Source organism: Microbulbifer agarilyticus (assembly GCF_019800665.1).
In the GTDB taxonomy this organism is placed as follows: Bacteria; Pseudomonadota; Gammaproteobacteria; order Pseudomonadales; family Cellvibrionaceae; genus Microbulbifer; species Microbulbifer agarilyticus_C.
In genome coordinates, this window is the sequence record NZ_JAHVKO010000003.1 from 57,672 (window position 1) to 115,342 (window position 57,671).

At 53.1% G+C, this 57,671-nt stretch carries 37 protein-coding genes and 1 tRNA gene (2 of these 38 cut by a window edge); 32 read left to right on the plus strand and 6 right to left on the minus strand.

Translation table 11 applies throughout. The annotated features are described in order from the left end of the window. From miaA to KUV22_RS06055, 11 genes are all read left to right on the plus strand, one after another. On the plus strand, positions 1-343 hold the end of the coding sequence (gene miaA, locus KUV22_RS06005; RefSeq protein ID WP_222230394.1) for a tRNA (adenosine(37)-N6)-dimethylallyltransferase MiaA. The gene continues 581 nt to the left of window position 1, outside the view; only the last 343 of its 924 coding nucleotides appear in the window; its start codon lies beyond the left edge, outside the window; it ends in the stop codon at positions 341-343. A gap of 181 nt (positions 344-524) precedes the next feature. Then, complete coding sequence (gene hfq / locus KUV22_RS06010; RefSeq protein ID WP_010132407.1) at positions 525-812, plus strand: RNA chaperone Hfq; 288 nt, start codon at positions 525-527, stop codon at positions 810-812. Positions 813-990: 178 nt separating this feature from the next. After that, the gene (gene hflX, locus KUV22_RS06015) at positions 991-2,328 is read left to right on the plus strand and encodes a ribosome rescue GTPase HflX (RefSeq protein ID WP_222229366.1); all 1,338 of its coding nucleotides are present in this window, start codon (positions 991-993) and stop codon (positions 2,326-2,328) included. 90 nt (positions 2,329-2,418) lie between these two features. Beyond that, positions 2,419-3,573: an FtsH protease activity modulator HflK gene (hflK, locus tag KUV22_RS06020; RefSeq protein WP_222229368.1), complete on the plus strand. Its 1,155-nt coding sequence runs from the start codon at positions 2,419-2,421 to the stop codon at positions 3,571-3,573. A gap of 11 nt (positions 3,574-3,584) precedes the next feature. Beyond that, positions 3,585-4,460 carry a protease modulator HflC gene (gene hflC / locus KUV22_RS06025; RefSeq protein WP_222229370.1) on the plus strand — a complete coding sequence of 292 codons (876 nt, stop codon included), beginning with the start codon at positions 3,585-3,587 and terminating at the stop codon, positions 4,458-4,460. 163 nt (positions 4,461-4,623) lie between these two features. Next, on the plus strand, positions 4,624-4,809 hold the full coding sequence (locus tag KUV22_RS06030) for a DUF2065 domain-containing protein (RefSeq protein WP_222229372.1): 186 nt from the start codon (positions 4,624-4,626) through the stop codon (positions 4,807-4,809). A 63-nt stretch (positions 4,810-4,872) separates the two neighbouring features. Then, positions 4,873-6,063 (plus strand): ATP phosphoribosyltransferase regulatory subunit, encoded by a 1,191-nt coding sequence (locus KUV22_RS06035; RefSeq protein WP_222229374.1) that lies wholly within the window; start codon positions 4,873-4,875, stop codon positions 6,061-6,063. Positions 6,064-6,182: 119 nt separating this feature from the next. Then, positions 6,183-7,505: an adenylosuccinate synthase gene (locus KUV22_RS06040; RefSeq protein WP_222229376.1), complete on the plus strand. Its 1,323-nt coding sequence runs from the start codon at positions 6,183-6,185 to the stop codon at positions 7,503-7,505. Between the two features lie 194 nt (positions 7,506-7,699). Next, positions 7,700-8,368, plus strand: a complete 669-nt coding sequence (gene trhA / locus KUV22_RS06045; RefSeq protein ID WP_222229378.1) for a PAQR family membrane homeostasis protein TrhA — start codon at positions 7,700-7,702, stop codon at positions 8,366-8,368. Between the two features lie 153 nt (positions 8,369-8,521). Next, positions 8,522-9,769 carry a lytic murein transglycosylase gene (locus tag KUV22_RS06050; RefSeq protein WP_222229380.1) on the plus strand — a complete coding sequence of 416 codons (1,248 nt, stop codon included), beginning with the start codon at positions 8,522-8,524 and terminating at the stop codon, positions 9,767-9,769. A gap of 237 nt (positions 9,770-10,006) precedes the next feature. Continuing rightward, a complete protein-coding gene (locus KUV22_RS06055) occupies positions 10,007-11,203 on the plus strand; it encodes a multidrug effflux MFS transporter (protein WP_222229382.1) in 1,197 nt (398 codons plus the stop codon). 79 nt (positions 11,204-11,282) lie between these two features. On the opposite strand, the gene KUV22_RS06060 is transcribed toward KUV22_RS06055, so the two are convergent. Further along, positions 11,283-12,158: a Stp1/IreP family PP2C-type Ser/Thr phosphatase gene (locus KUV22_RS06060; protein WP_222230396.1), complete on the minus strand. Its 876-nt coding sequence runs from the start codon at positions 12,156-12,158 to the stop codon at positions 11,283-11,285. A gap of 221 nt (positions 12,159-12,379) precedes the next feature. Between KUV22_RS06060 and KUV22_RS06065 the strand changes: the two genes are divergently transcribed. The 17 genes from KUV22_RS06065 (at position 12,380) to tssH (ending at position 36,330) form a co-directional block, all read left to right on the plus strand. Beyond that, positions 12,380-13,207, plus strand: coding sequence for a transposase (locus KUV22_RS06065; RefSeq protein ID WP_261319228.1), 828 nt, complete (start codon positions 12,380-12,382; stop codon positions 13,205-13,207). A 92-nt stretch (positions 13,208-13,299) separates the two neighbouring features. Further along, positions 13,300-14,739 (plus strand): type VI secretion system contractile sheath domain-containing protein, encoded by a 1,440-nt coding sequence (locus KUV22_RS06070; protein ID WP_222229384.1) that lies wholly within the window; start codon positions 13,300-13,302, stop codon positions 14,737-14,739. A 115-nt stretch (positions 14,740-14,854) separates the two neighbouring features. After that, a complete protein-coding gene (gene tagH / locus KUV22_RS06075; RefSeq protein ID WP_261319231.1) occupies positions 14,855-16,732 on the plus strand; it encodes a type VI secretion system-associated FHA domain protein TagH in 1,878 nt (625 codons plus the stop codon). Between the two features lie 93 nt (positions 16,733-16,825). Further along, a complete protein-coding gene (gene tssJ / locus KUV22_RS06080; protein WP_315857511.1) occupies positions 16,826-17,428 on the plus strand; it encodes a type VI secretion system lipoprotein TssJ in 603 nt (200 codons plus the stop codon). 67 nt (positions 17,429-17,495) lie between these two features. After that, complete coding sequence (tssK, locus tag KUV22_RS06085) at positions 17,496-18,833, plus strand: type VI secretion system baseplate subunit TssK (RefSeq protein WP_222229388.1); 1,338 nt, start codon at positions 17,496-17,498, stop codon at positions 18,831-18,833. 1 nt (position 18,834) lies between these two features. Beyond that, the gene (gene icmH / locus KUV22_RS06090) at positions 18,835-19,707 is read left to right on the plus strand and encodes a type IVB secretion system protein IcmH/DotU (RefSeq protein WP_222229390.1); all 873 of its coding nucleotides are present in this window, start codon (positions 18,835-18,837) and stop codon (positions 19,705-19,707) included. 15 nt (positions 19,708-19,722) lie between these two features. Further along, positions 19,723-23,265 carry a type VI secretion system membrane subunit TssM gene (gene tssM / locus KUV22_RS06095; protein ID WP_222229392.1) on the plus strand — a complete coding sequence of 1,181 codons (3,543 nt, stop codon included), beginning with the start codon at positions 19,723-19,725 and terminating at the stop codon, positions 23,263-23,265. 11 nt (positions 23,266-23,276) lie between these two features. Beyond that, a complete protein-coding gene (gene tagF, locus KUV22_RS06100; protein WP_222229394.1) occupies positions 23,277-23,948 on the plus strand; it encodes a type VI secretion system-associated protein TagF in 672 nt (223 codons plus the stop codon). 322 nt (positions 23,949-24,270) lie between these two features. Further along, positions 24,271-25,140, plus strand: a complete 870-nt coding sequence (locus KUV22_RS06105) for a hypothetical protein (protein WP_222229396.1) — start codon at positions 24,271-24,273, stop codon at positions 25,138-25,140. Positions 25,141-25,207: 67 nt separating this feature from the next. Further along, the gene (gene tssA, locus KUV22_RS06110) at positions 25,208-26,491 is read left to right on the plus strand and encodes a type VI secretion system protein TssA (protein WP_222229398.1); all 1,284 of its coding nucleotides are present in this window, start codon (positions 25,208-25,210) and stop codon (positions 26,489-26,491) included. 47 nt (positions 26,492-26,538) lie between these two features. Then, positions 26,539-27,057, plus strand: a complete 519-nt coding sequence (tssB, locus tag KUV22_RS06115) for a type VI secretion system contractile sheath small subunit (RefSeq protein ID WP_222229400.1) — start codon at positions 26,539-26,541, stop codon at positions 27,055-27,057. Further along, positions 27,057-28,544, plus strand: coding sequence for a type VI secretion system contractile sheath large subunit (tssC, locus tag KUV22_RS06120; RefSeq protein ID WP_222229402.1), 1,488 nt, complete (start codon positions 27,057-27,059; stop codon positions 28,542-28,544). The genes tssB and tssC (KUV22_RS06120) overlap by 1 nt, the downstream gene beginning before the upstream one ends. Before the next feature lie 89 nt (positions 28,545-28,633). Next, entirely contained in the window at positions 28,634-30,139 is a 1,506-nt protein-coding gene (tssC, locus tag KUV22_RS06125; protein WP_261319233.1) for a type VI secretion system contractile sheath large subunit, read from the plus strand. Beyond that, entirely contained in the window at positions 30,139-30,612 is a 474-nt protein-coding gene (gene tssE / locus KUV22_RS06130) for a type VI secretion system baseplate subunit TssE (protein WP_222229404.1), read from the plus strand. The genes tssC (KUV22_RS06125) and tssE overlap by 1 nt, the downstream gene beginning before the upstream one ends. After that, on the plus strand, positions 30,612-32,441 hold the full coding sequence (tssF, locus tag KUV22_RS06135; RefSeq protein ID WP_222229406.1) for a type VI secretion system baseplate subunit TssF: 1,830 nt from the start codon (positions 30,612-30,614) through the stop codon (positions 32,439-32,441). The genes tssE and tssF overlap by 1 nt, the downstream gene beginning before the upstream one ends. Beyond that, complete coding sequence (tssG, locus tag KUV22_RS06140; RefSeq protein WP_222229408.1) at positions 32,405-33,544, plus strand: type VI secretion system baseplate subunit TssG; 1,140 nt, start codon at positions 32,405-32,407, stop codon at positions 33,542-33,544. Before tssF ends, tssG begins: the two co-directional genes overlap by 37 nt. A gap of 101 nt (positions 33,545-33,645) precedes the next feature. Further along, complete coding sequence (gene tssH, locus KUV22_RS06145; protein WP_222229410.1) at positions 33,646-36,330, plus strand: type VI secretion system ATPase TssH; 2,685 nt, start codon at positions 33,646-33,648, stop codon at positions 36,328-36,330. Between the two features lie 76 nt (positions 36,331-36,406). Here the strand turns inward: tssH and KUV22_RS06150 are convergent, their stop codons facing one another. The 4 genes from KUV22_RS06150 to KUV22_RS06165 all read right to left on the minus strand — a co-directional run bounded on the left by KUV22_RS06150 (position 36,407) and on the right by KUV22_RS06165 (position 39,920). Next, the gene (locus tag KUV22_RS06150) at positions 36,407-36,700 is read right to left on the minus strand and encodes a PAAR domain-containing protein (protein WP_077399842.1); all 294 of its coding nucleotides are present in this window, start codon (positions 36,698-36,700) and stop codon (positions 36,407-36,409) included. Positions 36,701-36,769: 69 nt separating this feature from the next. Further along, complete coding sequence (locus KUV22_RS06155) at positions 36,770-37,345, minus strand: DUF6931 family protein (RefSeq protein ID WP_222229412.1); 576 nt, start codon at positions 37,343-37,345, stop codon at positions 36,770-36,772. An 11-nt stretch (positions 37,346-37,356) separates the two neighbouring features. Beyond that, complete coding sequence (locus KUV22_RS06160; RefSeq protein WP_222229414.1) at positions 37,357-39,261, minus strand: type VI secretion system Vgr family protein; 1,905 nt, start codon at positions 39,259-39,261, stop codon at positions 37,357-37,359. A 170-nt stretch (positions 39,262-39,431) separates the two neighbouring features. Then, positions 39,432-39,920 carry an Hcp family type VI secretion system effector gene (locus tag KUV22_RS06165; RefSeq protein WP_077399851.1) on the minus strand — a complete coding sequence of 163 codons (489 nt, stop codon included), beginning with the start codon at positions 39,918-39,920 and terminating at the stop codon, positions 39,432-39,434. Between the two features lie 583 nt (positions 39,921-40,503). Between KUV22_RS06165 and KUV22_RS06170 the strand changes: the two genes are divergently transcribed. From KUV22_RS06170 to KUV22_RS06180, 3 genes are all read left to right on the plus strand, one after another. Further along, entirely contained in the window at positions 40,504-43,122 is a 2,619-nt protein-coding gene (locus KUV22_RS06170) for a bifunctional serine/threonine-protein kinase/formylglycine-generating enzyme family protein (protein ID WP_222229416.1), read from the plus strand. Positions 43,123-43,352: 230 nt separating this feature from the next. Continuing rightward, entirely contained in the window at positions 43,353-45,218 is a 1,866-nt protein-coding gene (locus tag KUV22_RS06175; protein ID WP_315857512.1) for a ShlB/FhaC/HecB family hemolysin secretion/activation protein, read from the plus strand. A 60-nt stretch (positions 45,219-45,278) separates the two neighbouring features. Then, positions 45,279-55,262: a filamentous hemagglutinin N-terminal domain-containing protein gene (locus tag KUV22_RS06180; RefSeq protein ID WP_222229420.1), complete on the plus strand. Its 9,984-nt coding sequence runs from the start codon at positions 45,279-45,281 to the stop codon at positions 55,260-55,262. Positions 55,263-55,346: 84 nt separating this feature from the next. Here KUV22_RS06180 and KUV22_RS06185 read toward each other — a convergent pair. Next, positions 55,347-55,433 (minus strand) — tRNA-Leu (locus tag KUV22_RS06185). 220 nt (positions 55,434-55,653) lie between these two features. Between KUV22_RS06185 and ppc the strand changes: the two genes are divergently transcribed. Next, on the plus strand, positions 55,654-57,671 hold the 5' portion of the coding sequence (ppc, locus tag KUV22_RS06190; protein ID WP_222229422.1) for a phosphoenolpyruvate carboxylase. It continues 640 nt past the right edge of the window; the window shows 2,018 of its 2,658 coding nt (coding positions 1-2,018); it begins with the start codon at positions 55,654-55,656; the stop codon falls past the right edge of the window.

Here is a 57,671-nt window from a genome sequence, read left to right on the forward strand (position 1 = left end):
CCGCAGTATTCTGCATCGGCGGATTGCCGAGCGTTTTGAGAGGATGCTGCAAAACGGGTTCATTGAAGAGGTGCAGGCGCTGCGCGCGCGCGGTGATTTGCACAAGGATCTGCCGGCAATTCGCGCGGTGGGATACCGCCAGGTATGGGAATACCTGGATGGCGATACTGATTACGAACAGATGGTGGCTGCCGGAATCGCTGCCACCCGCCAACTGGCCAAGCGCCAGCTCACCTGGTTGCGACGCTGGCCCGACCTTATTCGAATCGGCGCACAAGAGCCTGGCGGGAAAGTCCGCAAAATCGAGGAAATGTTGCCAGAGGCCTTGAAATTTCTCGGTTGAGCAGCCATAACGTGAGTGGGCCGGTGTGTCCGTCCCAAATCAGTCAGTTATTCACAGAGCCCTGTCTATTTTTTGGCTCTTTTTTATACGCCGCATCACCATGGCCGTTTTTTAGTCCGCGGAATTCGCGGGCGCGATCGTGCGTCATCTGGCGACCTATCTTTTGGCAAGGAGAACAATGATGTCAAAAGGGCACAGCTTACAAGACCCTTACCTGAACGTTTTGCGTAAAGAGCGTATCCCTGTTTCTATCTATCTGGTGAACGGCATCAAATTGCAGGGCCAGATTGAATCTTTCGACCAGTTTGTCGTGCTGTTGAAAAACACCGTTAGCCAGATGGTTTATAAGCACGCGATTTCCACCGTAGTACCGTCCCGTGCCGTGCGTGTACCGCTGATGAATCCGGCTGGCCCGGGTGGTGAAGGTGGCGCACCGGAAGGCGGTGAGCGCGATAGCTTCGGCGGCTAAGCCGGAGCGGGTGTTTCAGGTGCTGAATTAATGCTGGGTTTAGTCCCGTTTTTGTTCAGCACCGGCCTCCAGAAAGTTGTATTCAGCGCCCCGGCCCGTCCGGGGCGTCTGTTGTTCGGCGTCAGTGCATTGAATAACACAGTGTGCGGCGCAACTATTGAGTTCAAGAGAATAATCCTTGTTTTTTGATCGTCCGGAATCCGGTGAGCTTGCCGTCCTGGTCCACCTGGAACTTTCCGCCATCGACAGCCCCGATGACCCTAGGGAATTTGAGGAGCTGGCGCTCTCAGCCGGTGCCGACCCGGTGGCTTTTATCTTTGGCCAGCGCGCCACCCCAGATCCCAAGACTTTTGTCGGCCGCGGTAAGCTGGAGGAAATTCAGGAAACCGTCACCAAGCACGGTGCGGAACTGGTGATCTTTGATCACACCCTCTCCCCGAGTCAGGAGCGCAATATTGAGCGCGAGCTGAAATGCCGGGTGCTCGATCGCACAGGATTGATTCTTGATATTTTTGCGCAGCGCGCGCGGACCCACGAGGGCAAGCTGCAGGTGGAGCTGGCGCAGCTGCGCCACATGTCTACCCGCCTGGTGCGCGGCTGGACCCACCTCGAGCGTCAGAAGGGTGGTATTGGCCTGCGCGGTCCCGGTGAGACCCAGTTGGAAACCGACCGTCGCTTATTGCGCGCGCGCATCGACTCCATTGAAAAGCGTCTGGACAAGGTCCGTCGCCAGCGCGAGCAGGGTAGACGCGGGCGTTCGCGCGCGGAAGTCGCGACGGTTTCCCTGGTGGGGTACACCAACGCCGGCAAGTCGACGCTGTTCAACCGAATTACCAGTTCCGACGTATATGTGCAGGATCAGTTGTTCGCGACACTCGATCCCACCATGCGCCGGGTGGAATTGCCCAATGTCGGCGCGATGGTCCTGGCCGACACCGTGGGTTTCGTATCCCACCTGCCGCACCGACTGGTAGAGGCGTTTCGCGCGACCCTGGAAGAGGCAGCTAATGCCTCCCTGTTACTGCATGTGGTGGACGCCGCAGCAGAGAATCGCCTGCACCTGATTGAAGAGGTGCAGACGGTACTCGAGGAAATTGGCGCGGCGGATTTGCCCCAGTTGCTCGTGTACAACAAACTGGACCTGCTGGCCGATGCGGAACCGCGCATCGACCGCGACGATCAGGGCGTGCCCCGTGCGGTATGGTTGTCGGCGGTCACTGGCGCCGGTTGCGACCTGCTGGTGGAGGCAATCGCCGAACGCATCGGTGAGCAAATGGTGAGCGGTGCCTTGGTTATCCCCCCGCAGCATGCGCGTTTGCGTGCCCAGTTGTTTGCGGGGAACGCGGTACAGAATGAAAGCTATCGCGACAATGGCGACGTCGAACTGCAGGTTTTGTTGCCGCGCGCTGAATTGCAGCGCTTGATGGCACCCTTCCGCGAAGTCGGTAACCCACCGCAGTGGTTGCCGGAGAAGCCGGAAGAAGAACCCCGTCCTGAAGACTGGGAAATCGATTAACGGTTACCCGAGGCGCGGCGCAGCCCAGGCATTCAATGCTAGAATTTGCGTCAGCTAATGATTAATAAGTTGCACAGTTGGAGTGAATAAATGGCCTGGAACGAACCGGGTGGTAATAACAAAGACCCATGGGGTGGCGGCAATCGCAACAACGATGGCCCACCGGATCTAGATGAAGTGCTGCGTAAAATGCAGCAGAAACTGAATGGCCTGTTTGGTGGTAAACCTTCCGGCGGTGACGACGGTCGCCCCGGTGGCAATGCCAGCTTCCCCTGGTCGCTGGTATTGATCGTGCTCGCCGTGGTTTACGGCCTGTGGGGCTTTTACCAGGTGGATGCGAACGAATCCGCCGTGGTCCTGCGCCTCGGCAAATACCACAGCACCGAGACCGCCGGTCTGCACTGGAATCCGCCGCTGGTCGATCATGTCACCAAGGTGAATATGACCGAGGTGCGTACCGAGCGCACCACCGGTCAGATGCTCACCGAGGACGCGAGCATTGTGGACGTGGTGCTGCAGGTGCAGTGGCATATCGACGATGCCGAGTCTTTCGTGCTGCGCGTGGCCGACCCGCTGAAGAGTCTGCAGGAAGCCACCGACAGTGCCCTGCGCCACGTCGTCGGTTCGCAGACGTTGAATGGGGTTATCTCCCAGAATCGTACCCAGGTTGCCGCTGACACCCAGGAGCGCCTGCAGGAATATCTTGACCTCTACCTGACCGGTATCCGTGTCGACGTGGTCAACCTCACCGACGCCAAGGCGCCGCGCGAAGTACAGGACGCGTTCGATGACGTAGTACGTGCTCGTGAGGACGAGGTGCGTCTGCAGAACGAAGCCCAGGCCTATGCCAACCAGGTAATCCCGGTGGCCCGTGGTCAGGCGCAGCGGATGATCGAAGAAGCGGAAGGCTACAAGTCACGCATTGTCGAGAGCGCCCGTGGTGAAGCGGTGCGTTTTGAGAAGCTGCTGACCGAATACACCCGCGCGCCGGAAGTAACCCGCGAGCGCCTGTATCTGGATGCGGTACAGGAAGTGATGCAAAACACTTCCAAGGTGATGGTCGATGTGGAAGGCGGCAATAACATGATGTACCTGCCGCTGGATAAACTGGCCGAGAATAGTGCGAGCAGCGCAAGCCAGCGCCCGCAGATCTCACCTCAGGTAGTCGATGAGATTTCTCAGCGCGTCATCAACCAGCTGCGTACCGAAGTGGCCAACAGCCGCCGCAGTCGCGACGTACGATAAGGAGAGAAGCAATGAACAGTAACAAATCTCTTTTTGTCATCGCCCTGGTTTTGCTCGCGTTACTCGCGGTATCCAGCAGCGCCTTTGTGGTGAAAGAAACCGAAAAAGCGGTACTGCTGCGCTTCGGTGAAGTGGTGCGCACCGACTACACGCCGGGCCTGTACTTCAAGATTCCGCTGGTACATGAGTTGCGCAAATTCGATGCTCGTATCCAGACCGTGGACTCGCAGCCGGTGCGGATGCTGAACAGCGAAAACAAGTTCATGATGGTGGACTCCTACGCGAAGTTCCGCATTTTCGACGTGGGCCGCTTCTACGTGGCGACCCGCGGCGATGAGCGCAACGCTGTGCGCCTGCTGGCAGAACAGATCAATAACCGCCTGCGTAACCAGTTTGGTGTGCGCGACCTGCACGAGGTGGTGAGTGGTCAGCGCGATGAGCTGATGGCGGAAATCACCACTAACCTGAACGAGACTGCGCAGACGGACCTCGGGGTTGAGATCGTGGACGTGCGTGTGAAGCGTATCGACCTGCCACCGGAAGTATCCGAATCGGTGTTCCAGCGTATGCGTGCCGGCCGTGAGCTGGAAGCCCGTGACCACCGCGCAAAGGGTCAGGAGGCCAGTGAGCGTATCCGCGCCAGCGCCGATCGACAAAAGGTGGTTATCGAATCCGAGGCGTATCGCAAGGCGGAAGAGGTGCGCGGTGAGGCTGATGCCGAGGCCGCTCAGATTTACGCCGAGGCTTTCAGCAAGAACCCGGAGTTCTATCGCTTCTCCCGCAGCTTGACGGCCTATAAAGAGTCCTTCAAGAGCAAGAGCGATATGCTGCTGATGGAGCCAGACAGTCAGTTCTTCCGTTACCTGAAGGATCCTTCCGGAGAATAACGACGGTAGTTATGACTATTTCGTGGCCACTTCAGTGGCCACACCTCCACAATTTAGTGGTAAAATCCCCAAAACCGGGCCGGCGCCCGGTTTTTTTGTGCCGGCCCGTTTGACGAATCTCTTGCTGTACCTCTTTGCGGAATACTCCTGAGGAACGACCAACGTGTGGGACGAGCTGGTCCGGGCCATCGGCCTGGTGCTGATCATCGAGGGCATTTTGCCTTTTCTCTACCCCAGACGCTGGCGCGCACTGGTACAGCAGTTGGCATCTGTGGATAATCGCAGCCTGCGCACGGCGGGGCTGGTTTGTATGCTCGCCGGCACGGCCCTGCTGATGCTGTTTGACTGAGCTTCAGGACCGAGATTCTCCCGGCCGAGAAGGCCGCACCGCTAATTATCGAACGCCCACATCATGACCCAAGCCGAACGCTGGATGCTACCGGATGGCATCGCCGAGATTTTGCCCGCGGACGCCAAGCGGGTGGAAACCCTGCGCAGAGACCTGTTGGATCTCTATCACCGCTGGGGGTACGAAATGATCATTCCGCCGATGGTGGAATTTACCGATTCACTGCTGATCGGTATGGGGCGCGATGTGGACTTGAGTACCTTCCGGGTGACCGATCAGTTGTCCGGTCGCAGCCTGGGTATCCGCGCGGATATCACGCCGCAGGCCGCGCGCATCGACTCCCACAGCTTCCCCAGAAGTGGCGCCAACCGTCTGTGTTACGCCGGTCAGGTGTTATACACCCGCCCGCGCTCGCCGATGGGCCCGCGTGCGCCGATTCAGATCGGTGCCGAGCTGTATGGCGTCGAGAGCCTGCAGGGCGACATCGAAGTTATCAGCCTGATGGTAGAGACCCTGCGTACCGCGGGTATCCGCGAGATCCATCTGGATCTGGGGCACGTGGCGATCTTCCGCAGTCTTGCAGATGCCGCCCAGCTGGATGAAGCCCAGCAGGGCGCCCTGACTTCACTGCTGCAGAGCAAGGCGGTGGCGGATATCGAGCGCTGGGTGGAAGAGAATATTGCCAGTGAGCAGGCAGCGAAGTGGCTGCGCAACCTGCCTCGCCTTGCCGGCGGCAGCGAGTGCTTGGCGCGCGCCAGTGAACTGTTTGCCGATGGCCCAGAGGCCCTGCGCAATGCACTGGATGAATTGCAGCAGGTCGCGGACGCGGTGGCGCGTCGTTATCCACAGGTAGAGCTGTTTTTTGACCTAGGCGAAATGCGCGGCTACGACTACGAGACCGGCCTGGTATTTGCCGCCTACTCCCCGGGGCACGGGCAGGCGCTGGCCAACGGTGGCCGCTACAACGGTATCGGCGCCGTGTTTGGTCGCGACCGTGCAGCCACCGGTTTCAGTACTGATCTGGTGGCCATCAATACCCTGGGACAGAACGGCGGAGCCGAAGCCGCTGCGATTCTCGCCCCCGCCAGCGATTGCGCGCAGTTGTGGCAAACCATCGGTGCTCTGCGCGCCGACGGCGAGATTGTCATCAGCACCATGCCTGGCGAAGGCAGTGGCGACACCGAAACCCTGGCCCGCTGCGACCGCGAATTGGTACGCGAAGGCGACGACTGGGTGGTGAAACCACGGGGCTGAAGCCTAAGCTATTCGATTGAGTCGAACTTTTTATTGCACTTTCTGGCCGCTAGACGGGCGCGGCCGACAGTTATTTTCCGCCCGTCTAACGTTGAACTGACGACACGAGATATACACACATGGGCAAGAATGTAGTGGTGCTGGGCACCCAGTGGGGCGACGAAGGCAAAGGCAAGATCGTCGATTTGCTGACCGAAAAAGTCGCACTGGTAGTCCGCTTTCAGGGCGGTCACAACGCCGGCCACACCCTGGTGATCAACGGTGAGAAAACTGTTCTGCACCTGATTCCCTCCGGTATTCTGCGCACCGACGTTACCTGCCTGATCGGCAATGGCGTGGTGCTGTCTCCGGAAGCCCTGCTGAAAGAAATGGGCGGCCTCGAGTCTGCCGGCGTACCGGTGCGCCAGCGCCTGCGCCTGTCTCCTGCCTGTCCGCTGATCCTGCCGGTACACGTGGCCCTGGACCAGGCCCGAGAAAAAGCCCGCGGTGCCAAGGCAATCGGCACCACCGGCCGCGGCATTGGCCCGGCTTATGAAGACAAGGTAGCCCGTCGCGGCCTGCGCCTCGGCGATCTGTGCAACTGGGACAACTTCTGTGCCCAGCTGAAAGAGCTGCTCGAATACCACAACTTCGCCCTGACCCAGTACTACAAGGCGGAGCCGGTCAGCTACGAGGAAACCCTCAAGCTGGCGGAAACCTGGCGTGAAGAGCTGGTACCGATGATTGCCGATGTGGCGGATATGCTGCACAAGGCACGCGAGAACGGTGAACACATCCTGTTTGAGGGTGCCCAGGGCTCCCTGCTGGATATAGACCACGGCACCTACCCGTTTGTAACTTCCTCCAATACCACCGCAGGCGGCACCGCCACCGGTTCCGGTTTTGGCCCGCTGTACCTGGATTACGTACTGGGTATCACCAAGGCGTACACCACGCGCGTGGGCGGTGGTCCATTCCCCACCGAGTTGGATTGTGAAGTGGGTCGTCACCTGGGTGAAAAGGGCCACGAGTTTGGCGCTACCACCGGCCGTCAGCGCCGTACCGGCTGGTTCGATGCCGTTGCCGTGCGCCATGCGATCCGCATCAACAGCATCTCCGGCCTGTGCCTGACCAAGCTGGACGTACTCGACGGCCTGAAAGAAGTGAAAATCTGTGTGGGCTACCGCAACGCCGCCGGCGAAGAAGTGCCGGTACCGTTCGATGCCGCTGGTTGGGAAGGCGTGGAGCCGGTCTACGAATCCATGCCGGGCTGGAGCGAGACCACCTATGGTGTGCAGCGCGAAAAAGAACTGCCGCAGGCCGCGCGTGACTACATCGCCCGCATTGAAGAGCTGGTGGGCGCGCCTATCGATATCATCTCTACCGGTCCGGACCGCGTACAGACCATCGTGCGTGAATCCTCCGCCCTGTGCGAGATGGGCATCCATAACCCCAGCGTGTAATTCCGCGGGTCAATCGACCCGTCAGGAACCCTCCTGTTTGAGGCCGGCGATACTCGCCGGTCTCAAACTTTGCTTGCCTCCCGCCGTACAAATCCTGATCATGGGACTGTAATTCAATTTGTAGTCACATTTTTCTGCCATCCTGAACCGCTTGTTCAACCTGTGCAGATTCGGTAACCCAACGGGTAAGCGCCATGTCCAATAGCATGACCGCCAAGGTCGCCACTCGCTACACCTTTGCCGAGGAGATCGCCAATAGCGTCACCCACGGTGTAGGCGCCTTGCTGGCCATTGCCGGTCTCGGTGTTCTGTGCGCCTTTGCCGCTCTGCGTGGGGATGCCTGGCATATCGTCAGCAGCAGTATTTATGCCGCGACCCTGATATTGTGCTTCTCTGCCTCGACGCTTTACCACAGTGTTACCCACGCCGGTGCCAAGCAAATTTTGCGCACCCTGGACCACTCCGCCATCTTCCTGCTGATCGCCGGAACCTATACGCCATTTACCCTGGTAACCCTGCGTGGCCCCTGGGGTTGGACAATATTTGGCGTAATCTGGGGGCTCGCTCTGCTGGGCCTGATTATCCAGTTCTCGCCGCTGAAGAAGATCCGCGCCCTGTCCATTACCCTGAGTGCGCTGATGGGTTGGGTGATCGTTGCAGCGGTTAAACCGCTGATGGACAACCTGGCCCCGGGTGGCCTGCTGCTGCTGGTACTGGGTGGCCTCTGCTACACCGGCGGCATTGCGTTTTATCTGTGGCGTAGCCTCCGCTTCCACCATGCCATATGGCACCTGTTTGTACTGGCAGGCGGCGTACTGCATTTCTTTGCCGTGCTGTTCTATGTAATTCCGCCGGCCTCCTGATTTCCCTGAGCCCTCGGCTCGCGGTTCGCGGGTCGAGTATGTGGAAAAAAGTGTCGTTCCAGTCTCACCCTGAATGACTGGCGTCAATCCTCCCTTTCCGTTGCCAGCCTTCCGTTCTACCCTTGTGCGAGCTGTTATTGCCAAGGAGCTGTTATGGGCCAGGTTGCCTCTTTACCGGCGCGCCGCACCGGTAGCCACTATTTCTTCCTGTTCGCACTTTTATCCCTTTGTGCCCTGTTGCTTGTAGGGCCCCAAGTGGCGGCCGCTGCTGCCGACCCGGGATTTGAAAAGTGGAAAAAGGAGTTTCGTAAGCAGGCGCTGAAAGAGGGGATTACACCAGAAACCTTCGACCGCGCCTTCAAGGGTATCGACTCCCCTGACCAGTGGGTGCTGGATAAGGCGAGCTTCCAGCCAGAGTTCAAGGCGCCGGTGTGGCAGTACTTTGATAACCGTGTAACCAAATACGCGGTGCAGCGCGGCAAAGCCAAGAAAAAGGAGCTGAAGCCCTGGCTCGACAAGATTGAGAAGCAGTCCGGCGTTAACCCGAATATCCTGTTGGCGATCTGGTCCATGGAGTCCAGCTTTGGCGCCATTTTGGATAACAAAACCGTCATGCGCAGTGTGATTCGCTCGCTGGCCACACTTGCCTATGCCGATCCAAAGCGCAAAAAGTTTGGTACCAGCCAGCTCCTGGCAGCGCTGCAGATTTTGCAGAGCGGCAAAATCGACGAAAGTAATCTCACTGGGTCATGGGCCGGCGCAATGGGACACACCCAGTTCATCCCAACCAGCTACCAGGCTTATGCGGTAGATATGGATGGCGATGGCAAAAAAGACATCTGGAATTCCGTGCCCGATGCGCTGGCGACCGCGGCCAATCTACTGAAAAAGAATGGCTGGGTATCTGGGCAAACCTGGGGCTACGAAGTCACCATCCCGGATCGCAAATTACCCGCCGGTAAGCTGAAGATTTCCGAGTGGGAGAAGCTTGGCGTAAAACGTGTGCGCGGCAAGGAGTTCCCCCGCCCGAATGACGTCGCCGAGTTGAAGCTTCCCGCTGGCCGCAAAGGCCCAGCGTTCCTGATGCTGAAGAACTTCTTCGTCATCAAACGCTACAACAACTCCGACCGCTATGCCGCGGCGGTGGGCATCCTGGCCGACCAAATCGGTGGTGCACCCCCGCTCAGCAAGGACTGGAAGCGTCCCTTCACCAAACTGGATCGCGATGAAATCATTGAGCTGCAAACCAAGCTCAAGGAGAAAGGCTTCTACGATGGTGAGATCGATGGCAAAGCCGGCGGCGGTACGCGCAAAGCCATCCTCAAGTTTGAAGAGAGTGTCGGCGTTGATCTGCAGGGCTTCCCCAGTAAAGAGGTTCTGGAGCTGATCCGTAAGAACTGACACATTCTTTTACGAATAAACGGTGCCATGAGAGTCGATTACTGACTGACATGCCACCGTTTTTTATTTGTGTATTAATAACTGCAGAGGCCCAAGCGGTTCGGAAAGTGAAATCAATCCGATGACATTTGGCCTGCTTTGGACTTACCGCAAGGGCTGATAGACTCACCAAAGGTTCGGACGCACGCTGGTCCGGTGGTTGTACCGGAAGTGCTTCCGAAAATAAGTCCCAGCTTGATGAAATCTGATTTTGTAAAAATGGCGCTGATCTTGGGCCTGCTCAGTTGTGTGGGCCCTTTTGCCATTGATATGTACCTCCCCGCCATGCCGGCGATGGCGGAAGACTTTGGTGTCTCCGCGACCAAGTCCCAGTACACTCTGGTGTCTTTTTTTATCGCCTTTGGTGTATGTCAGCTCTTCTACGGCCCCGCCGCGGATATGTTTGGCCGCAAACCTCCGCTGTATTCCGGGCTGGCGATATTTCTCCTGGCATCCCTCGGCTGTGCGCTTTCCCCCACAATCGAATGGCTAATCACTATGCGCTTTGTTCAGGGCGTTGGCGCGGCCTCGGTGATGTCGATCCCTCGTGCGATTATCCGCGACCGCTATACCGGTACTGACGCCACACGTTTGATGGCCTTGGTGATGCTGGTGATATCAATCTCACCGATGCTGGCGCCGCTTGTGGGCAGCTTGCTGATGAATCCATTTGGGTGGCCGATCGTTTTCTATGCGGTGGCCGCGGCAACCGTGGTGAGTCTTCTGTTGATCCGCTTTGCCTTACCCGAAACTCTGCCGGTAGCGGAACGGGTGCCAGTAAAAATTTCTGCGATGTTCGCTGCGTTCAAGGTCTTGTTTCGCGATCCGATCTTCATGGGAATGACGCTGATTGGCGGTATGGGAACCGCCAGCTTTTTCTCATTCCTCGCGATTGCCGCATTTCTCTATACCGAGTACTACGGCCTTACCCCCACCCAATTCAGTCTGGCCTTTGCCTTGAATGCGCTTGGGTTCTTTACTTCAAGCCAGTTCGCGGCAAGTCTTGGCGAGCGCTTCGGTGGTGTTGCCGTGGTGAAGTGGGCGGTAAATGGGTTTGCGCTGACCGCACTTGTACATTTGCTACTGAATATTTCCGGCGTGGACAATTTTGTCGTACTGGTGACGTTATTGCTCTTATCGAATGCCTTTCTCGGCTTGATTGTGCCAACAACCATGGTGCTGTCTCTGGATGAGCATGGGCCAATCGCCGGCACCGCTGCGGCTCTGGGCGGAACTCTGCAGATGGTATTGGGCGCAATTGCAATTGTTATTGTCAGTGCGGTGTTTGACGGATCACCGTTCACGTTGGTTGCATCCATTGCTGTATGCGGTATGTCTTCGGTAATCCTGTTTTTTCTTACCTTGCGCCGCCCTGCGCATCCCGTTAATGGCTGAGCCGCTGCGTCGCCTCTTCAGCTTGGCTTGGCGGGATGTCGCAGGCCGAATTTAGAGTGCGATGTTATTTTTGTTTGGTTTAGTTGCCGCTGTGCTGATTTTTTCGCACCGTTACATCGTGTTTTTGTGCAGGCTTTAGCGTGATCGCGTTGCCGTCGAACTCTGCTATCGCACCCGCTCTCTGGCAAAACTCTATAATTCCCACACTAATATTGTCTCGGCCGCCATCAGTATTGGCAAAGTCAATAAAGTGATCCACGGAATCCAGCGCGGGGCGGTGGGTGGCGAGTATCCGCTCAATCACATGATCATCCGCATACTCGGTCAAGCCGTCACTACAGAGTAATAATAGGGCGCTCTCTTTTAGATTCCAGCTATTTATACACGCCTCGACCGGCTCAGCGATTCCTAGTGCGCGGGTTATATGATTGCGAACCTGGGACGACTGTGCCTGTTCTGAAGTCATTTGCCCTGCATCAATCATTTCCTGCACGACACTATGGTCTTTGGTGAGGCGCTGAAGACCATAAGGGTTCCACAAATATGCGCGCGAATCACCTACATGGGCGACGATCAAAAAGTTTTGCCAAATTACCGCCGCAACCAGTGTAGTGCCCATTTGCGAAAACTCCGGGCGTGTTTGCTTCGTGTCGATAATTTCACGATTAGCTTGTTCTACGCCCTCGAGTAGCGTGGCCTGGAGTAATAATTGCTGTTCAGCAAGTGAGGCTGAGAGAAAGTTGGGGCTAAGCAGCCCATCCAAATTCGCTGCCAGTGCTTTAGTCGCGATACCACTCGCAGTGGCGCCACCCGTGTAACCCCCCATGCCATCGGCGACAATAATAAACGCAAACGGTTTTTCCTCATCACAGTGACAGTAGATGCTGTCTTCATTTTCTTGCCGCACCTGACCAATGTCGGTGCGACCATTGACTGTCAGCCTCGTTGGCTCCATGCCACTCACGACTCCATAAATATTCTTAAAAATAAACGGATTGAAGCGCAAACAGGTACGAACGTTTCACAAAAATTTTTCCGTCATGAAGCCGTAATGTTAACGCGCTCGAGCTTTTGGTTTGAAATTTTTTTAAATCATTTGCAATAATGCGAATCCACTGCGAGTAATGGATGTGCAGCTGGTACGGCTGTACAAATTAAAAAGGATTTTTTGGCACGATGCCCCGTCTTCCGAGACTTAACCTCATCGATATTCCTCAGCACATTGTGCAGGTGGGACACAATAATCTTCCGTGCTTTTTTGATGAAGAGGATTATCAGTTCTACCTAGACAGCTTGCGCAATGCTTCTGATCAGTATCAGGTGGACATTCATGCCTACGTGTTACTTCCGAATATGATCCAAATAATTGCTACTCCGAGGGTGCCTGATGGTATTTCTTCGATGATGCAGTCTCTTGGTCGTCGTTATGTTCAGTTTATAAATCACCGCTATCGCAGGTCGGGAACACTTTGGGCTGGACGCTATAAGTCCAGCTTGATCGATTCCGATGCTTACCTTCTTACTTGTTACCGTTATGTTGAATCTCGCCCCATTTATCTCGGCTTGTCAGATTCAATGAGTGATTACTGCTGGTCGAGTTTTCTGTATCACGCCAACCTCGTGCGTAACAATGTCATCAAAGATCACCGTCTATACATGGAGCTTGGGAGTAACCCAGCTGCGCGTGCAGATGCCTATCGCGAGCTCTTTCGCTATCGATTCGATCGGCGTCTTTTGGAATACATTGCTGAAACAATAAAGCTCGGGCAGATCCTCGGGGGCGATGTCTTCAAAGATAAGATTGAGCAGATTTCCAATCAGCGAGTGAGGCCCCTGAAACGCGGTAGGCCGAGGAAATCAGTGGCAAAAGCAGTGTCCGACGAGTCGATAATGGATGAGCCAGAAAAAGACGGGCAGCACGCAGAGACCGCAGCGGATAGCAGCGAAGTGGTAGAGGATGGTGTAAGTCGGAAAGGATCCATATCTCTGGAGGCGGGACTTTGACTCGGGCGACGATACGAACAAGTGACGCAATATTTCGATCTTCTGAAGACTCAGGAAATTCCTCTAGTGGGTACGGCTGTGCCAGATTTAAGGTGGCGGTCGTTGGCGATTTTAGTGGGCGTAGTAGCCGATCATTGTGCGAGCCGGAGTCTCTGCACACGCGTCCAGCGTATCGGGTAACGAAGGACAACTTCGAGCAACTCTTCGAGAGGCTTCAGGTCCGCGTAAAAATTCCTGCTTTTGACGCCCCATTACCACTACTCGAGTTTGACGATTTACATCCGGACTACCTCTATCAGAGAGTGCCACTTTTTGAAAAGTTTGCCGAACTTGAGCAGCAACTATTAAACCCAGGTCAATTCTCTCGTGCCGCGAAGGAAATTCGCAACTGGCATTCGGATATCGTAGAAAGGACTCAGCCGTGCAGAAAAGCACACATATCACAGCACAAAGAACAAAGAGAACAATCCATTCTCGACAGGATTCTAACCGGTGAGCCCTATCAACCATTGCAAGAAAACTATGCCAACGACACGACTTTGGGGCAAATAGATCTTCTTATAAAAGATATCGTCGCTCCTTACGTTCAGCAAAAGCCAGACGTTAACCAGACTGCGTATCTCGATGCGGTAACCGAAGCGAGCTCAGAGGCGATGCGAAAAATCATGCATCATAGCGATTTCCGCCAACTCGAAGCGAGCTGGCGGAGCTTGCATATGTTGCTTCGTCGACTGGGGGAACACCCTGGTTTGGAAGTACACCTGCTGGATATTAGCAAGGCGGAAATACTTGCGGACCTTGCACATGCAAACGACGATCTTGAAGAATCGAAGTTATTCAAGTGCCTGGTTGAGCGAAATACCACGGCTGGTGATGCGCCATATAATCTGATTGTCGGCGATTTTTATGTTGCCGACGACGAACGCGATCTACATATGCTGATCGACCTGGCCACTATGGTGGAGGCTACAAGTAGCACGCTGATCCTCGGTGGGGATTGTCGGCTAGGGGGCTGCCCGAGTATGGCAGGGTCGATGGATCCGGACGATTGGTGCTCCCCACTCGATGCTTCTTTTACGCAAGGCTGGCAGGCATTGCAGAGATACGAGGCCTGCCAGCATGTTGCCCTGGCCACACCACGATTTCTCCTGCGTTTGCCTTTTGGCAATGATGCGTCGCGGACGGACAACTTCAAATTTGAGGAGCTCACGCCAGAATTAGGTCATCGATACTACTTATGGGGAAATAGCGCATATTTACTGGCGTTATCGATCTGTTCCGCTTTCATTTCTTCTGGCAAACCATCTCTTGTGCAAGCGGATCACTACAGGGACCTACCATTACATTTGCGTAAGTTCCCCCACGGCGACTGGCTAACCCCCTGTGCGGAAGCATGGATGACAGATCGTGCCGCCGCACGTTTCTATGATGCGGGCTTAAGTACATTGCGCTCGGTTCAGGGCCGTGACGAAATTGTCTTGCCGAACTTACAGTCGATTGCGGGCTCAGAATTGCGTGGCTCCTGGTCATGATCTACAGGTCCGAACAACAAGGTTGCGAGTGCGCTCTTCTACGTTGCGGGACATCCAATTCAATATCGCGAAAGGTATCGTTGCCACGCGTGATTAGTATGCGAGCCTGACCATTATGGATCTATTGCTTTCAGTCATCGCGGACCCCGAAGGGTCAAATATGCAAAAGCACACCAAGCTTTTCACTCCGCAGGGCGGGAGTTTTGGCCGCGCTGACAGCAATGACTGGGTGCTTGTTGACCCTCAGCGAGTAGTATCGTCGCGTCATGGTGAGATTATTTTTTCTGATGGTCGCTATTTTTTAAAAGACCTGAGTACTAACGGCACTTACCACAACCAATCGAGCAGTCCGGTTGGCAATGGTAATCAGATCCCGTTGGCGGACGGCGACGTCCTCGCGCTGGGAGACTATAGGCTCAAGGTTTCGGTACGTAAGCCAAAACCCGATAGTGCGTTACCCAAGGGGGTGGGTGGCGCAGATTTCCTTGATAGTGCTGATCGCACCACGTTTAGTGCCGAAGCTGCGGCAAAGATGCAAAGTAATAAAGAGGCGCAAGAGCTCGATAGTTGGTTGGAGCCCGGTGCCGCTGCCGCAACAAATCATAGCGGTGAGTGGGGCTACTTGGTCAGCGAAAACGAGAGTAAGACAAATAATTCATTAGAGGGCTTGCTCGGACAAGAGAAACCTACTGATCCATTGCAGGTGATGGGGGCTGGGAGGTCCGCACAGGACGGTTTGTTTGGCGGTTCCTTAGGCAACAGTGATTTCGACCCACTTGCGGATCTAGGTGGTAGCTCGTCTCCTGAATCTGTTTCCTCACCTGCATTGGCTAACAGTTGGGGCGATAACGACGCCTGGTGGAAAGATGGCAGTGAACAGGATCATGCGCCTGCCCACAGTCATTCCATGCAGATCCGTCCGCAGCAGTCCTCACCGGCGCCTTCCCCTGAACGTGCCTTTGCAAGACGCCCGGCCGCTGGGCCGGAATTTGACGCGCACTCAGTACCTGCGCCGAAAGCCAAGTGCAATCCCGACAATCTCCATTCACAGGTGTCGAACACCCCGTGCGTTAATCCGCAAGAGAACCCTTTTGCCGAATCATTCTCAGAAGTGGCTGGTAATCAAATTGCTGGCGCCCCGGTACTTGGGGAAGGAGACGCGGGGAGCAATGGCGGCGTTGGAGGCGATGGAAGCGAAAGCGCTGATATCGCGCTGTCATCATTACACAGGGGCGCTGTGCCTGCCTCAGGTCAGCCCGCGCCCGAAAGCTTCCCAGGCATGGAGAATGCTGGTTTGGGCTCTGTATCTAACATAGGGGCGAGTGTCGCTCAGGGATCCCAGCAATTCAGTACTCCGTCGATGGCCACGACGATGCGTCCTTCGCCGGAGGTCGCGCCACAGAAAACCTCTACGGCAGACAGTTTGCCGTTTCTGGCGCAGAAGCTCGGAGTGGCGTTACAGGGCGATCAACTGACACAGTTTGACAGACAGACTGCTGCGATTGTCGAAGAGAGCGTGGGGCGGCTGATCGACCTGCTACGTGCACGAACCAGTATCAAAAATGAATTGCGGGTGCAGCGCACCATGATCCAGACGGAGGCAAATAATCCGCTCAAGTTTAGCGCTACCGCAAGGGATGCATTGAGCGCGATGTTTGCCGGCAATAGTGCCTTTATGACTCCGGTGGATGCGGTACGAGATAGTTTCGATGATCTTTCGGATCATCAGGTGGCGGTCTTGTCGGGAATGCGCGCCGGTTACGAGGCAATGTTACGTTATTTCAATCCGGACAATATAGAACGGCGTGGCGGTGCCCAAAGCGGCGTATTTTCCAGTAAAAGTGCACGAAATTGGGACAACTATGTTGAGGCATACCGTGAGTTGGTGAGTGATCCTGATAGCTGCTATCGGCGTCTGTTTGGTGAAGAATTTGCTTCCACCTATGAAAGCCAGCTTTCAGAGTTGAAAAATTCACGAGCTTTTAACAAGTGAGCAGGAATCGAAATCGAATATTTTTTACAGAAGATAGGTATCAAGAGCCATAAATATCCGAAAACTTCTGTAGACCTAAATACGGAGAATATTGTGAAAACTGAACAAATTCTGAAGCTGGTATTGGTCCTTTTGCTAGCGTTAACTCTTGCCGCGTGTCAGACCACTCGTCGAACACTGAATTTTGATACCAGTGTTGCCCTGAACCTGGAAATAGAACAGGACGTAAACCCGGATAATGACGGGCGCGCGTCGCCCGTGGTGGTACGGGTTTTTATGTTGGCCGATGACCGCCAGTTTTCTCGCGAAGAGTTCCTGAACTTGTACGAGAACGCAGAATCTCGCCTGGGTAAAGACTTAATTGATACTGTCATTCTGAAAGAATTCGCACCCGGTGAGCAGAGGCTGGAAGAATTGGTTCTCTCTCCTGAGGTCGAATATATAGGCTTGCTCGCTGAGTTTGTTCAGTACCAACGCGCGGAAGCCCTGATGCTATTGCCCATCACCGATCATCGTAAGAACGACTATGCGATAACCCTAGAGGGCACACGTATGTTATCCGCAGAGGCATTGTCAATGCGTAACCGAAATGCCAGTGCGCGGAATAAAAGACGCAGCAATGAAGAGAAGAATGTCACGATTTCCAGTGCAGAGTACGAGCGTCTGCGGGAACTAAAACAGCCGAACAAGCGTTGATTCCTTATCAATCATTGATCTGCCATTCAAGCGAAGCAAGCGCTTCGCGCCGCAACAGGGAATACGTATGTCGGCGAACAACAAAGTAATCTGGAGCGAAGGTATGTTCCTTCGCCCTCAGCATTTCCAGCAGCAGGACCGCTATCTGGAGCAGGTACTGGAAGCGCGTACCGGTGCCCTCGGTCCATATACCTGGGGGCTGATTGAGCTTGCGATTGACAGTGAACCAATGGCGATGGGCAAGTTGTCTCTGTCGCGTATCAGTGCAATTTTCCCCGATGGTACGCCGATGCTGTCGCCGGAGAACGAAAACTTGCCGGACGTCTTGGACGTGCCGGTCAATACCCGTGATGAAGTCGTCTACTTGTGTATTCCAATGAAGCGACCCGGCAGCCAGGAATCAGTGCGGGATCAGGAAGATTTTTCCCAAGCGCGCTATCAGGCATTTAATTTCGATGCGCGTAATAGTGCGTCCTCTTCCGGCGAAGCCGCGCGTATTCAGGTAGGCAAGTTGCGCACCTGTCTCAAGTTGGGTAGCGAAGACTTGAGTGGTTATGCCGCAATCGGGATTGCGAGAGTCCGCGAGCGGCAGCCGGAGAAGCCTATAGAGCTCGATACAGACTATATCCCGCCTTTACTAAATGCCGATACGTCTTCCGTAATAAAGGCCTACATTGAGGAAGTAAAGGGCTTGCTCGACCATCGAGGTAGCGCCCTTGGCCATCGCCTGAGTGATAGCGGCCGCAGTGGATCTGCTGAAATCGCTGACTATCTATTACTGCAGGTTGTCAACCGATTTGAGCCAATGCTCAAACAGATCACCGCTCAACCGCGGCTGCATCCGCACACCTTGTTTATCGAATTGTTACAGCTAGCGGGTGAGCTTTCCACATTTACAACTGCTAACAAGCGCCCACCCGAAATCCCGCATTACATGCATGAAAACTTGCAGCAAAGTTTTTCCGGGCTGTATTCGGCGTTGCGCCAGTCGTTGTCAACGGTACTGGAGCAGACAGCAATCCCGATGGATCTGGTCGAGCGCAAGTTCGGAATCTACGTTGCGCCGATTACGGACCCATCGCTAGTAAAAACAGCGAGCTTTGTCCTCGCCGCAAAAGCCGATATGCCGGGGGACTTATTGCGCAGCCGCTTCCCAGGGCAAGCAAAGGTTGCACCGGTTGAGGCTATTCGCGAATTGATCTCTGCACAGTTGCCGGGACTCAGTGTGCGCCCACTGCCGGTTGCACCACGTCAGATTCCATACCACGCTGGTTTCACCTACTTCGAGTTGGAGCGTACCGGAGAGCTCTGGCAGGCCATGCAGCGCTCCGGTGGCTTTGCTGTTCATCTCGGGGCAGAGTTTCCCGGATTGGCTATGGAGCTTTGGGCCATAAGGAACAACTGAGATGAGTAATGACACCTATTCCGCACCCGGTGCAGCAGATCGCACCGTCATGGTCCCAACACCAGGCGCCGCACCGGCACAGGGCGCTCAGCTACGCGCGCAGAACTTTACGGCCGGCGAGCAATCTGCAGACTTGCATATTCGCAACAGCTTGAACCCGCTGATATCAGCAGCATCGAAGTTACTGGGTGCGATCATCAAATTGCGCACCACCATGAACCACAGCAACGTCCCGGACCTCCACAAACGCCTCACTCGGGAGATCCAATCCTTTGAGCGCAACGCAAAGCAGTTGTCATTGCCACAGGAAACGGTGCTGACAGCGCGTTACCTCTTGTGCACTGTTGTCGATGAAGTGGTGCTATCTACTCCATGGGGTAGTGCGAGTGGCTGGAGCCAGCATTCGCTATTGAGTTTGTTCCACAAAGAGACGTTCGGTGGTGAAAAATGTTTTCTTATTTTACAGCGTACCTTGGAAACACCAGGATCACATATTGAACTACTGGAATTGTTCTACTTGTGCCTGAGCCTCGGATTCCAGGGAAAGTATCGCTTGGCCTCGCGTGGTTATGAGCAGCTGGAACAAATTCGTGACAACCTTTATCGCACAATCGAAAGTCACAGACCACCGATGGACCGCGATCTGTCACCGCGCTGGCAAGGCTGTGTCCAAAGAAAGACACGTTTAATTCAATACGTGCCCCTGTGGGTTGTCGCCAGTGTCGTATTCGGCGTGCTAGTGGCAACGTTTAGCGGCTACCGTTGGTGGCTATACCAAAGTGCAACCCCCGTTGCCGCAAAAATTCAGGCGTTAACAGCGGATAACACAAGATCCGCGGAGCGCAAGCCATATCAGAACATAGAGCAACAGTAGGGGCTGGAAAGCACAATGAAACGTCTGGCCAATTTCTTTTCAAATAAATGGGTGCTCGGCCTGATTGGGCTGAGCGCACTTTCACTGTTGATCTGGTTCGGTGCAGGGTACATCAAGTTCGGTAGTGATAACGCAACCCTATCCAAGGGGCCGCGCCTGGTGATCATTGTATTTTTGTTTACCATTTGGTTTGTGTGGAACTTAGCGCAATGGCTCGTTGAGCGTCGACAGAACCAAGCGCTGATTGAGAGTATTGAATCTTCAAGAGAAGATCCGGCCAAAGATCCCGATCAGGCACGTAGTGAGGAAGAACTACATGCATTATCGGACCGTTTTCGCGACGCGATGAAAGTGTTGCGCAAAGCCCGTTTTCACTCAGAGCGAGGGCAGGTCTCACTTTACCAGTTACCCTGGTACATCATTATCGGTCCTCCTGGGTCGGGAAAAACTACTGCACTTGCTAACTCTGGCTTGGAATTTCCGTTGGAGAAGAGTCATGGGAAAGAGGCGCTCGGTGGCGTGGGAGGTACACGAAACTGTGATTGGTGGTTTACCAATGATGCGGTAATGATTGATACGGCAGGTCGGTACACGACACAAGATAGCCACCGCGTGCATGATAATAGTGCCTGGAAGGCGTTTCTCTCATTGCTACAGAAATACCGCCGCCGTCGTCCCATCAATGGTGTGCTTGTGGCCATCAGCCTGCAAGACTTGATGGTGCAGTCGACCGAACAGCGTATGCATCAGGCGAAAACTATCCGCGCACGGGTGAACGAACTGCAGCAACAGCTGGGTATTCGTTTTCCGATTTACCTCACTTTCACCAAGTGCGACCTTGTTGCAGGGTTCTGTGAGTTTTTTGATAACCTTTCGCAAGCCGAGCGCGGGCAGGTCTGGGGAATCAGCTTTCCCGAAGAAAGTAGCCCTGGTGATGGAGCCCCATTGGATGAATTCGCTGGCGAGTTCAGATCGTTGATCGGCCGCCTTAACCAACGTGTTCTGTGGCGAGTTAACCAAGAGCGAAATATCGAGAAACGCGCTTTGCTGCAAGGTTTTCCGGCGCGAATGGAGAGCCTACAAAACGTTCTTTCCGATTTCCTGCGTCAGGCATTTAGTTCGAATCGCTACGATACTGTGCCATTGCTGCGAGGCGTCTATTTTAGCAGTGGTACGCAAGAGGGTAGTCCGATCGATCGCATGATGGCGTCGGTGAGCGCGGACTTCAATCTAGAGCGGGAGGTCGCTCCGAAATTCCAGGGGGCCGGAAAAAGTTACTTTCTGAACCGACTGTTAAAAGACGTGGTATTTCCTGAGGCTGAGTTGGTCGGAGTAAATCGAAATCTAGAACGCGTGACCCGTTGGTTACGCAGCGCTGTATATGCCGCTTCAGCTGCGGTTTTTGTCGGCGCAATGTTCTTATGGACGGGAAGCCTTGCCCAGAACAAACTGTACATGGGAGAAGTCGCGGACAACATTCAAGACTTTGAAAAGCTCCAGTCAGAATCACTTGGGCGACCCGTCTCGCCGATAGTGACCCTACCGCAGCTGGATCATTTGTACACTGCAGCACAGGTTTACCAGAAAGAAGAGCATCCTTGGTTAAATAATCTGGGCCTCTATGATGATCGAGTAGATCGGGCGGCGGATGCGCTGTATCGAGAGCAATTGAACTCGCTATTCCTACCAGCGCTACAAACGACAATTGAGCGCGATCTTGTGCAAATGGGAAGTGCTGACCCAGCTTTGGTCCCAACCCTAAAAACCTATCTCATGCTCTTCGACGATGAAAAGCGAGATCTCGATGTGCTACAGACATATTTTGCGGAGGTGTGGACAAAACAACTGAGCGGACAGGCGATAAAGCAGGAGTCATTGCGCGGACATTTACGCCGTCTCCTGACCGGTGCTATGCCTGCAGGTCGTATGCCAGATGACCAGGTAGTTGCCGGTGCACGTCAACAATTGCGTCGCATACCAGTGCCTCAGCGTCTCTATGGACAACTACAGCGCAGTGAAATTGGCCAGACCTATATTGATTTGTATAGTGATGTAGGTGGCGATACGCAACAGCTTTTCGGTATCGACGCAACCAGTGCGCGCTTTCAGATTCCGTACCTGTACACCAAAGCAGGATACAAGGAACTCGATTTCGGAGCAGACTCAGAACTACTGCAGCAACTCGCGCAAGAGCGCTGGATTTATGGAAGTGGCGTTGATGGTGAAGACTTCAGCGAGGCCGATAGAGAGAAGCTTGGTGACGAAGTTAAGCGTATATATCTTGCGGAGTATCATCAGCGTTGGCGGGATTTTCTCGACGGTTTTTCGCTGACCCGTTTTAGCTCAACGACGGATGCGCTCGCGGTGCTATCGAAATTGGCAGACCCGGTCTATTCCCCATTACTTGCTATCGCTGAAATTACGTCAGACAACACCCAATTGACCGCTCGCCCTGCAGTACCGCTGGATGCGAATGGTGTTCCCTTACCAGTTTCAAGTACCACGCGACGCTTGGGAGCAGCCGCTGTGGCGGGCGCTGCAAACGCGCTTACAGACCAGTACTCGCCAAACCTCGTTGACGTTCGTTTCGAAGAGTTACATCGCTTGACCAAGAGCGAGAAGGGGCGGCCCGCACGCGTACAGGAATATCTTATAGCTATAGCGCAGGTGCATGACTACCTTACGGAAATCGATGGCGGTGTTGATGCGAGCGAAGCTGCGTTCAATAAAGCCAAGGCACGATTTTCGGGCGCTAGTGATGCGATCAAGCAGCTGCATATCAAGGCCAGCAAGGCTCCTGCACCTTTCGACAACTGGTTGAAGCAGGTCGCGGACAACAGTTGGGCATTGGTTATGGCGAAAGCAAAAGGCCATGTGGATAGAGCCTGGCGAGAACAAGTATATAGCGTCTACAGCCGGAGCCTGGCTAACCGATTCCCACTACAGAGCCGTAGCGAGCTGGAAACTCCGGTAATGCTATTCAATGAATACTTCAAGCCCGGAGGAGTGGAGCAGCAGTTTGTAAACGAATATTTGAAGCCATTCATCGATACGCGTAGCTGGAAGCCTCGATCGTTGGAAGGACGCAGTCTTGGAATTTCATCAAGCTCACTGACGCAATTGCAGCGGGCCGAAATCATCCGTAAGACGCTCTTTGCGCAAGGAGAAGAAGCTGGTTATGGCTTCCGTATAGAACCCACAAAGCTAGATTCTGGTGTACGGTTGTTCACGCTCGAGCTGGGAAATCAGCGTGTGCCATATTCCCATGGCCCCCGTACCACAAGTAATCTAGATTGGCGCGGCGGTCAGTCCAATCGAGCGCGCATCATTTTCGAAGACCTTAACCAGACGGTGCATCGCCAGCATTTTGAAGGTGATTGGGCCTGGTATCGCTTACTAGGTAATACGGAAATGCAGCGTGGGCGCAGTAATAACGAATATCTACTTACATTCCGCGAAGAGGGCCGTTCCGCGCAGTTTCGCGTTCGTTCTTCCAGCGCTTATAACCCGTTCGATTGGAACCTGTTGGCAGCATACCGCTGTCCGCAAGTCTTATAGCGAGCGGGTAAATGCTGATGTACAACAACGGTATATTTGGAAAGCTGCCCGCACATGGGGATTTTGTTCAGCGAAATTTTCCGGGTAGCTTCCTTACACCCTGGGATGAGTGGCTCCAACGAGCGGTGCACGGGGCGAGAGAAATGATTGGTGAGGGGTGGTTGGATTATTACCTGACCAGCCCGATCTGGCGCTTCGCATTTTCACCAGGGGTTTTGGATGAGCAGGGCTGGGCAGGTGTTCTTGTACCGAGCGTGGATAGTGTAGGGCGCTATTACCCACTCACCTTTGCCGCATCGCAACCGGAAGACGTGAATATATTTTCCATAATGGCGAACCAAAAAAAATGGTACGAGGAACTATCCGATCTTGCGATCGAATCGCTACAGAACACGCTTCTGGTGGACCAAGTTCTAGGAAAATTTCCCGCCGCAACGGCTGCCGGTGCTGCTGAGATTTCCGGTAGCTGTCAGGGCGGACTCATAACCGTTAATGGTGCTAAGGAAATAGAACACAGTTATCCGTTCTTGGTTGAAAAAATGCTTAACGGTAATGCGGGCAGCCACAGTCTATGGTGGTGTTCAGGTTCCCAATTTCTCCCGCCGACTACTATGCTGTGTAGTTCTTTGCCAGATCCATCGGTCTATTGTGCCATGCTGGGAGCAGGCCATCGCAGCTGGTAGTGGATTGGGTGAGCCTACCTGACGACACAAATTTTAATTGATCGCCGTACTGCTTGGTTTTTTTTGTCAAAAAACTCGCTTCATTTTTAACTTAGTTGGTATGCCCGTGCCAATAAAAATAATGAATTGCAAGTATTAGTGATGTAAGAGATCTTTTTTGATCAGTTTATTTCGATAAAATGTTGTATCTACGCGAAGATTAATCGGTACAAATGTACCTATTATATACGGCGAAATTGGAATGTTGGTTTATTCGAAGTGCGCCAGTTGTGTTGTCATCTAACCCCCAATGGATGGTGGGGTTATATTTTTAGGGAAAAAAATGTCTGTGAGAGGTTTTCGTGTCGTATTTACCGGGAATCTTTGTGACGGCATAAGCCGACGAGAGGGTATCTCGCGCCTGTCGAAAATGCTCGGCCTCAAATTCGACGACATTAATCGCTTGCTCTCCGCCCACAATCCGACGGTGAAGCGCTTTGGAATGAAAGCTGAAGCAGATCGCCTTGTGAAGCTATTTAGAGGTGCGGGTTGGAGTGCAGAAGTTATTCAGTCATCCAGCGGATCGACATGCGGAAATTCAGAAGATAAGACACCGCAGTACACCGATTCAACGAAGGTATTAAAAAACGAAACAAGTCAGATAGCAGCAAGTGACGGCAGCTGTAGCCTGAAGGTTCCTTCCCCGTGGCAACGTCTATGTGGTCTAAACCGACGGGCGGTGATTCAGGTAGGCAACTTGAATGAAAATATATTCCATGTGGTTTTATCGCAGCCGGTACAGAGTATTGATTCATCTGCCGCATTGGAAAATTACTGCTGCCGTCAGTTAATGCAGTGTGTTGATCAAGTTCATTGCGGAGAAATCAGGCGCGCGGTCACATCGCTACGACGGGCGGGTTTCAACGGGTTTGTTGGGGAACTGACCGCTGAAATTGACCAGGTCAGAGTTAGGTACCTGGTCGCCTGCAGTAGTGAAGGCGGGCGAGTATTTACGCAGGTTGCTTGGAGTGAATCCGAGGACTTCGATAGAAATCGCGAACGGCTCCTTGGCGTTGTCTCAAGCCTGGATGTCATCAATACGCAAGCCCCGCGCGATGTAAATCTGCGGCCTATGTCGCGGCCTATGTCGCGGCCTATGTCGCGGCCTACATCGCAGACCGTGTTGCAACATAGGCGCCGTATGCGGGCCTGACCTGTCAATAATCGATAGTGCGCTGCTTTGCAGAGATGCAGCGATAAAGACTAGAAAAGGAATTTCTATGGCCTTTGCCAGCGTGGTTGATGTTGATGCCCTACTACACGATGTAGCGGGAGACAGTGCTCAAGGGGAGGATATCCGTAACGATCGATCTCCTACATCTGACTATTACACAATCAAAGACGCGCGCAATAATGCCCGTGCCGCCGAGCGCTCGGCCATGTTTGATGAAAGCGATATCGATTTGCTTGCACCCTGGCGTGATGTTGCGGCAACCGCCGAAAAGATCCTGCGTGAAAAAAGCAAAGATCTAGAAGTGGCAAGCTGGTATACAGAGGCACTAATTCGCCTCCACGGCTTTGCTGGCTTGCGCGATGGAATTTTATTGATCAATGGCCTGATTGAGAAATTCTGGGAAGGCCTGTATCCAGAGCCAGACGAAGATGGCATGGAAACCAAAGTCGCCCCGCTTACTGGTCTAAATGGCGATGGCGCGGACGGCACCTTGCTTTTGCCGATTAGAAGCGCAGAAATTACGCCTCATGGGGATTATGGTGGATTTTCATTCTTCCAATACCAACAGGCCCGGGACGCAGACAAGATTGCAGATCCAGATGGAAAATCTGCCCGGATAGAAACCTTAGGCTACGATATCGGCGAGTTTGAACAGTGTTCAAATAGCGCCGCTCCGCAATGGGCAGACGATCTGGTGGGCACTCTTGAGGAGGCCCTCTCAACCTATAAGAAAATCAATGAGGCGTTGCGAGAGCGCTGTGGACATGATGCACCACCTTTCTCGAATATAACCAGTCTCCTGGACGAAGTCTTACGCACAACTCGATTTATTTATAGTTTGCAGCTTGAGTCGCTGAGTTCGGACCCTGAGGTGGCAGAAACCTCGGGAGGTGACGACGTGCAAGAGCCAGGAATGCAGCAAGTCGCCGCAATGATGCAGCAAGTATCTGTGCCCAGCGGTGCTATCACTTCACGTGAAGAGGCTTTGGTGTTGCTGGAAAAAGCAGCGCGTTATTTCCGCACTTATGAGCCCCATACACCGTTGGCGCCAGGTCTTGAGAGGTTAATCAGCTGGGGCCGAATGACGGTTGCAGAACTAATGACGGAATTGTTGCCCGACGACCAAGCCCGAGCAATTTATTCGCAGTTGACAGGTGTTCTTCTGGATGGGAGCGACAGTCAGCGGTATGTAGCTGCCCCGAAGGTAAATGCATCTAGTCCCTCCCAGGCAGCCGAGTTATCGGCTGCGCCAATATCCGAAGACAGTGACGGAGGCTGGTCGGATCAGCCGGAAACACCGTCCACCTCGTCCGCCGAACCCAGTTGGTAAACCCAAGAAAATCATCACCATCCCCGAATTGAGGAAAGGAGAGCCCGATGTCCGAGAGTATTCATAACAAACTGAAGCGTGTGCGTAAGCCGCGGGTACATATCACTTATGACGTGGAAACGAATGGTGCGGAGGTAAAAAAAGAGCTGCCTTTCGTGACAGGAGTGATGGGGGATTACTCCGGTGACAACACCGAAAATCGACGTCCATTGAAAGAGCGAAAATTTGTTCAGATCGACCGCGACAACTTCAATGATGTGATGGCCAAGGTCAATCCAAAGCTCAATTTACAAGTGGAAAATACGCTTGCCGATGACGGTAGCAAGATGGCCGTGGATCTTGATTTCAATCACATGGATGATTTCACTCCCGAACAAATTGTTGATCAGGTAGAGCCGCTGAAGCAACTTCTTGAAGCTCGCAGTAAATTGCGCGATCTATTGAGCAAGGCTGACCGCTCCGAAGAATTGGAGAAGGTGCTCGAGGATATTCTCAAGAGCACGGAAAATGTAAGTGCAATTTCGGAACAGTTAGGGCTTGGTGAAGATAAGGGAGAGGACGCGTAATGAGTACCGAAGTTGAAAATGTAGCGGAACAGGAAGCAGAAGAGCAGTCGGTTAACCTGCTTGAACAAGCAATCAGCGCGACCAAGCAGACCCAGCCCGATGAGGCGCAGGATTTGATTGCCAACCTGACCACCCAGGCGCTGCAGGGTACGTTGACTTGGGATCGTAACTTGACCCAAACCATAAACAAGGCTGTCGAGGCAATCGACCAGGCAATGTCGCGTCAACTGTCGGCAATTTTGCACGACGAAAAGTTCCAGAAATTGGAGGGATCCTGGCGTGGACTAAACCACCTGGTTATGAATTCGGAAACTGGTGCGACACTTAAAATTCGCATGATGAACCTCTCCAAGCGCGAGTTGTTCCGCGACCTGGACAAGGCGGTGGAGTTTGATCAGAGCCAGACCTTCAAGAAGATTTATGAAGAGGAGTTTGGTACCGCAGGTGGTGAGCCTTTTGGATGCATGATTGGTGATTTCGAATTCACCAGTCATCCGGAAGATATCGAGCTGCTCAGTAAGATGTCGAACGTCGCTGCAGCGGGATTCTGTCCGTTTATCTCCGCTGCCGGTGCTGGCATGTTCGGCTTCAATGATTTTACCGAACTTTCCAAGCCCCGTGACCTCGGTGGTATCTTCGAATCTGGCGAATACATCAAGTGGCGTAGCTTCCGCGACAGTGACGATTCTCGCTTCGTGACATTGGTTATGCCGCGTACGCTTGCGCGGACTCCCTATGGTGCGAATACCAAGCCAGTGGAGTCATTCAATTTTGAAGAGTTTGAAGTCGATGAGTCTGGCGTTTCCAAGCCCGCGGAGCACGATCAGTACTGCTGGATGAATGCCTCCTACGTCATGGGCACAACCATGACTCAGGCATTTGCTGAAAACTCCTGGTGCACAGCCATTCGTGGTGCTGAAGGCGGCGGTAAAGTGGAAGGCCTCCCCACCCACGTCTTCAAAAGTGATGACGGTGACCTCGATCAGAAGTGTCCCACTGAGATAGGGATTACTGACCGCCGTGAAGCAGAACTCAGTGCACAGGGCTTTTTGCCCCTGTGTCACTATAAGAACACCGATTACTCTGTGTTCTTTGGTTCCCAAAGTGCGCAGAAACCTAAGGCATTTGATAATCCTGATGCGACTGCCAATGCATCTATCTCAGCGCGATTGCCCTATCTGATGGCGACCTCCCGTATTGCGCATTATCTCAAGGTGATGGCACGGGATAAAGTGGGCTCCTTTATGGAGGCCGGTGATTGCGAACGCTGGCTAAACAAGTGGATTTCGCAATACACCAATTCGAACCCTGAAGCGAGCGCGGAAATGAAGGCCAAGTATCCGCTCGCAGAAGCCCGTGTCGAGGTGAAGGAGATTCCTGGACAGCCTGGCTGCTACAGTGCGGTGGCCTACCTTAAGCCGTGGCTGCAAATGGAAGAACTCACGACCTCCATGCGCATGGTTGCCAATATTCCGTCTGCGGGTTAACGATTACGGGGCCGGTAACGGCCCCAATCACTCTTCTCCGAGCTTGCGCTCAATGCCATTTTTGATCCAAGGACTTTGGGAGTTCTATCTTGCCTGCCGTTTCTAACAGTTCATATTGTGACAGTGATGTATCGAATAACGATATATCCTGCGCAAATTGGCTGCGGGCATTTCTAGAAGAGCCCGATGATTTACGTGCTTTTGAATCTCTGGTCAGAGCCAAGAACGATTGCGACACAACTTATGGCGCCTGCGCTCGTCAGTGGATAAGCGGTTTGGTTGTTGAGCTAGATACATTAGTCAGCGAGCAGCTTAACAAAATTCTCCATACTCCAAAGTTTCAGCGTCTAGAGGCGAGCTGGCGCGGACTGTATCTTCTGGTCCAGGAGGCACCTAGTGCTCAAAATATCAAAACAAAGCTCCTCGACTTGAGTTGGCGTGATCTGGCGCGTGATATAGAGCGCGCACCTGATTTTGATCAGTCTGGTTTTTTTCATCTCATTTATAACGAAGAATTTGGAACACCTGGTGGTGAGCCCTACGGTCTACTTCTTGGTGATTACTACATTTCCCACCGACCATATGAGGGGCACCCCTACGACGATGTCTTTACCCTAAAAGGGATAGCGCATACAGCAGCGGCCGCATTTGCGCCTTTCGTCTGTAGTGCGGCGCCCCAACTCTTTGGTGTGGATCACTACAACGATCTCGCCAAGCCGATGGACTACAGTGAAATTTTCCGCGAAAAACACTATATCCGTTGGAATAGCTTACGCGAGCTTGAAGATAGCCGGTTTATCGGAATTACCTTACCGCAAGTACTGATGCGAGAGCCGTACACAAAGGGCTTTACCGGGTACAAAGGGCTGCGATTTCAGGAGCAGGTTACAGGCTCCGATGGCGGTAAGTACCTGTGGGGAAACAGCGTATTTGCGCTTGGAACAGTCCTGATGCGCGAATTCGACGAAGTGGGTTGGTTTTCTCATATTCGCGGGGTGGCGAGGGATCACCTAGGCGGCGGCCTGGTTACCCAGCTACCGGCGCTGGGGTATCACATAGATAGCACTCCACAGTTTAAGAGGATGTCGACCTCCATTCTAATTACCGATTTTGTGGAGCGAGAACTCAGCGATCTTGGCTTTATTAGCCTTAGTCATTGCTACGATACCCCGTACAGTGCCTTTAACAGTGTCCCTTCGCTACAGAAAATAAAACAGTACCGCTCAAAGGCTGCTCAGGCGAATGCTCGAATTAGCGGCATGCTACAACAGATACTGTGTGCATCCCGCTTTGCGCACTACATAAAAGTGATGATTCGAGACAAAGTTGGAGCCTATATCAATGCGGCCGACTGCGAGCGCCAGTTACAGCACTGGATGGATCGCTATACCACAGGCCGTGAAGACCTCTCCTGGGAAATGCTTGCACGATACCCACTGCGGGAAGCCCGAGTAAGAGTTGTCGATGAACCGGGCAAAGTGGGGAGTTACCAGAGTGTTATCCACCTGAAAACGCACTACACAGTAGACCACCTGGTGTCGGAACTAAAGCTCACTACGGCATTATCACAAATTGGTGTAGGGGCAACGAACTAATGGCCCGGGAAAAGCGACTTATCGCACCGTTGCTAGATCGGCTTTTGGAGTCATCTGGCCAGATTGACTTGCAGCGTCCGCATCAGGTCTTGCGACAGTTGCGAGAAGGTGTAAGGCGTGATCTCGAATACCTGTTTAACACACGCTATCGCTGTATCTCCCCGCCTGAGGCACATCAAAACCTGGAGGGCTCAAATATCAATTTTGGCCTCCCGGACCTGTCTACCATCAACCTGACATCGGCGGATAGCCGCATTCGATTCTGTCGTGATATTGAACAAACGATTCTTGAATTTGAGCCACGAATACGCTCAGTAAAAGTATCCACGCAAGAAAAGGTTGATGTAGAGGACCCCAGCATACGCTTCCGTGTAGAAGCTGTTCTGCATGTAAACCCAGCGTCCGAAGTCATTGTTTTTGACTCAACGCTTAATCCAGTCACTCAACTCGTAGATGTTTCGGAGATTCTATAATGAGTGAAAAACTGATTGATCTTTATGAGCGCGAGTTGGCCTTCGTACAGCAGAGCGCGGGCGAATTCGCGCGCTTGCACCCAGCTGCCGCGTCCCGCCTGCAGCTTGATGCGGAAACCGTAGATGACCCGCTAGTTGGTCGACTGTTGTCTGGCTTCGCGTATATGAATGCCCGGGTACAGCAGAAGTTAAGCGATGACTTTCCTGAACTCACCGACGCGATTTTGGAAACCCTATATCCACACTACCTGCGGCCAATACCTGCTTGTGCGATTGTGCAATTTGAGCCTGAAGTGGACCTGGATGGGGTTGTTCGACTTGAATCAAATCTTATGCTCGAGTCACAAAGCTTCCAGGGTCAGACGTGTCGTTTTCGCAGCTGCTATCCCGTCGATGTTGCTCCATTCAAAGTAGAGTCTGCTAGCCTGATGGCACGGCCATTTATCGCACCTGCATGCAATGATATTCAAGGCGCCAATGGGGTTCTAAAGCTGTCCCTCAAGACTCTTAGCAGTGAGGTGAACTTTTCCGATCTTTCCCTGAACAAATTGCGATTTTATCTGCGAGGTTTACCAAGCCATATTTGTGAGCTCTATGACCTTTTGCTGACCAAGTGCGTAAAAGTGGTTGTTGCAACCAGTGAAGGTGACTCGGCGCCGGTTGTTTTGGATCCGGAGTGCGTTCAACAAGTCGGGCTTGGCAGCAATGAGGGCATACTTCCCTATCCGGATACCGCATTCTTGGGTTATCGGTTGTTGACTGAATATTTCTCCTTTCCCGAAAAGTTTCAGTTTATCGATATCGCCGAGATTGAGGAGGCCGTAGATGCCCGCTATGGCGACACGTTGAATCTGTATTTCTATCTCTCAGAAACTCATGAAGAGCTTGAAAAGCAGATAAACCCGGATATGTTTGCACTCGGATGTACACCGGTGGTCAACCTGTTCTCCCAGAGTGCGGACCCAATTCCTGTGGACTATCGCCAATACCAGTATCACGTGGTACCGGATGTTCGCCGCGGCGATGGGCTTGAGGTCTATTCAGTCGACCAGGTAAATGGCACAGACACGGGCGGTAACACGACACGCTATCGTCCCTTCTACGGTTTACAGCATAGCCAATCAGGTAGTATGCAGAATGCATTCTGGTACGCCCGTCGTCGCGAGATAACGGAAGGCGAGCACGGTAATGAACAGGCATCGGAAGTAGATATCAGCCTGGTGGACCTAGGTTTCCAGCCGCTCGAGGCGACAGGTCAGACACTGGATCTCAAACTTACTTGTAGTAATCGCAACTTGCCAAAGAAACTGCCTACCGGTAATGCACAGCCGTATCTATCGATTGTTGACGGCGATGCTCCCGCGCAGCGTATTTGCTGTGTGGTTCCACCTACAGAAACGCTACGTCCTCCCCGCCGCGCCCGTGGTTACTGGCGCCTGGTTTCCCATCTCAATTTGAATCACCTCTCTCTCAGTGGTGAAGGTGGAACGGAAGCCTTTAAGGAAATCTTGCGTTTATACGACTTTCGTAATTCCGGAAGCACCCGGAACCTCATTGAGGCATTGCTCAAGCTTGAGACGCGCCCGATCACTGCGCCGATCCAGATCGATGGCAGTGTAGTACTTTGCCGAGGAACGGAAGTTACTGTTGTGTTGGATTCGATGATGATCAAGGGCACAAGTGCACTGTTATTCGCAAGCGTGATAGAGCGTTTTCTGGGAATGTACTGTTCGATTAATTCATTTACCCGGTTGATCGCAAAGTTGAGCGGCCGAGATGGAGAGCTGAAGCGATGGCCACCACGGGCAGGCGACAAAGCGCTAGTGTAATCGCACAACTCCAGGCATCACCGTACCAGTTTGAATTCTTTCAGGCGGTACGTCTACTGGAGTCCAGCATACTCACTCCTGGAGACAGTTCGCCCTATGCGAATAGCCGCCTTGGCAGCGCGACCCAACCTTGCAACGAATTTGTTCGGTTTAAATCGCAAACCTCACTGGCTTTCGTTAGTGCAGATGTACTCAGCTTGCAGAAATCCGAAGATAACTGTACCCCTGATACGAGTGAGGGCGGCACCGATAGATGGGAAATGGAAGTAGGATTCTCCGGACTGGCCGGCAGTCAGGGTGTTCTCCCATATTTCATGACCGAAGTTGTACAACAGGAGTTAAAGGAAAAAAATTCTGCGCTAAAGGATTTTCTAGACCTATTTAATCATCGGCATATCTCTCTGCTATATCGCGCATGGCAAAAATATCAGCTGCCGGTGAACTATGAACAATCACATTTACGCTTGGAAAAAGAGCCAGATCTCTTTACAGAAGTACTTGCTTCCATTGCTGGAATGGGAACCAGTGAGCTCCGTTACCGATTGCCGGTACCGGATGATGCAGTGTTTGGGCTTGCGGGACACCTTGGCCGGCAACAGTGCTCTGCGACTGGTCTCGCACAGATGATCAGGCAGTTTTTCGGGCTTACAGTTTCCATCGATCAATTTCAGGGGCAGTGGGATGAACTGCCCACAGATGTATTGACGCGTCTCCCTTGCACGGAAAAACCAAAGGGAGTGAACAACCGCCTGGGCATGGATACCATTATTGGGACTCACTGTTTCCAGGCACAAAACAAGTTCCGCGTGGTTATTGAGCCGATGGGCTACGACGATCACATGTCTATGGCGCCGGGTGGACGCAAATTGGAAGCCTTGAAAGCATTTGTACAGCTTTGCGCTGGTGTGGAAATGGATTTTGAGATATCGGCGACCCTAGTTACTGATCAAGTTGAACCGGTACAGCTTTGCCACCAGGGCGCGACGAAGCCCCTGCTCGGTTGGAATACACATATGTCTTGCGAGCAAAAATGTGATGACCAGGTATATATCAGTTTGAGTGCGGATCAAATGTCACCAGATGAAGCATTACCGTCGGCATAAGTCGAGTTGGGATAAGCAAGCGGACCAAATGCCCGTCAACTACAACATGGAAGCCATCGAAATTTGTTTCGATGTGCGGCATATAAAAGGGAATCTTTTCTATGATCAATATCGATCTCAAGCGCCTCGTAGAAACCATGACACCGCATATGCGGGAGTCTCTGGAGGGCGCGGCAGGAATTTGCCTGGCACAAAACCAATACAACGTGGAAATCGAGCATTGGCTACTGAAGCTATTGGATAAGTCTGATACAGACTTGTTTCACTTGCTAGAAAAGCATGACATTAATCCGTCTCACTTTGCCAAGGAACTTGCGAGGTCTATTGCCGCATTCAAAGCGGGTAGCAGTCGTCCACCAGCGCTATCGCCCGGCATTGTGGAAGCCGGCAAGAATTGCTGGATGCTGGCTTCAATTGATTTCGGCCATCGTTTGGTTAGTTCTGGTCACTTGCTAGCGGCCTTGTTGTTGGACGAGACCTCTCGCCGGCAGATATTCGATAGTACGCCCGTTTTACGGACTATTGCTCCGGAGTCAATTCGCGAAACCGCACGTGTCATGTTTGGACAGACGGCGGAATCACACCACTTGACGTCCAGCGAAGCGAGCGAAGGTTCAGTGGCTGCAGCGGTCGTGGCCAGTAACGCTCCCGCGTTGGACAAATACACGGTAAATCTGACAGAACGGGCGCGCAACGGGGAGATTGATCCGGTATTGGGGCGCGACGAGGAGATTCGCCAGTGCGTCGATATTCTTACTCGCCGTCGGCAGAATAACCCCATTCTCACGGGAGAAGCGGGGGTCGGGAAAACAGCAGTTGTGGAAGGGTTTGCCCTGCGCATTGCTAACGGTGATGTTCCGGAACCTTTGCGGGATGTTACGGTGCGTACTCTCGACTTGGGGTTGTTACAGGCTGGAGCGAGCGTCAAAGGTGAGTTCGAAAATCGCCTGAAGTCTGTTATCGAGGAAGTGCGGGGATCAGCCACCCCGATAATTTTATTTATTGATGAAGCCCACACCATGATTGGTGCCGGTGGCAAGGAAGGGCAGGGGGACGCGGCCAATCTGCTTAAACCTGCGCTCGCGCGTGGCGAGTTGCGGACAATTGCCGCAACAACCTGGGCCGAATACAAAAAATATTTCGAGCGTGATCCAGCGCTGACTCGCCGGTTTCAGGTCGTCAAGGTCGAAGAGCCGGATGAGGAAAAAGCAATCGACATGATGCGTGGAATATCCCCTAGCCTCGAATCACATCATCGTGTGCGCGTTCTCGATGAGGCCATCGTCGCCTCCGTAAAGCTTTCCCACCGATACATACCCGGTCGCCAGCTACCGGATAAGTCCGTGAGTCTCCTGGATACTGCGTGTGCGCGTGTCGCACTGAGTCTGTCGGCCACGCCTGGTCCCATCGAAGATGTACAGCGAATTATTGCTGGCCGCACACAGACGATGGAGAAACTGCGCCGTGAGAATGCCGCTACAGGCGCTCACGAAGATACGCTTGTTACGCTACAAGCCGAAAAAGAAGATGCAGAAATTCGTTTGGAGAAACTTCGCGCGCAGTATCAGCAGGAGACCGCGCTCATCGATCAGATTCGCGACTTGCGCGACCAGATTGATGAGCTATTCAGCGTTACGCAAAATACCGAATCGGCTGACATTACAGAGGGGGCAGGTATCAAGGATAAGTCACAGTTGGTTGACCTGAAACAACAACTTCTGGGCTTGAATGAAGAGCTGCAGCAGATCCAGGGTGATTCCCCTTTGATGCAACCGACTGTGGATGAGCAAGCAATTGCTGCGGTGGTCGCCAATTGGACCGGTATTCCCGTCGGCAAAATGGTATCGGATGAAATCCTCGCCGTTCAGGGCCTCGCCGGTTTACTCAATAAGCGAGTGATCGGTCAGCCGCACGCTCTGGAAGCCGTAGCTCAGGCAATTCAGACGTCCCGTGCCGGCCTCACCGATCCTCGTAAGCCCGTGGGTGTGTTCTTGTTTTGTGGTACCAGCGGTGTAGGTAAAACGGAAACGGCGCTTGCCTTGGCAGACACATTGTTTGGTGGCGAGCAGAACATAACAACAATTAACATGTCGGAGTTCAAGGAGGAGCACAAGGTATCAATGCTGCTCGGTTCGCCTCCGGGCTATGTGGGCTATGGCGAAGGGGGTGTGCTGACCGAAGCTGCTCGGCGTAAGCCCTACTCCGTGATACTGCTGGATGAAATGGAGAAAGCGCATCCAGGCGTACAGGATATTTTCTATAACCTGTTTGATAAGGGCACGATCAAAGACGGTGAAGGAAGGGATATCGATTTCAAGAATACGGTGATCATCATGACTTCAAATGCGGGCGAAGATGCGATTCGAGCTATCTTTGACCAGGTGGAGGATAAACCCGAACCTGAGGTACTACTTGATAATATTCGGCCGCAGCTATTGAAGAAATTTAAACCGGCATTTCTCGGGCGTACCAATGTCATTGCTTATTACCCACTCGATGATGAAGATCTGGTTGAGATTTGTAAAATCAACATGCACCGCATAAGCAAGCGTGTCAGAGAGCACTACGGCGCAGAGTTTACCTATGAACCCGATGTACTAATTAACATTGTTGCACGCTGTCAGGAAGCAGACACTGGTGCCCGGAATATTGAAATCATTCTCAACCGGTCGATACTGCCGTCGTTGGCCAGCGAATGTCTCAATCGAATGGCCCGTGGTGAGGAAATCCAGACGGTACATATTGGTGCGGGAGAGGATGGTGGCTTTACCTACCGGTTAGGCTAGTTGGCTATAAAATAGGCCGCGAATTTCGCGGCCTATTTTCTGGCTTGGTTGTAGAGATATAGAATACCGGCCGCGGTTAGCCCCCAACTAAAACCGTCGGGTATCCGATAATTATTTTGCCACCGTGGGCGGTACTGTCGCCCATTCGAGCGGCCGGCTTATTTGAAATCAATACGGTAGTACTGCCCATTACGATGGAATCAGGCGGGCCGACACATGTACAGGTACTTCCGGCAGTTGCTGCAGGAATATTTCCAATTAATACAGTTGGCCCACCTGGTGACACTATAGGGCCACCGACATGCGGTACTGTACCGGTTACCATTGGGCACACGTGCATATCCGTGATGCGTGAGGCAGGTTTACCCATGAGTTACTCTTCTTATGACATAGCTGGTTGTAAAATTTACCGCGTGTAGAGTTGGTTGAACATCACAACTTACTCGGATTTACCACTGCCGCCACGTGCGAGGTTAAGGCCCTGGTGCAAATATCGCTTAAATGCGCCGGAGGGTGTCACCGGGTCGCTGAGTACCGCGGCGAGTGAGACACTGCCGGCAACCGCATGTGCATAGAGGTGCGAGGGTGGTTCAATTACCGGATCATTCGGCCCCGCAAGGCTACCGTGACACCAAGATGCTGCTGTAGCTGCCCAGCTTGCAGGGCTTTTATGCTTCGTTACTTCACCCATCTGTTTGCAGATCAAACGGCGCTCTTCAGATGGGCTTTTTACCCAGTTTTCAGCTGCAACTAGCGCCTTCACATTGTTTTCGTCAGTTTCAGGGCTGTGTATATCGCGGGCACTTAAGCACGCCCACCAAACAGCTTCACGTTTGGGTAGACCCGCTGCGAGTAGCTTTACCGCGTCTCCAAAGCAGCATGCATCCATCAAGCGGAGAATACTCACCTCAGGGGCGGTATCTCCCACCAAATGCGGTTGCCCCTCTTCACTGATCTCTATATGCGCGAGTAGCTCGTCAGCGGTCGTTGCCTCAACTTTCACAAGATCTGTCATTGTGGTATCCGTCAGTTAATCTTGGTGATGCCACCGTTAAGAGTAAGCATGCCACTGGCTTTCAACTCAGCAGTAGCGTCGCCCTTACACGACAGCATTACGCCTTTGATCTCGATACCAGTCTGTTTGATTGAAATGCTATTGCCGCCGACTTTCAGGTCGATTGACGTATTTGAGGTTATCTTGATTGCACCCATCACATCGATGGTTTGTTTCCCGGTCTTGACGCTGAGGGACTGGTTTCCACTTTTAAGCGTAACCGATTGATTACCCTTAATATCAACCGTCTGGTTACCCTTGGCAAGCGTTATGCTTTCGTTGCCCTCTGCAATGGTAACGGAACGGTTCTTCTTGATTTCTAGCGACTGATTGTTGTCGATCTTTCCGGTTTGGTCATTGTGGATCATATAGTTGTGATCCTTACCGGCTTCCATGTAGATTTCTTCGCTATTTTTCTTGTCATCGAAGCGAAGTTCATTGAATTTGCTACCCGAAATCTGGGTTTTCCAGCCACTTTGGGTTGCTGTGTACTGGGGTCCAGGATTGTCTGTGTTAAATACAGCGCCTGTCACCAATGGACGGTCTGGATTCCCATTTATGTAACTCACAACGACTTCCTGGTCGACGCGAGGAACAAAGCTCGCGCCCCAGTTTTTACCAGAGAACGACTGCATTACGCGGATCCAGCAACTATTCTGCTTGGAATTCCAGGGAAACTGCACTTTAAGCTGGGTATATTTGTCTTCTGAACCAGAGCTTTCCGTGGCCTTCACTTCCTGAACCTTCGCTACCTGTGGATAGAGAATTTTGTGTGGGGAAGTTGGGTACTGGGGGCGTGGCATTACCTTGTCGGGAATGCATTTGAAAGCGTTGTGAAAGGTGGATTCATCGCTGTTACTGTCAGAAGCGGTTAATCTAAGCGAGGTGACTAAATAGGTACCTTTTTCGGTTTTGAGCGTGTGTGCCAGGTCAAATCGTCCTCCTGCAGCAAGCTCGCCGCAGTCGCTGGTCCCATGCGCGGTATCAAAACCTGCTTCTAACGATTCCACGGCCCGCTCGGTTATTGTCTTGTGATGGTTGTCCTGAAATAGGTGGGTCCCATCAGTCTTGCCCTCGAAATGATTGCGGCCATATGCACTCTGGGTATATGTATCAACGCTATTAAGCTTGCTAGTGGTACTTATATTCTGCACATTATCTTTGGATGGCGTGTATTCGTTGTAATCTTTAAATTCGAAACCGCCCCCATGATAGTTAAATTCTCTACGCCAACTATGTACCGAGTACTTGCTCGGTTGTGTGCCGCCGCCGTCGTACTCGAGTGCGTCTCCACGGCAGTCATAGAAGTGTTTATGATCATCACAGATGACCATTTCGTGATTATTGCTGGTCTGAAGGAAGTAATATGCAATGCCTTCTTCCGCCATAAGCCGAGTGATGAACTGGTAATCACTTTCATTGAACTGAACGCAGTATTCCCGCTTCAGGTAGTTTGAACTGAGGTTCTCAGTAAATTTTACAACGCCTGAATATTCCTTTAGTACTTCCTCGATGATCGTAATAACCGATTTGTTTTCGAAAATTCTATTTTTTCCGGCCAGATGGGTAAACCATAGCCCTGGTTGAATTGTTGCCGTGTACTCACGAAGTCCTTCGCTGTTCACATCGTGCATCGAAAAATTGGTAACAAATCCGTCTATGTGCTTTTCTGCATCGCCATTATGTATTGATATAAAAAATGGCTTCCCAACAATCATATTTTGGGTGATGTCATGCTTGTCGGAAAGTAAGCGCAATTGATAGCAGTAGAGTGAGGATATGTGCTCTTCCCCTGAGATCGCCGTTGCGATAAATATATCTTTTCCGATCGGACACTGTGTCCGAATCATTCGCTTATCTTGATTGAGTCCAGTCATGAGAGTACCAAATCCCTTTGGATTCCAGACTTCGGATCAAGTCCAGGATTTCCGTGTCCTACGCAGTGCGCACAAATTTACTAAAACCAATAAATATAAATCTAACATAGCGAAAAGCCGAGCCCCACAGAGTCGTCTGCGAAGCCCGGCGAGCACGCAATGCGTGAGTTTTACAGCGGTGTGGCTGTAGTGAGATCGTAACCCACACGCATGTTTTTCGGGTTCTTGTTGGTTTTATCAGCGTGATTGAGGTCTGCCTCGATCTTGGCAAAACTCAGGGAAATTGATTCCATGGGCGCACCACCGGCAGACGCGGCAATGCTGTATGAAGAAATGAGTACATCCTCAAGTGAATAAACTGCAAACTTCTCAACCGAATTTGCACCAGTTTGGACAACGTGAATTTCGACCTTTACACCTTCATCCCCGGTAACGGAGGTTTTGAATAGGCCGCCGGATGCTGCATCAATACGCTTGGTAACGGTCACTTCACTGAGGCTTGGGCGGGTAGCTTCGCGGTTTGCCACGGCACCAGCTTCCATGGTGATTCCACGGCCTACGCCAAAGTTGAAACTGTCTACTTCAATCCAGTCTTCGTAGCCTTTTGCGGTGACGTTACCGGCCGGGGTTTTGTTATTGAAGTTCATGTAGATAGCCATGCTAAATCCTTTTGTTTGATTTCTGTGGGTGGTTAATCCTTTGCCACCGCGACGGCGGAAGTTCAGGGTGCCATATTGGGGGTCGAGAAGAATTTAAGCAGACGAAATAGCGAAAAAAAACTGATTTTTATAATTATTAAATCGACTCTGGCACTAATTCTAAACAACCAGAATCCTGGTTAAGCATTTAAATACTGAATAGAAAAATGACTCTGGCACGAATTATTATCAATATATGTGCGGACAGTTCATTCATTCGTTTCTCATTGTGGCGCAATTTTGGAGCGACTGTACCAAGAGCTATTTCTCTTGGTGAAAAAATGGTACGAAAGTATAAATTCGAAGAATAAATATTCAAAAAGTAGTGCTGTAAGAAAATGTAATCCAATGGTTAGTATGAATTGGCGCTAATTAATTGTTGCCTAAGTTGGCGTTCGATATACTCCGCGACCTTCGAGTATGTTTTCACGGGGCAGTCAGCGAAGTCGTGTGTAACCGAATGTTTTAATTCTGGAAGCCTTACGCTCACTAGTACCTTCTCGGCGATTGGATGCGCCGGTAAATTTGCGCCAGGGAGATGGTTGTGAATGACAAGACCCGCATAGTAAAAAGGGCGGCAGAGAATTTTTCCGCTTGTGGTGATTCTGATGTGACTGTATTCGTTGGCAATGACAATACCGGTGCCAATGATCATCCCCAAGTGAACCATAATCCCGGCCTTGAGAGGGCTATCCCGGGACAATCTTCCAGTGTGCAAGCCAGCTCATCGTCGTTGGTTGAAAGTGCTGGCTCCAAAAGTTTTGATGCCACTCGTGTCGTAGATGGATTGGCCATTAGTGATGGTTTACCCCGTCCACATGAAGCGGTCCATTTCGAGCCCTCTAGTTCCCGCGAAGGCGCAGTCACCAAGACAGTAATCAAAGGCCGGTTTGAGCTTGATAAGTTGCTCGGAGTCGGTGGTATGGGCGCGGTCTACAAAGCGCTTGATCGCCGCAAACTTGAGGCGAGCGACAGCGACCCGTATGTGGCGATCAAGCTGCTGAACGAAGACTTTCAGCAGCACCCTGATGCATTTATTTCCTTGCAGCGTGAAGCGCGAAAGTCTCAAACCTTGGCACACCCGAATATTGTTACGGTGTATGACTTCGACAGGGAAGGTGACCGTGTATTCATGACAATGGAGTTCCTTGAAGGGGCTCCTCTCGATCAGCTCTTGCGTAAAAGCGCTGGAGTCGGTGTGGGTAAACAAAAGGCAGCATTGCTACTTAAGGATGTATCTAACGCCTTGATTTACGCACACTCTCATCGAATTGTGCATTCGGACTTTAAGCCTGGAAATATCTTTGTCACGGAGAAGAAGGGTGCAAAGGTTATTGATTTTGGCATTGCGCGTGCTGTTTCAGAAGGTGGTGTTGCGAGTAAGGCGGGAGAAAAAACCGTATTTGACGCGGGAACCCTGGGCGCGCTGACTCCGGCGTATGCAAGTCTGGAGATGCTCAAGGGTGGCGAGCCGCAGCCGAGTGATGATGTTTTCGCGCTCGGTTGTGTGGCTTATGAACTTTTTAGTGGGCGCCATCCATACGATAAGGTTCCCGCCGATAAAGCTTTTGAGAAGAAGCTCAAACCGAAGCGCATTAAAACACTTAGTCGGCGTCAATGGCGGGCTTTGGATTCGGCGCTTGCACTGCGTCGGCAGGAGCGTACGGAATCGGTTGAGCGTTTTGTCCAAGGTTTCTTTGGGAAAACCGGTTGGAAGTGGGCTTTTGGTAGTTTGTTTGCAGCAACTCTAATTGCTGGTGGTATGGGATATACACATCTCGAACAAGAAAATGCGGAAGAGCAGCGGCGTGTAAAGGCAGAGCTGGAAGAGAAGCTTCAAAACGAATTAGTTCAGCGCCGCATCGCTGATAAAAAAGAAACCATCGGTCGCCTTTTAGAGCTCAGTGTTCTAAATCAGGCCTGGGAGCGGGATCTACGCATAGAGCTTCAGGAATATTCCGCACTTAATCCTACCGATGCAGCTTTTGCAGAATCGACTAAGCGTAGTGTCTCGGGCCTGTTTATCGCTGCGGCCACTGGTCAGCTTAACCTGGGTAATCTCGAGCCCGCTGAGCGGATGCTGTCACGTGCTGTGCAGTGGAATGAGGGGGTTCCGGGCGCTGAAGAAATTCGCAGTCAGCTTGAGACGGAGAGGGAAGCCCTGCTGGTGAGATTGGAGCAGGAGCGGATAGCGGCTGAGCGCGAAGCTGAGCGGATGAGGCGCGAGGTGGCTCGTGCAGAGCAGTTGAGAGTTGCGCAAGAAAAGCAGAAAAAAATCAATCTTGTGATTGATGATCTTGAGTCAATGTTGAAGTGTGATTTCAACATTAGCGTAGACCGGATCGGCTACGCGCTCAGTGCTCTGCAGCAAGTTGATGCGACGAAAGCAAAATTACTGCGCCCAGTCATTGGTGAAGAGCTAGCGGGCTGTTTTGGTAAGCTGGCATTGCGTAATCCCACGAATACACAACCCCTACTGGATAGCGCTAGAAACCTACTCCCGCAAGATGCATTGCTGGTTAATCTTGATATTGACTACTGTGCCCATCTAGCCCCTGGCAGCGGTGGCCGCGGAGATCGGTATTCCTGTTCAGATCCACTTATGTCGGGTGGCCTAGGACCCGAGATGGTCGTTGTGAATGGGGGGGCGGGCCGTCCGCTTGCGGTCGGTAAATATGAAGTCAGTACTGGTGAAGTCTCGCAATTTTGTCGTGTGACTGGCGATTGCTCTTCTACCGAAGAAGAGAATGTCTCCTTACCCGCTCGGAATTTGAGTCTTGCACAGGCCCAAGCCTACATCCATTGGCTGAATGGGGAGACTGGGCGTGAGTACCGTCTTCCCAGTGAGCGTGAGTGGTTTGCGGCGGCGAGCGCGAACGGACAGCCAGAAGTCGCAGACAGAAACTGCTACTTACGCTATGGCGGAGTTGAGAAAGGGGTGGAACTTGTTGCCGCGCGATCAGGTAGTGCAAATCCATTCGGCATTGTCAATGCGGTAGGTAATGTTCAGGAATGGGTCTTTGATGTGGACAACAATCTTCTGGCGGCCGGTGGTAGTCGGCAAGATCCAATGAGCCGTTGCTTGGCAACGTCGAAGATATTCCATGATGGATCCGCAGATGGATTGACTGGTTTTCGACTCGTACGTGATTTAGTTCGTTAGGGTGCGTGCGTACAGATCAGGTGAATAAGGTCTAGCGCCAGTGACAGACTACTTGGCTCATGGATTGCGACCGCGTGGGATCCCGCGGAAGTAGAGCCAGTATCAAATGAAGGTGGAGGGAATCAGTGTCTTGTTTGGTTAAGAACTTTTTTTGCATCGTAATTGCGTGTGTGTTGGTCGCGGGATTGCCCGCTGAAGCGCAGCAATCCGATTCTGGATTTCGCAGTCGCGTGCAACAGGCCTTTGAACAGGACGTGCCTAACGTCAATGATGAGGATGTGGCTAGGGAGTTTGAGCGGCGGGCACGCGAAGCACGTGATCCAAACCTGGATGCTGATATCCCCGAGGTGTCTGGGCGCGACCTGGGGCCGCGTATTTCGGTAAAGGCGTTTCGCTTTCATCGTTTGGAGGAGTATCCGGAATATGGTATCGAGCGTTCGGTAATAGAGGAAAAGGCAGAAGCTCTGCGTGTGAAATACATGCAAGAGGACCAAATGGTGGCCGGTGGCTTTACCATAGATGAACTAAAAGAACTCGCGCTGTTACTCGAGGGGATCGGGGCTCGGTTTGAACCACAAAACCTCGGGCCACGCGAACTACGCCGTCTGGTCAGTGTTGTCGAGCGACAGAACGCAGAGCGCGGTCTCACGTACGGTGACTTGGAAGATATTGCCGCTGAGCTCACGCGATTCTATCGCCAACAGGGGCTGTTTCTCGCGCAGGTACAGATTCCTGCACAGGAGGTTAAGGATGGCGTGGTGGTGTTCAGTATCCAGGAGGGCGTGCTGGGCCAGGTTTCCGTGCACGATAACCGGCGCTATGGCAGCGAGCAACTTGCTGCAGCGTTTTCTAGTCAGAAAGGTGCGCTGGTAAATCACAAAAATGTCGAGGAATCCCTTTATCTATTGAATGACCTTCCCGCGCTTAATGTAACCGGCTATTTTACTGCGGGAGACAACCCCGGAGAAACCCGCCTGAACCTGAAAGTGCGGGATGAGAGCGGTTGGCGCCTTGTAACACGCATGGATAACCATGGCTCTACATTTACTGGTGACAACCGGATATTCACTTCTGTCGACGTATTCAATCCCATCGGTATCGGGGATGAACTTACCGTAGGTTATCTCCGCTCAGTGGGCAGTGGTAGTTTCGACTCGGAGTTCGGCTCTAACCTGGGGCAGTTCAAGTACAGTTTGCCGTTGTTTGGCCCGCGTACGCGACTGGAAGTCTCCGCAGATTACAATGAGTTTGTTCTCCATGATGCGGAAGATCCAAATAACTTTATCAATTTGTTGGACATTAATGGTGTCAATGAAAGTTATGCCTTAACCGTAGACCACAAATTCCGTCGCTCGCGCGATTTTAATCTCAGCGGATCTATAGCCGCTACAGAAAAGAAATCGGATATCAGTGCCGTTATTGCGTTACCGGATGAGGGTGAACATGTAATTGGTGCCGAGGCAGGATTTTACATGGATACACTGTCCGGTGGACGTGTGCCCATGCTGAATGTAATCAATGCGAAAGCGCAGTTCGGAGAGTTTCAGACCCTTGTTGATCCCGCCCGCGGCAATGATTTTGTTAAGTTTGCAGCTGAAACAAGCTCATTGCTGTTTTTACCCACACCATTTACCGATGTTCAATCCCGCCTAATTTTTAAAAGCCGCTGGCAGTATAGTGAGACAGCGTTGCCGGCCTTCGAGCAATTTTCCCTGGGTGGCGCTAACGGCGTCCGGGCTTTCGATGTGCGTGATTTTTCTGCGGACCAAGCCGGTCTCTTGACGATGGAGTGGTATCCAGGATTTCCCAACGCGATCAATCCCATTGTTTTCGGGAATCGGCTGAGCGATATGTTGCAGGTTGCGCTGATTGCTGATGGCGGCTACGGCGTGGTCGAGAATTATGAACCATTCGTAAAAAACGACTGGGCAGGCTTATCCGGTGCCGGTGTGTTGGTCAAATTCAGTTGGAATGAAAATTGGGCGAGTCAATTCTCGCTTGCCTGGCCGACCATGTCGAGGTCGTCCATTGACGGTACTGGCGATGATGCCGATGGGCCAAGACTCTACGCCGACTTCTCATACTTTCTTCAGTGAACAATCGATAGCTGCTATCCGTCGAGTACGGAGGCTTTCCGCACCATAGTGAATGACATTATGAATACCAAGAAGAATATTCTTTCCAATGCCATAAAAATCGTCTGCCTGGGATTGTATGCTGGTCAGGGCGCTTTTGCCGCTTCAGGTACGGCGGATGTTATTGCTCATACGGAATCGGTGACGGTCGAAGATAACGTCGATCCATATGACACGAAGGTCACTATTTCAACTAGGTACGGCGAAATTGACTGGGATAATTTTGATATTGGTAATGGGGAGAGTATCCATTTCGATTTTTCACAAGTGGGTGACGGCGAGTTCAGTAGTTCTCATCTAGTTATCAATCGTGTTCTGAATGTAGAAAGCTCGATTCTCGGGACAATGTCTTCTGATGGACACGTGGTGCTTATAAATCCGCGCGGCGTGATGTTCTCTGAATCATCCACTGTAAATGTAGCGGCGTTAACGGTCTCTGGTCTCGCCAGTACCGTGAGTTATGTTGATGGCGATGGTGTTCTACAACAGTCCAGCGATGTTGATTATGGAACTGTGTTGGAGAATGGCTCCGTATCGAACCTGGGTAACATAACGGCTCAATCAGGGGGCGTAACGCTAATCGGAAATAGCGTGCACAATCTGAAAGATACGATAGGCGATACGGAATATACCGGATCGATAACCGCCACAAGGGGGACGATCAATATGATCGGAGCCGGCCAGGCGAGTATTTCTATCGGTCAGGACGGCTTGGTTTCTGTGGCGGTTGAATCTCAGGCGCTCGAGTCAGAGTTGGGGCTTGATGCTGCTGTTCTCAATGACGGAATTCTTCAAGGCGCAAATGTAATCATAGAGGCAAGAGTTGCCGATGATCTGTTCACCCATGCAGTCAATAATACCGGTACTATTACCGCCAGTGGTATTGATGTGGCGGGTGGCACTATCAAGCTTTCCGCGTCATCAGCCAGTGATGGCGTAAGCGGCAGTATTCTCAATGACGGTCGTCTCGAGTCGGCGACAGGCGCTGTATCGTCGGATCATATCAGTATTTCCGGTGATACTGTTACGCTCGGGGCGTCCAGTGAGCTGGTTGCCGACGCGACGCTGAACGAAGATGGCGGTAGGGTATTTGTTTCGGCAACCAATGCTTTGAACCTGGGCGGGAGTATTAGTGCTATAGGCAATGGGACCGGTTTTTCCGGCGGTTCTGTTAGCACGCGAGTGGACGGGCAGCTTGGTATCGCGGACGGAGATATTGCAGTTGCCACCGCTGGACAGGAGACTACTGGTGGTGGCTGGAGAATTGGCGCCTCCGCTATCACAGTAGAAAATAATTCGGCAGATAACATAGATGGCGCTGTTGTTGAGGCTGCTCTAGGTAGTAACGCAGAGCTCATCCTGGATGCGGAGAACGGCAGTGTTGTTATCGATGATGATGTTGTCTGGACCACAAATTCTGAATTGATACTTGAGGCCAGCCAGTCAGTATCGGTTGCTCAAAAGAGCAACGGACAATCCAACCATGTTATTGGTGGTGATGCGGCAGGTATTCTGAGCGTGTCGGCAGTCGACGGTTTTACTAATGCCGGCAGCGTTGATGTGACAGAATTCGAACTTTCGCTCGGTGTTACGAGTGATACGGGAGGAGTAGCACCGCAGGATCTGGTGACTGCCGATCTGGGTGAGATCAGCTCTGACAATACGATAATGGTTGAAGTGGTTAATGGCACTTATGGCATTGATGTTACCCAGATTCAGGGAGTAGCGCTTTTCGAAATCGATGACCAGATTCCCGCCGATGATCCGGTAACCTTCATCGGCTCGGATGGTGCTGTCGTTAATGCGGTTGAAAGCGTCAGCATTCAGGGGGCGAGTAGAATTGTCGCGACGGATTTTTCGCTCCATGGTTCTGACGGTGACGACTCGTTTGCCTTGACCGGCGATGGCGTGGTTTACGAAAACGTCACTTTCGATGGTGTAACCGCTGTCGATGCCCTTGGTGGTACGGATGCCATGGTCGGCAGTGGTAGTGACTGGGCCATCCAAGATGCCAGTACCCTGACAAGCGAAGGCATCAGTTTTACCGGATTAACGTCGCTGGACGCGAACGGTGCTGATTTACTCGGAACGACAGGTAATGAAAGCTTTATCCTGAATGTCGATGGCAGTGTCGACTTTGCTGGAACCACGATTAGCGCGCTCACGCGCGTGGATGGTAATGGTGGTACAGATAGCCTGACCGCGACTGCCTATGTAGATGGCCTTGCCTTATCCGACACGGCCGGCGAGTTGACCGCAGGCACCCTGACTTTCGTTGACATTACCAATGCCGCAGTCGCAACACTGACAGGCACCAGCGGTGTTGAGCAGTTTACACTGGATAATTCGGGCAACCTGACTCTGGATAGTGCTAGTTTCGTCTTCACCGATGTCACCAGCCTGGTCGGTGGCGGCGGTGCGGATACCTTTGCCAGTACCGCGAGTGCCAGCTGGGCGCTTACTGACAGCGCCAGCATCGTGAATCACGGCGCTATGGCCGTTCAGGATATTAATATTCTGTCTGGCGGCAACGGTACCCTCACCGGCCACAGTGACGGTCATAGTTTTACCATTACCGGCGACAATGCACTGGATGTTGGCAGCCTGCAATTCTCCGGTATCAGTAGTGTCAACGCGGATACCGTAGCAGCGGACTCCATCGCTGCGATTACCGCAGTGACACTCGGCGACAGTGATGGTGCACTCTCTACAAATGAAATTGCCTTTACCGGCATCGACAGCGCGAGTGCCACCACATTGAATGGCGCAGACTCCGGGAACACTTACGCGCTTGCCGGAAGTGGTGCGCTCGATGTGGCCGGTATCAGCTTTACCGGACTGGCTGCGGTCAATGCCGGCAGCGGCGGTGATATCGTCAACTCTCGCGCAAACCAAGATTATGTGTTGAACGCTGGCGGCAGTATTCAACATGAAGATATTGCATTCAGCGGTGTCGAGTCGTTTGCAGGCACCAATGCAGACCTGAATGCAAGTAACCTGGGTGGAGACCTGCAGCTTACCGGTAACGCCGGCGAGGTCAGCACGGGTAGTGCCACCTTTAGTGGCTTGGATTCCGCCACGGCGAGCAGTCTGCTCGGGGATGTCGATGGCAACACGGTAGCGGTGATCGACAGCGATACCGTCGATGTTCTCTCCATGTCGATCAACGGCGTTGCCGATGTCACGGTCACCAACGGCGGTACTGTCAATGGCGCCGATGGGCTCGCCTGGCTGTTGGTCGATAACGATACGGCCACGAATAACGGGATTGCCTTCCACGGATTCACCAACCTGGTTGCCGAAAATGCCGGCCTTACCGGGACCACGGGTGACGACACCTTTGTTCTGACCGGTGATGCCGACAATCTTTCCGTTGGCTACAGCGCAATGACGTTCACCGGGCTCAATGCCGTGGATGGAAACGGAGCCACCACTGTCGACCTGGTTAATGCTACTGGCTTCGCGGATGGCCTCGCACTATCCGGAATGGACGGTGAAGTTGTTGCGGGTAGCGTTACTTTTTCCAATATTGATCAGGCAAGCACTGCTGTATTGGCCGGTAGTAATTCTGGCAATACCTATGTGTTAGCTGGCGCTGGTGCACTCGAAGTCGCGGGGATCGATGTCACTGGGCTGACCACGGTGAATACCGGTAGCGGTAGTGATGTAGTTGAGTCTCGTGCGGGCCAAGATTATGTCGTGAATGCTGGCGGCAGTATCCAGCATGAAGATATCGCATTTAGCGGCGTCGAGTCGTTTGTTGGAACCAATGCAGACCTGGATGCAAGTAACCTGAGTGGCGATCTGCAGCTTACCGGTAACGCCGGCGAGGCCCGTACGGGTACTGCCACCTTTAGTGGCTTGGATTCCGCCACGGCGACTAGTTTGCGCGGGGACCTTGGTAACAATGAGGTGTCTGTGATCAACAGTACTACCGTCAATGTTCTCTCCATGTCAATTGACGGCGTTGCCGATGTCACGGCCACGAGCGGTGGTACTGTCAATGGCGCCGATGGGCTCGCATGGCTTTTGGTAGACTCCGATTCGGCCAGCAACAACGGAATTGAATTCCACGGATTTACCGATCTTGTTGCTGTAAATGCGGGGCTTGTTGGTACCACGGGCGACGATACGTTTAGCCTGAGTGGCGATGCGGACAATATCGCCGTTGGCTCAAATTCAATGGTATTTACCGGCGTGACATCAGTGGACGGTAATGGGGCGCTCAACGGTGATCAACTGGACGCCAGTAGTTTTTCCGATGCGCTCACGCTTACCGGTATTGCCAATACCATACAGGCTGGAAACGGTTTCATCTTCAGCAATATCAATTCAGCTACCGCTGGTAGCCTGATCGGCAGCGGTAGTGACTGGGCCATCCAAGATGCCAGTACCCTGGCAAGCGATGGCATCAGTTTTACCGGATTAACGTCGCTGGACGCGAACGGTGCGGATCTGCTGGGAACGACGGGTAATGAAAGCTTTACCCTGAATGTCGATGACAGTGTCGACTTTGCCGGAACCACGATTAGCGCGCTCACGCGCGTGGATGGTAATGGTGGTACAGATAGCCTGACCGCGACTGCCTATGTAGATGGCCTTGCCTTATCCGACACGGCCGGCGAGTTGACTGCAGGCACCCTGACTTTCGTTGACATTACCAATGCCGCAGTCGCAACACTGACAGGCACCAGCGGTGTTGAGCAGTTTGCACTGGATAATTCGGGCAACCTGACTCTGGATAGTGCTAGCTTCGTCTTCACCGATGTCACCAGCCTGGTCGGTGGCGGCGGTGCGGATACCTTTGCCAGTACCGCGAGTGCCAGCTGGGCGCTTACTGACAGCGCCAGCATCGTGAATCACGGCGCTATGGCCGTTCAGGATATTAATATTCTGTCTGGCGGCAACGGTACCCTCACCGGCCACAGTGACGGTCATAGTTTTACCATTACCGGCGACAATGCACTGGATGTTGGCAGCCTGCAATTCTCCGGTATCAGTAGTGTCAACGCGGATACCGTAGCAGCGGACTCCATCGCTGCGATTACCGCAGTGACACTCGGCGACAGTGATGGTGCACTCTCTACAAATGAAATTGCCTTTACCGGCATCGACAGCGCGAGTGCCACCACATTAAATGGCGCAGACTCCGGGAACACTTACGCGCTTGCCGGAAGTGGTGCGCTCGATGTGGCCGGTATCAGCTTTACCGGACTGACTGCGGTCAATGCCGGCAGCGGCGGTGATATCGTCAACTCTCGCGCAAACCAAGATTATGTGTTGAACGCTGGCGGCAGTATTCAACATGAAGATATTGCATTCAGCGGTGTCGAGTCGTTTGCAGGCACCAATGCAGACCTGAATGCAAGTAACCTGGGTGGAGACCTGCAGCTTACCGGTAACGCCGGCGAGGTCAGCACGGGTAGTGCCACCTTTAGTGGCTTGGATTCCGCCACGGCGAGCAGTCTGCTCGGGGATGTCGATGGCAACACGGTAGCGGTGATCGACAGCGATACCGTCGATGTTCTCTCCATGTCGATCAACGGCGTTGCCGATGTCACGGTCACCAACGGCGGTACTGTCAATGGCGCCGATGGGCTCGCCTGGCTGTTGGTCGATAACGATACGGCCACGAATAACGGGATTGCCTTCCACGGATTCACCAACCTGGTTGCCGAAAATGCCGGCCTTACCGGGACCACGGGTGACGACACCTTTGTTCTGACCGGTGATGCCGACAATCTTTCCGTTGGCTACAGCGCAATGACGTTTACCGGGCTCGATGCGGTGGATGGCAATGGAGCGACTAGTGGCGAGCATCTAGATGCCAGTGGCTTTGGCGACGCACTTTTGCTTACCGGTACCGATAATACGCTGCAGGTCGCAACAGGTTTCACCTTTAGCGATATCGCTACCGTTTCTGTTACCGAGCTTATTGGTCATGGAGGTAACGATACGTTTACGGTAACCGGCAGTGGAACGATCACCACTGCCGGCATGTCGGTCTCCGGCCTTGTTTCAGTTAGCGGAGCCGGCACAGACATTAATGGAGTTAATACGCTAGTAGCGGATGGCACTACGCAATTACTGGAAGAGGGCAATGGTGCAAACACCGTCAGCTATGCCCTCACTGGCGACATCAGATTCTACGACATAGGAAGAATTCTCGCCGAACTAGTAGAGGCCACAGACGGTGATGACCTGCTGGCGTTTACCGATGCGGGTAACGTGACGGTCAATGGGGTGGAAGTTGGCTCTTCTACTTTTGTTGATGCACGGGCTGGCAACGATACTGTCACAGGCCTGAGTGGTCAGGACTGGTTGTTGCTAAGCGAAAGCAGCGCAGTAAATAACGGGGTCACATTCGACAATGTCGAAATATTGCTGACTCAGGATGCCAACTTGGTAGGGAGCGACTTTGCCGATACATTCACTCTGAACAGTGATGGCAGTTTGAGTGTAGGCCTGTTGACTGTCAGCGGCATGTTGCAGGTACTGGGTGAGGCGGGTAGCGATACCCTCGATGCTACAGAATTTGCCAGCGGCCTCACGTTGACATCCACCGCAGACGTATTGAGTGCCGATGGTTTACTTTTTAGCGGCATAGAATCTGTCGAGGTAGCCAGTCTCACCGGTACCGACGGTGCGGAACAATTTAGCCTTGAGGGTGACGGTACTGTGACTGCAGACACTGTGCGTTTTAGCGGTGTCACTTCACTGGACGGTGCCGGGGGGGAGGATAGTTTCAACAGCGCAGCGGCTGAGGACTGGTTGCTCACTTCCGATGTTGCCCAAGTTAATCATGGTGGCCTATCACTAACACGGGTAGAGAATCTGGCCGGCGGCAGTGGCCGGGTTCAAGGTGATGCTTCCGGCCATGCTTTCTCGGTAATGGCTGACAATGCTCTCAGCGTAGGTGATCTGAGTTTCACCGGAGTCAGCAGTGTGGACGCGGCCTCGGGCGAGGATAGTGTTGAAGCGCTGAATGCAATTACTTTGACCGGTAATAGCGGGGCTTTTAACACCAGCGAAATCGCATTTACCGGTATTGAGTCCGCAGTCGCCCAATCGCTTATCGGCAGTGCCGGCGCTGACACCTTTGAATTGTCCGGTAGCGGGGCTCTATCCATTTTCGAAATCACCTTCAGTGGGCTTTCCAGTGTTGATGCCAGTGGCGGCAATGATGAAGTCATCTCACGATCTGGTTTGGGTTATGCATTGGGCGGAGACAATCATGTACAGCATGAAGGCATTGTTTTTACCGGCGCCGAACAATTCACCGGCACATCCGCTGCACTTGATATCACCGGCCAAGCGAGTGCGGAAATCGTCGGGGAAGGCGCGGTGTTTACGGGAGGCGTGTCCTTTAGCGGTATAGGCGCCCTGAGTCTGCAAGATCCCGATACCGACCTGCAAGTTTGGAATGGCGCCTCCCTAGTTGGAAGCGGTTCTGTTGTTAGTGGTGGTGTTGATGTGTCCGGGGTAACGACGGTCTCAGGCACGGATGTGCTTACTGGAACCAGTGGTGATGATACGTTCACCGTGCAGGCAAACAATTCCCTTTCTGCCAGCGGTATTCTTTTTAGTGATGTAAACACCATTAGTGCAGGTGCCGGTGAAGATACGGTTGTCGGGCTCTCTGATAGCGACTGGGAGTTGTTGGGAAGCTCTGGTTCCCTGTCCCACAGCTCAATGACATTTGATGCTGTCGAGCTGGCACAAAATGGTAGCGGGCATGTGATCGGCGCTGACTCCGGCAATCTCTTCGCGGTAGCGGCGGATGGAACGCTGCGGGTCGACAGTATTGCGTTTAGTGGTGTTAACAGTGTTGTCGCCGGAACCGGAGCCGACAGTGTGAGTAGTGCGTCCGCAGGCAACTGGGTATTGGGTGATGCCGATGGCAGTGCGGCGATTTCCGATATCGCGTTTTCCGGGATCGAAGTGGTGGCCACAGAATCTGCGCTGGTAGATGGTTCCCAGAACAGCATTGTCGAAACTTATGAATTAAGTGCCGACGGTAATACGCTCAGTGTGCTGGACATCCTGTTTGAAAGTGTTTCTGAGGTTATTTCTGGTAACGAAGCGGGCGACCAGATCGCCAGTGCCACCAGCAATTGGCAGGTGGATGCTTCGGGCTCGGTAACAGCCAATGGTGTTCTCTTTGCTGGTGTCGATCAGGTTGTGGCGCAAAACGCCGGCCTGGGCGGTACCGGCGGTGATGAAGAGTTTGTCCTGACCGGGCTGGATGGCGGCGTGCAGGTTGGAGGTGTCGAATTTAGTGGTATTGAATCCGTCGCCGGAAGTGGCGGTAACGATACCCTTGTGGGCACCGACGGCAGTGAGAAGCTTGTTCTGAATGCTTCCGGTGATATGACGGTGGCAGGAACCGTGTTTACCGGTATTAGCCGTGTGGACACCGCAGGAGGTGAGGACATCGTCACCGGTGGCAATGGACGTTGGACCTCCGCTACGCAGGATTCTGCTGTGATCGAAAATTCTGCGGTGGCGCAGCTCGATAGCATCTCAGTAATCTTCGAAAATCTGGAGCAGGTTAGCGATACCGGCATCTATAGCGGTCCGGACCTTTCTGCGGGGTATGCATTGTCCGGCCCCGCACGCCTGACCATGGGGGGAGTGAGCTTCACAGGTGTGGAGTCGATAGTCGCAGGCAGTGGCAGTGACACTCTTTACGGTATGGACGCAATACTCTCGTGGACGCTTGGTGATGGCGGCAACACGGTTTCTAACGAGCAGTTTGCCGTTGCTTTCAGTGGCTTCGAGCATGTTGTGGCTGGTGCCGCAGCAGATACTTTCCATCTTGAAGGCGGTGCCTTTACCACGGTAAGTACCGGCGCGGGCAATGATGTTGTTTATATGAGCGGCACTTTGCTGGATAGCTTGGTACTGGGCGCCGGCGATGACCTGGTACAGCTGCTCAGCGGCAGCGAACCTACCGTGTTGTCCGCAGGTGCTGGCAGTGACCGCTTGGAAGTGTTTCTCACCGAGCAAAGCTGGCAGATCAATGGCGAATCCACAGCGCAAAATGCCGTTGGCAATTTCTTATTCAGCGGTTTTGAGCAGCTGGCAGATACCGCCGGTGGCCTGAGCCTTGTGTCCAATCAGCAGTTGGATTTCACCGTAGCTGATTCGGGGGCAGGCATTAACTTTGGTGCCGCAGGTATGACACTGGAGTATGACCCGGCAGGTGACTTGTCTCTGACCAGTGCGAGTCGCGAAACCATCGGCGGTTCGTTGCTGGCGGAGAATGTCGAATTTAACCTTGCGGGGGATCTGGACATCGAGGCCGATGTGCAGTCGCTGTACCTTAGTTCTGGCGGTACCGATATCAATGTGTCAATCGTCGCCAATGAAGACCTGCTGATCGACCAGGTTGACGTCGGTCGCGGCAGCGTTTCACTGACCAGTGCAAACTTTGGCTCACTGACTGCGGAAACCTTCGGCGACACACATATTACGGCCGCGACCATTCAACTGGGTAGCGACCTACAGCGCTGGGGCAGCATCGGTACCGAGATTAATCCGCTGCGTATGGATGCCAGCCAGTCGGTGGATATTGTTGCACTGAGTTATTTTGAGCCGGCCTTTGTTGGCAGCCAGCCAGAGTTCACCGCCACCGGGGACCAATTGGAGTCTGTTGCCGGTGCGCAGACTGCGCAGGGCTTGAAGTCGGCTATTCAAAACCCCGTGGATGATATTGCCCAGTTGGATCCGGGGATTTTCAGCGAGGTAACCCCTTACAGTCTTGGCATCGATGCATTGAACCTGCCGGAAGTGCGTTTGCATGGCGGTGAGCTTTTGCCAATGGGCGATCCTGAAGAGGATGACGAGCAACGTGAGAAGCGTGAACAGCGTGAGAGGGGCGCGGCGTTAAATCGGAAAATTGGCGCTCCGGATGCTGCGCAGCAGGAGAATGCCATGCTGCCACCTCCGTTGCTGGAGAGTGCAATGGCTGCGGGTAGCGCCAGTGTGGTAGGTGGTCGCTAGTCGTTACCCGCTTCCCGAAGCGCAAAACAAGGAGCAGAAAACAAAAAGGGGCCGACTCTTGCGAGTCGGCCCCTTTTTTAAAGATGGTGCCCAGGAGAAGACTTGAACTTCCACGACCTTGCGGTCACTAGCACCTGAAGCTAGCGCGTCTACCAATTCCGCCACCTGGGCAAACAGCGCTATGCGCCGTTGAGGCTGCGCACTATAGCCGTTTTTGGCGGGGTGTCAATTGTCAGGTGTGACCGGTGAATCCTGTGATGCCTACCTGAAGGCGGGGTTTGTTGTATTTTCTTGTAGTTAAATTACAAGAATTTAGTCCGCGGCATCAAAATCTGGGCGGAAGTATGGGAGAATGCATTCCAGAAAGTAATCCGTCAGGGGGAGATATTCCATGGATCAAGATCAAAATGCACCGTTGCGGGAAGATGTTCGCCTTCTCGGCGAAGAGCTGGGAACCGTATTGCGCGGCCAGGCTGGCGAAGCATTGTTCGATACCGTGGAGACCATTCGCCAGGTCGCGGTAGAGAGTCGCGGCCAGGGTGAAATGCCTGTAGGTAAATTACGAGAGCTGCTGGATCCATTGGATGATGAGACCCTGCTGGAAGTGGCTCGCGCCTTTAGCCAGTTCCTGAACCTCGCCAATATTGCCGAGTTGCGCCACCGCGAGCGCCTGCGTCGCCAGCACGAACGCTTCCCCGGTGATCCGGATACCGACCGCGGCCTGCGTCAGGTATTGGAAGAGCTGAAGAAGTCCAACGTAGCCCCCGACCAGGTTCGCCAGGTGCTGTCAGATTTGTCCGTGGAGCTGGTACTAACCGCGCACCCGACCGAGGTAACGCGCCGTACCCTGATTCGTAAATACGACCAGATGGCGGACCTGTTGACCGGCCTCGATCGCCCGGATTGCACGCCGGAGGAGGCCGAGCGCCTGCGTCGCCTGTTGGGCGAGCAGATGTTGTCTGCCTGGTGCACCGATGAAATCCGCCGCGAGCGCCCGACGCCGGTCGATGAGGCCAAGTGGGGCTTCGCCACCATCGAGCAGTCCCTGTGGCAGGCCGTCCCCCAGGGCATGCGCGAAATTGAAGACGAACTGGCGCTCGCCGGTATTGAGCCGTTGCCCGCAGATTGGGTTCCCATTCGCTTTGCATCCTGGATGGGGGGTGACCGAGACGGTAACCCCAATGTCACCGCCAAGGTTACGCGCCGGGTCCTGAACCTGGCGCGCTGGATGGCGGCCGATCTGTATCTGCGCGATGTGGAAAACCTGCTCGCGGACCTCTCCATGCACCGCGCCAGTGAAGAGCTGCTGGCACACACCGGACCGAGCCATGAGCCGTACCGGCTGCTGTTGCGTGCGGTGCGCGATCGCCTGCGCAACACCCGTGAATTGATGGAAGCGCGTGTAAACGGTGCGGCGGAGCCGAAAGGGGAGGTGTATACCTCAAGCGACGAGCTGTATGAGCCTTTAAGCCTGATCGACCGCTCGCTGCGCGAAGTGGGGCTGGCGGCCATCGCCGATGGGCAGCTGAAAGATACGCTGCGTCGCCTCAACGGTTTTGGCATCACCCTGTTGAAGCTGGATATTCGCCAGGAGTCCACCCGCCATGCCATGGCGATTGATGCCATCACCCGCTTTCTCGATCTCGGCAGTTACGCCGAATGGGGCGAGAAGGTAAAGCAGAAGTTCCTGCTGGAAGAATTGGAAAGTCGCCGCCCGCTGATCAACGGCGCCTTCTACCAAAGTGAGTTCTGTACCGATGAGGTGCGCGAGGTACTCGATACCTGCAAGGTAATTGCGGAGCAGGGTTCAGAGGGGCTGGGTGCCTACGTCATTTCCATGGCTCGCACTTCCTCCGATGTGCTCGCGGTTATGTTGCTGCAAAAAATAGCCGGCGTGCGTGAGCCCATGCGTGTGGTGCCGCTGTTCGAGACACTGGACGACTTGAACAATGCGTTCGACACCATGCATGCGCTGTTGGAAATCCCTTTCTACCGCGAGCGGGTTAAGGCGGGCCAGGAAGTGATGATCGGCTATTCCGATTCCGCCAAGGATGCGGGCTTCCTAGGTGCCGCCTGGGCGCAGTTCCGTGCGCAGGAAGCGCTCACCCGTATATTCAAGGAGCACGGGATTCCGTTGACCCTGTTCCACGGTCGCGGCGGCTCCATATCCCGCGGTGGCTCCCCCACCCGCATGGCGCTGATGTCGCAGCCGCCGGGCTCTGTTGCCGGGCGCATTCGCGTGACCGAGCAGGGAGAAATGATTCGCTTCAAATACGGGCGCCCATCGGTTGCCGCCTACAACCTGGAGCAATATATCGCTGCAACTTTGGAGGCGACGCTGCTGCCGCCGGCAGAGCCGCGCCCGGAATGGCGCGCGGAGATGGATCGGCTGACTCAGGCCTCGGTGGG

Excerpts from the sequence above, each read along its gene's own strand:
- hfq (WP_010132407.1), top strand. The coding sequence starts at position 525 with ATGTCAAAAGGGCACAGCTTACAAGACCCTTACCTGAACGTTTTGCGT.
- hflK (WP_222229368.1), top strand. The coding sequence starts at position 2,419 with ATGGCCTGGAACGAACCGGGTGGTAATAACAAAGACCCATGGGGTGGC.
- hflC (WP_222229370.1), top strand. The coding sequence starts at position 3,585 with ATGAACAGTAACAAATCTCTTTTTGTCATCGCCCTGGTTTTGCTCGCG.
- KUV22_RS06035 (WP_222229374.1), top strand. The coding sequence starts at position 4,873 with ATGACCCAAGCCGAACGCTGGATGCTACCGGATGGCATCGCCGAGATT.
- KUV22_RS06040 (WP_222229376.1), top strand. The coding sequence starts at position 6,183 with ATGGGCAAGAATGTAGTGGTGCTGGGCACCCAGTGGGGCGACGAAGGC.
- trhA (WP_222229378.1), top strand. The coding sequence starts at position 7,700 with ATGTCCAATAGCATGACCGCCAAGGTCGCCACTCGCTACACCTTTGCC.
- KUV22_RS06050 (WP_222229380.1), top strand. The coding sequence starts at position 8,522 with ATGGGCCAGGTTGCCTCTTTACCGGCGCGCCGCACCGGTAGCCACTAT.
- KUV22_RS06055 (WP_222229382.1), top strand. The coding sequence starts at position 10,007 with ATGAAATCTGATTTTGTAAAAATGGCGCTGATCTTGGGCCTGCTCAGT.
- KUV22_RS06060 (WP_222230396.1), bottom strand. The coding sequence starts at position 12,158 with ATGGAGCCAACGAGGCTGACAGTCAATGGTCGCACCGACATTGGTCAG.
- KUV22_RS06065 (WP_261319228.1), top strand. The coding sequence starts at position 12,380 with ATGCCCCGTCTTCCGAGACTTAACCTCATCGATATTCCTCAGCACATT.
- tagH (WP_261319231.1), top strand. The coding sequence starts at position 14,855 with ATGGATCTATTGCTTTCAGTCATCGCGGACCCCGAAGGGTCAAATATG.
- tssK (WP_222229388.1), top strand. The coding sequence starts at position 17,496 with ATGTCGGCGAACAACAAAGTAATCTGGAGCGAAGGTATGTTCCTTCGC.
- icmH (WP_222229390.1), top strand. The coding sequence starts at position 18,835 with ATGAGTAATGACACCTATTCCGCACCCGGTGCAGCAGATCGCACCGTC.
- tssM (WP_222229392.1), top strand. The coding sequence starts at position 19,723 with ATGAAACGTCTGGCCAATTTCTTTTCAAATAAATGGGTGCTCGGCCTG.
- tagF (WP_222229394.1), top strand. The coding sequence starts at position 23,277 with ATGCTGATGTACAACAACGGTATATTTGGAAAGCTGCCCGCACATGGG.
- KUV22_RS06105 (WP_222229396.1), top strand. The coding sequence starts at position 24,271 with ATGTCTGTGAGAGGTTTTCGTGTCGTATTTACCGGGAATCTTTGTGAC.
- tssA (WP_222229398.1), top strand. The coding sequence starts at position 25,208 with ATGGCCTTTGCCAGCGTGGTTGATGTTGATGCCCTACTACACGATGTA.
- tssB (WP_222229400.1), top strand. The coding sequence starts at position 26,539 with ATGTCCGAGAGTATTCATAACAAACTGAAGCGTGTGCGTAAGCCGCGG.
- tssC (WP_222229402.1), top strand. The coding sequence starts at position 27,057 with ATGAGTACCGAAGTTGAAAATGTAGCGGAACAGGAAGCAGAAGAGCAG.
- tssE (WP_222229404.1), top strand. The coding sequence starts at position 30,139 with ATGGCCCGGGAAAAGCGACTTATCGCACCGTTGCTAGATCGGCTTTTG.
- tssF (WP_222229406.1), top strand. The coding sequence starts at position 30,612 with ATGAGTGAAAAACTGATTGATCTTTATGAGCGCGAGTTGGCCTTCGTA.
- tssG (WP_222229408.1), top strand. The coding sequence starts at position 32,405 with ATGGCCACCACGGGCAGGCGACAAAGCGCTAGTGTAATCGCACAACTC.
- tssH (WP_222229410.1), top strand. The coding sequence starts at position 33,646 with ATGATCAATATCGATCTCAAGCGCCTCGTAGAAACCATGACACCGCAT.
- KUV22_RS06150 (WP_077399842.1), bottom strand. The coding sequence starts at position 36,700 with ATGGGTAAACCTGCCTCACGCATCACGGATATGCACGTGTGCCCAATG.
- KUV22_RS06155 (WP_222229412.1), bottom strand. The coding sequence starts at position 37,345 with ATGACAGATCTTGTGAAAGTTGAGGCAACGACCGCTGACGAGCTACTC.
- KUV22_RS06160 (WP_222229414.1), bottom strand. The coding sequence starts at position 39,261 with ATGACTGGACTCAATCAAGATAAGCGAATGATTCGGACACAGTGTCCG.
- KUV22_RS06165 (WP_077399851.1), bottom strand. The coding sequence starts at position 39,920 with ATGGCTATCTACATGAACTTCAATAACAAAACCCCGGCCGGTAACGTC.
- KUV22_RS06180 (WP_222229420.1), top strand. The coding sequence starts at position 45,279 with ATGAATACCAAGAAGAATATTCTTTCCAATGCCATAAAAATCGTCTGC.